At 72.3% G+C, this 55,859-nt stretch carries 56 protein-coding genes and 1 pseudogene (1 of these 57 running past the window's edge); 25 read left to right on the top strand and 32 right to left on the bottom strand.

The window, feature by feature from the left end; all coding sequences use genetic code 11:
• The 6 genes from JK356_RS02285 to rarD form a co-directional block, all read left to right on the top strand.
• On the top strand, positions 1-804 hold the 3' portion of the coding sequence (locus JK356_RS02285; protein WP_201865783.1) for a sensor histidine kinase. It extends 390 nt beyond the left edge of the window; 804 of the gene's 1,194 nt are visible here — the last part of the coding sequence; the start codon falls outside the window, past its left edge; it ends in the stop codon at positions 802-804.
• Positions 801-2,171 carry a sensor histidine kinase gene (locus JK356_RS02280; RefSeq protein WP_201865782.1) on the top strand — a complete coding sequence of 457 codons (1,371 nt, stop codon included), beginning with the start codon at positions 801-803 and terminating at the stop codon, positions 2,169-2,171. The genes JK356_RS02285 and JK356_RS02280 overlap by 4 nt, the downstream gene beginning before the upstream one ends.
• Positions 2,172-2,236: 65 nt before the next feature.
• Positions 2,237-2,896 carry a response regulator transcription factor gene (locus tag JK356_RS02275; RefSeq protein ID WP_201865781.1) on the top strand — a complete coding sequence of 220 codons (660 nt, stop codon included), beginning with the start codon at positions 2,237-2,239 and terminating at the stop codon, positions 2,894-2,896.
• Between the two features lie 223 nt (positions 2,897-3,119).
• Complete coding sequence (locus JK356_RS02270; protein ID WP_201865780.1) at positions 3,120-5,030, top strand: 2-oxoacid:acceptor oxidoreductase subunit alpha; 1,911 nt, start codon at positions 3,120-3,122, stop codon at positions 5,028-5,030.
• Positions 5,020-6,129 (top strand): 2-oxoacid:ferredoxin oxidoreductase subunit beta, encoded by a 1,110-nt coding sequence (locus JK356_RS02265; protein WP_201865779.1) that lies wholly within the window; start codon positions 5,020-5,022, stop codon positions 6,127-6,129. Before JK356_RS02270 ends, JK356_RS02265 begins: the two co-directional genes overlap by 11 nt.
• Before the next feature lie 235 nt (positions 6,130-6,364).
• Entirely contained in the window at positions 6,365-7,297 is a 933-nt protein-coding gene (gene rarD / locus JK356_RS02260) for an EamA family transporter RarD (protein ID WP_201866098.1), read from the top strand.
• 7 nt (positions 7,298-7,304) lie between these two features.
• On the opposite strand, the gene JK356_RS02255 is transcribed toward rarD, so the two are convergent.
• Positions 7,305-8,615 carry a hypothetical protein gene (locus JK356_RS02255; RefSeq protein WP_201865778.1) on the bottom strand — a complete coding sequence of 437 codons (1,311 nt, stop codon included), beginning with the start codon at positions 8,613-8,615 and terminating at the stop codon, positions 7,305-7,307.
• A 231-nt stretch (positions 8,616-8,846) separates the two neighbouring features.
• On the opposite strand from JK356_RS02255, the gene cyaB reads away from it, so the two are divergent.
• Positions 8,847-9,431: a class IV adenylate cyclase gene (gene cyaB, locus JK356_RS02250; RefSeq protein ID WP_201865777.1), complete on the top strand. Its 585-nt coding sequence runs from the start codon at positions 8,847-8,849 to the stop codon at positions 9,429-9,431.
• Positions 9,432-9,671: 240 nt separating this feature from the next.
• Here the strand turns inward: cyaB and JK356_RS02245 are convergent, their stop codons facing one another.
• Positions 9,672-10,286 (bottom strand): ABATE domain-containing protein, encoded by a 615-nt coding sequence (locus tag JK356_RS02245; protein WP_201865776.1) that lies wholly within the window; start codon positions 10,284-10,286, stop codon positions 9,672-9,674.
• A gap of 21 nt (positions 10,287-10,307) precedes the next feature.
• Between JK356_RS02245 and JK356_RS02240 the strand changes: the two genes are divergently transcribed.
• Positions 10,308-10,766: a VOC family protein gene (locus JK356_RS02240; protein ID WP_201865775.1), complete on the top strand. Its 459-nt coding sequence runs from the start codon at positions 10,308-10,310 to the stop codon at positions 10,764-10,766.
• Positions 10,767-10,854: 88 nt separating this feature from the next.
• Here JK356_RS02240 and JK356_RS02235 read toward each other — a convergent pair whose 3' ends face one another.
• Positions 10,855-11,808, bottom strand: a complete 954-nt coding sequence (locus JK356_RS02235; protein ID WP_201865774.1) for a DUF2092 domain-containing protein — start codon at positions 11,806-11,808, stop codon at positions 10,855-10,857.
• 167 nt (positions 11,809-11,975) lie between these two features.
• The gene (locus JK356_RS02230; RefSeq protein ID WP_201865773.1) at positions 11,976-12,989 is read right to left on the bottom strand and encodes a polyprenyl synthetase family protein; all 1,014 of its coding nucleotides are present in this window, start codon (positions 12,987-12,989) and stop codon (positions 11,976-11,978) included.
• Between the two features lie 331 nt (positions 12,990-13,320).
• Between JK356_RS02230 and JK356_RS02225 the strand changes: the two genes are divergently transcribed.
• On the top strand, positions 13,321-13,851 hold the full coding sequence (locus JK356_RS02225; RefSeq protein ID WP_201865772.1) for a hypothetical protein: 531 nt from the start codon (positions 13,321-13,323) through the stop codon (positions 13,849-13,851).
• Between the two features lie 175 nt (positions 13,852-14,026).
• On the opposite strand, the gene nuoN is transcribed toward JK356_RS02225, so the two are convergent.
• From nuoN to JK356_RS02155, 14 genes are all read right to left on the bottom strand, one after another.
• Positions 14,027-15,631: an NADH-quinone oxidoreductase subunit NuoN gene (gene nuoN / locus JK356_RS02220; RefSeq protein WP_201865771.1), complete on the bottom strand. Its 1,605-nt coding sequence runs from the start codon at positions 15,629-15,631 to the stop codon at positions 14,027-14,029.
• Positions 15,628-17,280: an NADH-quinone oxidoreductase subunit M gene (locus JK356_RS02215; protein ID WP_201865770.1), complete on the bottom strand. Its 1,653-nt coding sequence runs from the start codon at positions 17,278-17,280 to the stop codon at positions 15,628-15,630. Before JK356_RS02215 ends, nuoN begins: the two co-directional genes overlap by 4 nt.
• 1 nt (position 17,281) lies before the next feature.
• On the bottom strand, positions 17,282-19,177 hold the full coding sequence (gene nuoL, locus JK356_RS02210) for an NADH-quinone oxidoreductase subunit L (protein WP_201865769.1): 1,896 nt from the start codon (positions 19,175-19,177) through the stop codon (positions 17,282-17,284).
• 22 nt (positions 19,178-19,199) lie between these two features.
• Positions 19,200-19,499 (bottom strand): NADH-quinone oxidoreductase subunit NuoK, encoded by a 300-nt coding sequence (gene nuoK, locus JK356_RS02205; RefSeq protein WP_201865768.1) that lies wholly within the window; start codon positions 19,497-19,499, stop codon positions 19,200-19,202.
• Positions 19,496-20,428 (bottom strand): NADH-quinone oxidoreductase subunit J, encoded by a 933-nt coding sequence (locus tag JK356_RS02200; RefSeq protein WP_201865767.1) that lies wholly within the window; start codon positions 20,426-20,428, stop codon positions 19,496-19,498. Before JK356_RS02200 ends, nuoK begins: the two co-directional genes overlap by 4 nt.
• Entirely contained in the window at positions 20,425-21,120 is a 696-nt protein-coding gene (gene nuoI, locus JK356_RS02195) for an NADH-quinone oxidoreductase subunit NuoI (protein ID WP_236670635.1), read from the bottom strand. Before nuoI ends, JK356_RS02200 begins: the two co-directional genes overlap by 4 nt.
• The gene (nuoH, locus tag JK356_RS02190; RefSeq protein ID WP_201865766.1) at positions 21,113-22,504 is read right to left on the bottom strand and encodes an NADH-quinone oxidoreductase subunit NuoH; all 1,392 of its coding nucleotides are present in this window, start codon (positions 22,502-22,504) and stop codon (positions 21,113-21,115) included. Before nuoH ends, nuoI begins: the two co-directional genes overlap by 8 nt.
• The gene (locus JK356_RS02185) at positions 22,504-25,044 is read right to left on the bottom strand and encodes an NADH-quinone oxidoreductase subunit G (protein ID WP_201865765.1); all 2,541 of its coding nucleotides are present in this window, start codon (positions 25,042-25,044) and stop codon (positions 22,504-22,506) included. Before JK356_RS02185 ends, nuoH begins: the two co-directional genes overlap by 1 nt.
• Positions 25,041-26,399: an NADH-quinone oxidoreductase subunit NuoF gene (gene nuoF, locus JK356_RS02180; protein ID WP_201865764.1), complete on the bottom strand. Its 1,359-nt coding sequence runs from the start codon at positions 26,397-26,399 to the stop codon at positions 25,041-25,043. Before nuoF ends, JK356_RS02185 begins: the two co-directional genes overlap by 4 nt.
• Before the next feature lie 3 nt (positions 26,400-26,402).
• Positions 26,403-27,305 carry an NADH-quinone oxidoreductase subunit NuoE gene (nuoE, locus tag JK356_RS02175; protein ID WP_307815364.1) on the bottom strand — a complete coding sequence of 301 codons (903 nt, stop codon included), beginning with the start codon at positions 27,303-27,305 and terminating at the stop codon, positions 26,403-26,405.
• Positions 27,302-28,654, bottom strand: a complete 1,353-nt coding sequence (locus JK356_RS02170) for an NADH-quinone oxidoreductase subunit D (RefSeq protein WP_201865763.1) — start codon at positions 28,652-28,654, stop codon at positions 27,302-27,304. The genes nuoE and JK356_RS02170 overlap by 4 nt, the downstream gene beginning before the upstream one ends.
• Positions 28,654-29,379, bottom strand: coding sequence for an NADH-quinone oxidoreductase subunit C (locus JK356_RS02165; RefSeq protein WP_201865762.1), 726 nt, complete (start codon positions 29,377-29,379; stop codon positions 28,654-28,656). The genes JK356_RS02170 and JK356_RS02165 overlap by 1 nt, the downstream gene beginning before the upstream one ends.
• A gap of 70 nt (positions 29,380-29,449) precedes the next feature.
• Positions 29,450-30,004: an NADH-quinone oxidoreductase subunit B family protein gene (locus JK356_RS02160; protein ID WP_201865761.1), complete on the bottom strand. Its 555-nt coding sequence runs from the start codon at positions 30,002-30,004 to the stop codon at positions 29,450-29,452.
• 31 nt (positions 30,005-30,035) lie between these two features.
• The gene (locus JK356_RS02155; RefSeq protein WP_201865760.1) at positions 30,036-30,395 is read right to left on the bottom strand and encodes an NADH-quinone oxidoreductase subunit A; all 360 of its coding nucleotides are present in this window, start codon (positions 30,393-30,395) and stop codon (positions 30,036-30,038) included.
• 299 nt (positions 30,396-30,694) lie between these two features.
• On the opposite strand from JK356_RS02155, the gene JK356_RS02150 reads away from it, so the two are divergent.
• The 3 genes from JK356_RS02150 (at position 30,695) to JK356_RS02140 (ending at position 33,119) form a co-directional block, all read left to right on the top strand.
• On the top strand, positions 30,695-31,477 hold the full coding sequence (locus JK356_RS02150; protein WP_201865759.1) for a sulfite exporter TauE/SafE family protein: 783 nt from the start codon (positions 30,695-30,697) through the stop codon (positions 31,475-31,477).
• A 275-nt stretch (positions 31,478-31,752) separates the two neighbouring features.
• The gene (locus JK356_RS02145) at positions 31,753-32,592 is read left to right on the top strand and encodes a C40 family peptidase (RefSeq protein WP_201865758.1); all 840 of its coding nucleotides are present in this window, start codon (positions 31,753-31,755) and stop codon (positions 32,590-32,592) included.
• A gap of 191 nt (positions 32,593-32,783) precedes the next feature.
• Positions 32,784-33,119 (top strand): hypothetical protein, encoded by a 336-nt coding sequence (locus tag JK356_RS02140; protein ID WP_201865757.1) that lies wholly within the window; start codon positions 32,784-32,786, stop codon positions 33,117-33,119.
• A 106-nt stretch (positions 33,120-33,225) separates the two neighbouring features.
• Here the strand turns inward: JK356_RS02140 and JK356_RS02135 are convergent, their stop codons facing one another.
• From JK356_RS02135 to JK356_RS02125, 3 genes are all read right to left on the bottom strand, one after another.
• Positions 33,226-34,518 carry a geranylgeranyl reductase family protein gene (locus JK356_RS02135; RefSeq protein ID WP_201865756.1) on the bottom strand — a complete coding sequence of 431 codons (1,293 nt, stop codon included), beginning with the start codon at positions 34,516-34,518 and terminating at the stop codon, positions 33,226-33,228.
• A gap of 48 nt (positions 34,519-34,566) precedes the next feature.
• Positions 34,567-35,268: a demethylmenaquinone methyltransferase gene (locus JK356_RS02130; protein ID WP_201865755.1), complete on the bottom strand. Its 702-nt coding sequence runs from the start codon at positions 35,266-35,268 to the stop codon at positions 34,567-34,569.
• A gap of 104 nt (positions 35,269-35,372) precedes the next feature.
• Positions 35,373-35,543 (bottom strand): hypothetical protein, encoded by a 171-nt coding sequence (locus JK356_RS02125; RefSeq protein WP_201865754.1) that lies wholly within the window; start codon positions 35,541-35,543, stop codon positions 35,373-35,375.
• 141 nt (positions 35,544-35,684) lie between these two features.
• Here JK356_RS02125 and JK356_RS02120 point away from each other — a divergent pair, with 141 nt between their 5' ends.
• Complete coding sequence (locus JK356_RS02120) at positions 35,685-36,131, top strand: hypothetical protein (RefSeq protein ID WP_374100586.1); 447 nt, start codon at positions 35,685-35,687, stop codon at positions 36,129-36,131.
• A gap of 64 nt (positions 36,132-36,195) precedes the next feature.
• Here the strand turns inward: JK356_RS02120 and JK356_RS02115 are convergent, their stop codons facing one another.
• A complete protein-coding gene (locus JK356_RS02115) occupies positions 36,196-36,777 on the bottom strand; it encodes a Uma2 family endonuclease (RefSeq protein WP_236670633.1) in 582 nt (193 codons plus the stop codon).
• A gap of 335 nt (positions 36,778-37,112) precedes the next feature.
• On the opposite strand from JK356_RS02115, the gene JK356_RS02110 reads away from it, so the two are divergent.
• The 7 genes and pseudogenes from JK356_RS02110 to JK356_RS02085 all read left to right on the top strand — a co-directional run bounded on the left by JK356_RS02110 (position 37,113) and on the right by JK356_RS02085 (position 43,329).
• Positions 37,113-37,898, top strand: a complete 786-nt coding sequence (locus JK356_RS02110; RefSeq protein WP_201865752.1) for a hypothetical protein — start codon at positions 37,113-37,115, stop codon at positions 37,896-37,898.
• 332 nt (positions 37,899-38,230) lie between these two features.
• Positions 38,231-39,148: a carbohydrate ABC transporter permease gene (locus JK356_RS02105; RefSeq protein WP_374100585.1), complete on the top strand. Its 918-nt coding sequence runs from the start codon at positions 38,231-38,233 to the stop codon at positions 39,146-39,148.
• A gap of 19 nt (positions 39,149-39,167) precedes the next feature.
• Positions 39,168-40,124: a carbohydrate ABC transporter permease gene (locus tag JK356_RS02100; RefSeq protein WP_201866094.1), complete on the top strand. Its 957-nt coding sequence runs from the start codon at positions 39,168-39,170 to the stop codon at positions 40,122-40,124.
• A 10-nt stretch (positions 40,125-40,134) separates the two neighbouring features.
• Entirely contained in the window at positions 40,135-41,481 is a 1,347-nt protein-coding gene (locus JK356_RS02095; protein ID WP_201865751.1) for a sugar ABC transporter substrate-binding protein, read from the top strand.
• A gap of 72 nt (positions 41,482-41,553) precedes the next feature.
• Positions 41,554-42,261, top strand: a pseudogene (locus JK356_RS22290) (histidine kinase); the annotation flags it as partial.
• A 253-nt stretch (positions 42,262-42,514) separates the two neighbouring features.
• Positions 42,515-42,694 (top strand): hypothetical protein, encoded by a 180-nt coding sequence (locus JK356_RS22475; protein ID WP_374100601.1) that lies wholly within the window; start codon positions 42,515-42,517, stop codon positions 42,692-42,694.
• Entirely contained in the window at positions 42,685-43,329 is a 645-nt protein-coding gene (locus tag JK356_RS02085; protein WP_236670657.1) for a response regulator transcription factor, read from the top strand. The genes JK356_RS22475 and JK356_RS02085 overlap by 10 nt, the downstream gene beginning before the upstream one ends.
• A 22-nt stretch (positions 43,330-43,351) precedes the next feature.
• On the opposite strand, the gene mqnC is transcribed toward JK356_RS02085, so the two are convergent.
• Together mqnC and JK356_RS02075 are read right to left on the bottom strand one after the other, a co-directional pair.
• Positions 43,352-44,551, bottom strand: a complete 1,200-nt coding sequence (gene mqnC, locus JK356_RS02080; RefSeq protein ID WP_201865750.1) for a cyclic dehypoxanthinyl futalosine synthase — start codon at positions 44,549-44,551, stop codon at positions 43,352-43,354.
• 114 nt (positions 44,552-44,665) lie between these two features.
• Positions 44,666-45,535, bottom strand: coding sequence for a menaquinone biosynthetic enzyme MqnA/MqnD family protein (locus tag JK356_RS02075; protein ID WP_201865749.1), 870 nt, complete (start codon positions 45,533-45,535; stop codon positions 44,666-44,668).
• Between the two features lie 232 nt (positions 45,536-45,767).
• Here JK356_RS02075 and JK356_RS02070 point away from each other — a divergent pair, with 232 nt between their 5' ends.
• The gene (locus JK356_RS02070; RefSeq protein ID WP_201865748.1) at positions 45,768-45,971 is read left to right on the top strand and encodes a cold-shock protein; all 204 of its coding nucleotides are present in this window, start codon (positions 45,768-45,770) and stop codon (positions 45,969-45,971) included.
• A gap of 66 nt (positions 45,972-46,037) precedes the next feature.
• On the opposite strand, the gene JK356_RS02065 is transcribed toward JK356_RS02070, so the two are convergent.
• The 6 genes from JK356_RS02065 to JK356_RS02040 all read right to left on the bottom strand — a co-directional run bounded on the left by JK356_RS02065 (position 46,038) and on the right by JK356_RS02040 (position 51,526).
• On the bottom strand, positions 46,038-47,972 hold the full coding sequence (locus tag JK356_RS02065) for a long-chain fatty acid--CoA ligase (protein ID WP_201865747.1): 1,935 nt from the start codon (positions 47,970-47,972) through the stop codon (positions 46,038-46,040).
• Between the two features lie 223 nt (positions 47,973-48,195).
• Positions 48,196-48,483 (bottom strand): DUF4229 domain-containing protein, encoded by a 288-nt coding sequence (locus JK356_RS02060; RefSeq protein WP_201865746.1) that lies wholly within the window; start codon positions 48,481-48,483, stop codon positions 48,196-48,198.
• A gap of 14 nt (positions 48,484-48,497) precedes the next feature.
• Complete coding sequence (locus JK356_RS02055) at positions 48,498-49,046, bottom strand: GNAT family N-acetyltransferase (RefSeq protein WP_201866092.1); 549 nt, start codon at positions 49,044-49,046, stop codon at positions 48,498-48,500.
• Between the two features lie 23 nt (positions 49,047-49,069).
• On the bottom strand, positions 49,070-50,236 hold the full coding sequence (gene mqnE / locus JK356_RS02050; RefSeq protein ID WP_201865745.1) for an aminofutalosine synthase MqnE: 1,167 nt from the start codon (positions 50,234-50,236) through the stop codon (positions 49,070-49,072).
• Positions 50,237-50,280: 44 nt separating this feature from the next.
• Positions 50,281-50,742 (bottom strand): Lrp/AsnC family transcriptional regulator, encoded by a 462-nt coding sequence (locus JK356_RS02045; RefSeq protein ID WP_201865744.1) that lies wholly within the window; start codon positions 50,740-50,742, stop codon positions 50,281-50,283.
• Positions 50,743-50,827: 85 nt separating this feature from the next.
• Positions 50,828-51,526, bottom strand: a complete 699-nt coding sequence (locus tag JK356_RS02040; RefSeq protein WP_201865743.1) for a UbiX family flavin prenyltransferase — start codon at positions 51,524-51,526, stop codon at positions 50,828-50,830.
• A 222-nt stretch (positions 51,527-51,748) separates the two neighbouring features.
• On the opposite strand from JK356_RS02040, the gene JK356_RS02035 reads away from it, so the two are divergent.
• From JK356_RS02035 to JK356_RS02020, 4 genes are all read left to right on the top strand, one after another.
• Positions 51,749-52,939: a hypothetical protein gene (locus JK356_RS02035; RefSeq protein WP_201865742.1), complete on the top strand. Its 1,191-nt coding sequence runs from the start codon at positions 51,749-51,751 to the stop codon at positions 52,937-52,939.
• Positions 52,940-53,060: 121 nt separating this feature from the next.
• Positions 53,061-53,297 (top strand): hypothetical protein, encoded by a 237-nt coding sequence (locus JK356_RS02030; RefSeq protein WP_201865741.1) that lies wholly within the window; start codon positions 53,061-53,063, stop codon positions 53,295-53,297.
• A 133-nt stretch (positions 53,298-53,430) separates the two neighbouring features.
• Positions 53,431-53,844 carry a hypothetical protein gene (locus JK356_RS02025; protein ID WP_201865740.1) on the top strand — a complete coding sequence of 138 codons (414 nt, stop codon included), beginning with the start codon at positions 53,431-53,433 and terminating at the stop codon, positions 53,842-53,844.
• Between the two features lie 278 nt (positions 53,845-54,122).
• A complete protein-coding gene (locus JK356_RS02020; protein ID WP_201866091.1) occupies positions 54,123-55,142 on the top strand; it encodes a sigma-70 family RNA polymerase sigma factor in 1,020 nt (339 codons plus the stop codon).
• Here the strand turns inward: JK356_RS02020 and JK356_RS02015 are convergent.
• Both JK356_RS02015 and JK356_RS02010 read right to left on the bottom strand, forming a co-directional pair.
• Positions 55,086-55,454 carry an STAS domain-containing protein gene (locus JK356_RS02015; protein ID WP_201865739.1) on the bottom strand — a complete coding sequence of 123 codons (369 nt, stop codon included), beginning with the start codon at positions 55,452-55,454 and terminating at the stop codon, positions 55,086-55,088. The two genes, JK356_RS02020 and JK356_RS02015, sit on opposite strands and share 57 nt — an antisense overlap.
• Before the next feature lie 146 nt (positions 55,455-55,600).
• Positions 55,601-55,859: FtsX-like permease family protein (locus JK356_RS02010; RefSeq protein ID WP_201865738.1), on the bottom strand; the 259-nt coding region annotated here is incomplete at its 5' end.

The following is a 55,859-nucleotide window of genomic DNA, read 5'->3' as shown; positions in this document are numbered from 1 at the left end:
ACGCTGGTGTGCTTCACGGTGATGTGCTGCGCGTTCTTCCTGCTGTGGTGGCTGCTGCCGTGGCTGACGCGCGGGATGACCAACGTCGACCGGGCCCTGGTGCGGGTGCTGCTGTCGCCCTCGGACTCGCTGGAGCGCCGCATCCGGGAGCTGGAGTCGGACCGGATGACCGTCACCGACGCCGCCAGCGCCGACCTGCGGCGCATCGAGCGCGACCTGCACGACGGGGCGCAGGCCCGGCTGGTGACCCTGGCGATGGGCCTTGGCCTGGCCAAGGAGAAGGTGGCCGAGGACCCCGAGGCCGCCGCGAAGATGGTCGAGGAGGCGCACGGCGAGGTGAAGCTTGCCCTCCAGGAGCTGCGCGACCTCGCCCGCGGCATCCACCCCGCCGTCCTCACCGACCGGGGGCTCGGCCCCGCGCTGTCCTCCGTCGCCTCGCGCTGCACCGTGCCGGTGCGGGTGACGGCCGAGCTGGACGAGCGGCCGGCCGAGGCGATCGAGGGCATCGCCTACTTCACCGCCTCCGAGCTGCTGCAGAACATCAGCAAGCACGCGCAGGCCACGCAGGCGGCGGTGGAGGTCTGGCGCGCGGATGACCGGCTGATGCTCCAGGTCACCGACGACGGTGTCGGCGGCGCCGACCCCTCCGCCGGCAGCGGCCTGGCCGGCCTCGCGGAACGCCTCGCCGCCGTCGACGGCCTCCTCGCGGTGCACTCGCCCCAGGGAGGCCCCACCACCATCACCGCTGAGCTCCCGTGGCGGGAGCGCTCTGGCACCGACCGAACGGGGAGGGCCCCGCGATGACGACCATCCGCACCACGCACGCGCCGTCCGCGCCGGACCAGCGCCCGCTGCTGGCCCGCGTCCTGCTCACTCCCTTCAGCGGCCGCACGCTGCGGGAGGGCCTGTACGCGCTGCTGAACCTGCCGCTGGGCATCACCGGCTTCCTGCTGGCGTTCTCCGGCCTGGCCGTCTCCCTGTCGATGCTGATCCTGGTCGTGGGGCTGCCGCTGCTCGGGTTCGTGCTGGTGCTGCTGCGGCAGTGGGGCCGCCTGGAGCGGGCCCGCGCCCGGCTGCTGCTGCGGCACGACGTCGCCGAGCCGGAGCCGCTGCGGCCCCGGCAGCGCCCGGGTGACCCGAACGTGCAGAACACCGCGCTGGCGTGGCTGGGGGCGCTGCTGCGCAGCAACGTCTCCTGGCGCTCGGCCGCCTACGCGCTGCTGCACGGGTGGTGGGGCCTGTGCACCTTCACGATCATGTGCGTGCTGTGGGCCGGCGGCCTGGGCCTGCTGACCTACCCGGTGTGGTACTGGCCGCTGCGGGCAAGCGGCGATGTGGACGGCATCGGGATCAACACGGACGGCGAGGGCGGCGGCTGGGTGTGGGACTCGCCGCTGGAGCTCCTGCTGGCCGCCGTGCTGGGGCTGCTGCTGCTGTACCTGGCGGCGCCCGTGATCCGGGGCATGGCGCAGGTGGACCGGGTGCTGGTGAGCGGGCTGCTGGGCCCGTCGGCCGCGGCCTCGCGGGTGCGCCAGCTGGAGTCGGACCGCTCGCAGGTGGTGGACACCACGCAGGCGGACTTGCGGCGGATCGAGCGCGACCTGCACGACGGGGCGCAGGCCCGGCTGGTGGCGCTGGCGATGGAGCTGGGGCTGGCGAAGGAGAAGCTGGCTGAGGACCCCGAGGCCGCCGCGAAGATGGTCGAGGAGGCGCACGGCGAGGTGAAGCTCGCGCTCCAGGAGCTGCGCGACCTCGCCCGCGGCATCCACCCCGCGGTCCTCACCGACCGGGGGCTGGGGCCGGCGCTGTCGGCGGTGGCGGCCCGCTGCGGGGTGCCGGTGACGGTGGACGTGGAGCTGGACGAGCGCCCGGCCGAGGCGATCGAGGGCATCGCGTACTTCACCGTCTCCGAGCTGCTGCAGAACGTCAGCAAGCACGCGCAGGCCACGCGGGCGGCGGTGGAGGTCTGGCGCGCGGACAACCGGCTGATGCTCCAGGTCACCGACGACGGCGTGGGCGGCGCCGACCCCTCCGCCGGCAGCGGCCTGGCCGGCCTGTCCGAACGTCTCGCCGCCGTCGACGGCCTCCTCGCGGTGCGCTCCCCGGTGGGCGGCCCCACCACCATCACCGCCGAACTGCCCTGGCGGGACCGGGAGGCTGCCCGCAGGTGAGATGCTTGTCCCCGGCGCCCGCCCGGCGCGGGCGGGCGAGCGGCAACGGGGAATGGAGCTGAGACGTGCGGGTGGTCATCGCCGAGGATTCGGTGCTGCTGCGGGAAGGGCTGCGGCGCCTGCTCCACGACCGGGGGCATGAGGTCGTCGCCGGTGTCGGGGACGGGGAGGCGCTGATCAAGGCCGTCAGCGACCTGGCGGACGCGGGCGAGCCGCCGGACGTGGTGGTGGCGGACGTGCGGATGCCGCCGACGCACACGGACGAGGGGGTGCGGGCGGCGGTGCGGCTGCGGCAGCGCTACCCGGACCTGGGGGTGCTGGTGCTCTCGCAGTACGTGGAGGAGCAGTACGCGACGGAGCTGATCGCCGGGTCCAGCCGGGGTGTGGGCTACCTGCTGAAGGACCGGGTGGCGGACGTGAGTGAGTTCACCGAGGCTGTCACCCGGGTGGCGCAGGGCGGCACCGCGCTCGACCCGGAGGTCGTGGCGCAGCTGCTGGGCCGCAGCCGGAAGCAGGACGTGCTGGCGGGGCTCACGCCGCGCGAGCGGGAGGTGCTGGCCCTGATGGCGGAGGGCCGGACGAACTCGGCGATCGCCAGGCAGCTCGTGGTGAGCCACGGCGCCGTGGAAAAGCACGTGAGCAACATCTTCATGAAGCTCGGCTTGGCCCAGAGTGACACAGATCACCGGCGAGTTCTGGCGGTTCTGACCTACCTCAATTCCTGAACGGCTGCGAGCCTGGAGTCAGAACCCCCCATTGCGCAACAGATGCGGCGTGCCGGTGGGGACTTAGGGGCGGCTGCGGGGGGAAGAACCAGGACCAAGGGGGGAGGCGATCTCCGCCGCGGTGAGGTGACGTCGCGCGTCCATCATGTGATCACCTTCAGGAAGGTGAACCTTACCCGCGTACGATGGCTGGCACGAGCCGCCTCGAAGGAGGGCTACAGCAGTGACCACTGAGGTCAACCAGGCGACCCGGGACAGCAGCAAGAGCACCAGGCGCCTGGAGCGGGTGATCATCCGTTTCGCGGGTGATTCCGGAGACGGGATGCAGCTTACCGGCGATCGTTTCACCTCAGAAACGGCCTCGCTGGGAAATGATCTGTCGACCCTGCCGAACTTTCCCGCGGAAATCCGTGCCCCCGCCGGGACACTGCCGGGTGTGTCCTCGTTCCAGGTGCATTTCGCGGACCACGACATCCTCACGCCGGGTGACGCGCCCGACGTGCTGGTGGCGATGAACCCGGCGGCGCTGAAGGCGAACGTGCCGGACCTGCCGCGCGGCGCCGAGATCATCGTGAACACGGACGAGTTCACCTCGCGCGCCATGGCGAAGGTCGGCTACGCGGGCAACCCCCTGGAGGACGGCTCGCTGGACGGGTACCGCGTCCACAAGGTGCCGCTGACGACCCTGACCGTCGAGGCGCTCAAGGAGTACGGCCTGACCCGCAAGGAGGCGGGCCGCTCCAAGAACATGTTCGCCCTGGGCCTGCTGTCGTGGATGTACCACCGGCCGACCGAGGGCACGGAGGCGTTCCTGCGGACGAAGTTCGCCAAGCGCCCCGAGCTGGCCGAGGCCAACATCACGGCCTTCCGCGCGGGCTGGAACTACGGCGAGACCACGGAGGACTTCGCCGTCTCCTACGAGGTGGCCCCGGCCGCCAGCGCCTTCCCGCCCGGCACCTACCGGAACATCTCGGGCAACCTGGCGCTGGCCTACGGCCTGATCGCGGCCGCGCACCGGGCGGACCTGCCGCTGTTCCTCGGCTCGTACCCGATCACCCCGGCCTCCGACGTGCTGCACGAGCTGTCGAAGCACAAGAACTTCGGCGTGCGCACCTTCCAGGCCGAGGACGAGATCGCCGGCATCGGCGCGGCGCTCGGCGCCTCCTTCGGCGGCGCGCTGGGAGTGACGACGACCTCCGGGCCGGGCGTGGCGCTGAAGTCCGAGACCATCGGCCTCGCGGTCTCGCTGGAGCTGCCGCTGCTGATCGTGGACATCCAGCGCGGCGGCCCGTCGACGGGGCTGCCGACCAAGACCGAGCAGGCCGACCTGCTCCAGGCCATGTACGGGCGGAACGGCGAGGCGCCGGTGCCGGTCGTGGCGCCCGCGACGCCGGCCGACTGCTTCACGGCCGCCCTGGACGCGGCGCGCATCGCGCTGACGTACCGCACACCGGTCTTCCTGCTGTCCGACGGGTACCTGGCCAACGGCTCCGAGCCGTGGCGGGTGCCGGAGATCGAGGAGCTGCCCGACCTGCGGGTGCAGTTCGCCAGCGGCCCGAACCACACGCTGGCCGACGGCACCGAGGTGTTCTGGCCGTTCAAGCGCGACGAGCGCACGCTCGCCCGCCCGTGGGCCGTCCCCGGCACGCCCGGCCTGGAGCACCGCATCGGCGGCATCGAGAAGCAGGACGGCACCGGCAACATCAGCTACGACCCGGCCAACCACGACCACATGGTGCGCACCCGCCAGGCCAAGGTGGACGGGATCGACGTGCCTGACGCCGTGGTGGACGACCCGGACGGCCCGCCCGGACAGGGCGCGAAGGTCCTGGTGCTGGGCTGGGGTTCGACGTACGGCCCGATCACGGCCGCTGTGCGCCGCATCCGGCGCGCGGGCGGCAGCATCGCACAGACCCATCTGCGTCACCTGAACCCGCTGCCGGCGAACCTGGGCGACGTGCTGCGCGCGTACGACCGGGTGCTGCTGCCCGAGATGAACCTCGGTCAGCTGTCCACGCTGCTGCGGGCCAGGTATCTGGTCGACATCACGCCCCTCACGCAGGTGACCGGCCTGCCCTTCAAGGCCGAGCAGCTCGCGTCCGCTTTCAAGGAGGCCCTCGACAATGCCCAGTGAGGCGCCCAGCGCGGCAGCCACGGCGGACCGTCCGGCCCGCACGTCGCTGGCTCTCGTCCCGACCGCCGACTCCCCGCAGACCGCCAAGGACTTCAAGACGGACCAGGAGGTCCGCTGGTGCCCGGGCTGCGGCGACTACGCCGTACTCGCCGCCGTGCAGGGGTTCCTGCCCGAGCTGGGCGTGGCCCGGGAGAACATCGTCTTCATCTCCGGCATCGGCTGCTCGTCGCGCTTCCCGTACTACATGAACACCTACGGGATGCACTCCATCCACGGCCGCGCCCCGGCCATCGCCACGGGCCTGGCCGCCGCCCGCCGCGACCTGTCGGTGTGGGTCGTCACCGGTGACGGCGACGCGCTGTCCATCGGCGGCAACCACCTGATCCACGCGCTGCGCCGCAACGTCAACCTCAAGATCCTGCTGTTCAACAACCGGATCTACGGGCTGACCAAGGGCCAGTACTCGCCGACCTCGGAGACCGGCAAGATCACGAAGTCCACGCCGATGGGCTCGCTCGACACCCCGTTCAACCCGGTGTCGCTGGCGCTCGGCGCGGAGGCGTCGTTCGTCGCCAGGACCGTGGACTCCGACCGCAAGCACCTCACGAGCGTGCTGCGGGCCGCCGCCGACCACCACGGCTCGGCGCTGGTGGAGATCTACCAGAACTGCAACATCTTCAACGACGGCGCCTTCGAGGTGCTGAAGGACAAGAAGCAGGCCCAGGAGGCCGTGATCCGGCTGGAGCACGGCGAGCCGGTGCGGTTCGGCCTGCCCGCCGAGGACGGCCTCGGCTCGCAGGGCGTGGTGCGCGACCCGGCCACCGGGGAGCTGCGCGTGGTGGACGTCGCCGAGGCGGGCACCGACGGGCTGCTCGTCCACGACGCGCACGCGCCGTCGCCGGTCACGGCGTTCGCGCTGTCGCGGCTGGCCGACCCGCAGACGCTGCACCGCACGCCGATCGGGGTCTTCCGGGACGTGGACCGGCCGGTGTACGAGGAGCAGATGGCCGAGCAGCTGGAGGCCGCCGTGGAGCGCCACGGCAAGGGTGACCTGGCGGCGCTGCTCGCCGGCAACGACACCTGGACGGTCGCGGGCTGACGCCTCCGGGCCCGGGCCCCGGGCCCTCCCCATACGCACTCCGGCCCTTCCCGCCGCGCGGGAAGGGCCGGAGTGCGTATGGGGGCGCGCTGTCAGGACCGTAACGTGGTAACGGGAATGACAGGTTCGCCCAGCGGCGTTACCGTCGTCGTTGGCTGGCGCCGGTCGCGTCAGGAGTGCGTGAGGACGGGAGGCATCAGTGAGTTCGAGCGGTGGGGGTGCGGGCCGGGCCGGCATGGCCTACGGGCTCGCGGCGTTCGGCCTGTGGGGCCTGCTTCCGCTGTACTGGCACGAGCTGGACTCCACGCCCGCGGCCGAGGTGCTCGCCCACCGCATGGTCTGGTCGGTGCCGACGGCCGTCGCGCTGCTGCTGTGCGTCCGCAGCTGGTCGTGGATCCGGCCGCTGCTGCGGCAGCCCCGGCGGCTGGCGCTGCTGGCCGTCTCGGCCTCGCTGATCACGGTCAACTGGTGGCTGTTCATCTGGTCGGTCTCGGTGGACCGCGTCCTGGAGGCCTCGCTGGGGTACTTCATCAACCCGCTGATCTCCATCGCCATCGGCGTGGTGATGCTGCGGGAGCGGCTGCGGCGGGCCCAGTGGGCGGCCGTGGGGATCGGCGGGCTGGCGGTCGTGGTGATGACGGTGGCCTACGGGCAGGTGCCGTGGGTCGCGCTCACGCTCAGCGTCAGCTTCGGGGCGTACGGGCTGGTGAAGAAGAAAACCGGCCTGGACGGGCTGGAGGGCTTCACGGCCGACGCCGCCCTCCAGTTCCTGCCGGCGCTGGCGTATCTGCTGGTGCTGGCGGGCCGGGGCGAGTCGACGTTCACCTCCGAGGGCACGGGGCACGCGCTGCTGCTGGCCGCGGCGGGGCTGGCCACGGCGCTGCCGCTGATCTTCTTCGGCGCGGCGGCGGTGCGGCTGCCGCTGTCGACGCTGGGCCTGATGCAGTACATCGCGCCGAGCACGATGTTCCTGCTGGGCGTCCTGGTCTTCCACGAGGAGATGCCGCCGGAGCGCTGGGCCGGGTTCCTGCTGGTGTGGACGGCGCTGTGCGTCCTGAGCTGGGACGCGCTGCGGCACGCGCGCAAGCGCCGCCGCACGGTGACGCGCCACGACCCCGCGGCGTCCCCCGCCGCCGTGCCGGAGGGCACCGCGGCGGCCCAGGACTGACGCGCCGCTAGCCGCCCGCCGCCGGCGCGTGGCGGCGGGCGCGTTCCCGGGCCGCGGCGACGGCGGTGCCGCCGAGCAGGCCGGCCAGCGAGACGCCGGTGACGGCCGCCGGCAGCACGGCGCCCACGGAGCCGAGGCGTTCCTCGGCGACGGGCGGGACCAGGCCGAGCGGGTCGGTGCGGACCGTAAGGCGCTGGCCCGCCGCCGCGCGCTGGTGCGGGCCGAGGTCCATGCGGCCCAGGTCGCGGCCGGTGCCTGTCTGCCGGAGGTGGTAGGGGCCGCCGCTGGCGGTGACGGTGGCCTCGGTCGCCTCCCCCAGGGTGTGCTGGTAGGCGAGCGGGCCCGCGGCGATCAGCGAGACGGACGAGGCGGCCACGGCGGTCAGCGCGAGCCGCCGCTGGCGGCCGGGGAGCGCGGGGCGCGCGCCCCGCCACAGGGAGACCAGCAGCACCGCGCAGCCGAGGCCGGCGAGGCAGGCGAACAGCCGCCGGTCGGCGGGGGCCGCCAGGGACGCCACCGCGACCAGAACCAGCGCGGCCAGGCAGCGCAGCAGCGCCCGCGTGCGCGGGAACGACGGGTACAGCGGGTCCGCGCCGGGGTCGAGCCGCCGCCAGGGGCCGAGCGTCTCGGTCAGCGCGGCGGCGCCGGCGCGCAGCGCGTCGAGCGCGGCGCGCACCGCGGCGGCCTCGCCGCTGCCGCCCCGCTGGTGCAGGCGCGCCGCCGCTTCGGCTGTCCGTTCGAGGCGCTGGGTCGCGGACTCCAGGGCGCGCGTCAGCGGCTCCGCGCCGGTGCCGTGGCGCGCGTGCCGCTCGGTGCGCGCGTCCAGCGCGCGCAGGTGCGCCCGCAGGGCGGCGCGGTACGGGCCGGGCGGCAGGGACGCGGCCCGCTGGGCCAGCGCGTCCCGGCGGCCGTGCAGCGCGCCGGCGGACACCGGGGCGGACCGCTCGGCGAGGACGGCGGCCTGTTCGGCCTGCCCGGCCAGCTGAAGCGCCAGGCCGCGCGCCTCGACCAGCAGCGCCCGCACCGACGGGTCGCTCAGGCGCTCGGTGAGCTGGCGCAGCCGCCGCTCCGCGTGCTGGATCCGCCGCTGCCACGGCAGCGGGCCGTCGTCGTCGCGCCGCGCCGCCGGTGACGCCTCGTCACGCAGGCGGCGGTAGCAGCGCCGCAGCGCCGCGTCGTACAGCAGCGGCAGCAGCGCCAGGCCCAGTACCGGCCCCCAGGGCAGCGCGAGCCCCGCCCGGGTGGTGAGCCAGGCCAGCCCTGCCGCCGCGGCCAGGATCAGTGGCCCCGCCCACGCCGCGGCCGTTCCGCTCCGCACGTCATGTCCCCCTCATCCCCCGGTTGTTGGGGCCAGCTTACGGAACGAACCGGACCGGAACAGCCATGTGGCACCCCCGGCACCGGCTTCCCCGGGTACGGTGAGGGTCCGCCGGCTGGCAGCGGGGCCGCGGCGGAGTCCGCTCCGGACCGCACGCTGCCGGCGCGGGGCATCCGTCGCGTGTCAGCGGGTAGCGCTCACTGATGCCAACCAAGGACGGAGAGCCCGACCGTGATCGAAGCGGAACTCAAAGCCCACGTGCACGATCCCCAGGACGTCATCAAGAGCCTTGACCGTTACGGGGCCGGGCACGCGGAGACGTACCACGACACCTACTACGACGACGCCACCGGGAGCCTTGCCGCGCGGGACGCCGAGCTGCGGGTGCGGAGCGTTTCCAGTCCGACCGACCAGCGGTTCGTGCTGACCTACAAGGGTGCGGTCATCGACCCGTCCTCAGGCTCCAAGCCGGAGCACGAGACCCGCGTGACCGATCCGGACGCGGTCCACGGCCTGCTGCTGGGCCTCGGGTACCGGCCGGTGATCAGTTATGAGAAGCGGTGCCGCAACTACGAGTTCGAGGCGCGGGAGCGGCACCTGCTGGCCACGCTGGCCTACCTGCCCGAGCTCGACGCCACCTACCTGGAGCTGGAGACGCTGCTCCACGAGGGTGAGGACGTCAAGGCGGCGCTCGCCGACGTACGTGAGGTGCTGCTCGACCTCGGCATCAAGGAGGACGACCTCACCACCGAGCGGTACACCCAGGCGGTGGCGGCCCGCCGCACGGGACAGCGGGACGGCGCGCCAGTCGGCTGACGGTGAGCCGCACGCGGGGGCGGGTCCACGACGCCGCGGGGCGTCGCGGGCCCGCCCGCGTGTGCGCCTCAGTCCAGTGCCGCGGCGAGAGCAGCCGCGACGGGGCGCACGGTGACCCGCACGGTGGTGCCGTGGTCCGCTCCCGGCGCACAGCGCGTCACACGCACCCGGCCGCCGGCCGGAACGACCGCGCCTCTCCCATCGTGCCGCCCGCCGGGTCCCGGGTCGGTCCGGTGCCCGTCACGGCCGTTCCGCCGGGGCGCGGCGGGCGCGCAGGGCCCGCACCTTGTGGCGGTTGCCGCAGTTCTCCATGGCGCACCACCGCCGGCGGCCGGGCCGCGAGGTGTCGACGAACACCAGCGCGCAGTCGCCGGCGGCGCAGACCCGCACCCGGCGGGCGTACGGCCCGGTGAGGAGGTCGACGGCGTCGCGCGCGACCGAGGCCAGCAGGGCGGTGCCGGTCGCGCCCGGGGCCCAGACCCGGCGGGCGCCGGGCCCGACGGCAGGGGCGAGCGGCGGCCGGGCCGCCGCGGCATTGATCGCGGCGACGTCCCCGGGCGCGGGCGCGCGGCCCTCGGCGAGCGCGGTGGCCGCGCGCCACAGCACGCCCCGCAGGTGCCGGGCGTCCGCCACCTCCGCCGCCGTCACGGCCAGGTCCGGCACCGGCCCCAGGCGGCACTCGCCGGCCCACGCGACCAGATCGCCGGGGGCGTGCAGCGTCTCGTAGCGCGCGTAGGGGCCCGGACCGCCGCCGGTCGGCAGCAGCTCCAGACAGAGGGTCCCGGGGTCGAACCGGTACCGCAGCCCGGTACCGGACCGCAGTGACACGCCGGGCTTCCTTGCCTCCTCTCCCATGTAACCAATATAAACAGTTACATGCGCACTCTGGGATGGAAGCTGGTCGTCGACGCCGCCGACGCGCCCCGCCTCGGCGACCTCTGGGCCGCCGCCCTGGGATACGAGCTGGAGGACCACAGCCCGCTCCTGGAACGGCTGCTCAGCTCCGGGCAGATCGGCGAGGACGCCGTCTTCGAGCACCACGGCCGCCGCGCCTGGCGCGCCTACGCCGCCGTGCGGCACCCCGACGACCCCGTCGACGAGGCCACCGGCGTCGGCCGGGGACGCCGCATCCTCTTCCAGCACGTCCCGGAGCCGAAGCCCGCCGCCAAGAACCGCCTGCACATCGACATTCACAGCGAGCCCGGCGGCCTCGACGCGCTCGTCACCCGGCTTGAGGGCCTCGGCGCCACCCGCGTCCGCGAGGTCGACCAGGGCCCGGCCGGGCGCTGGTGGGTGATGACCGACCCGGAGGGCAACGAGTTCTGCGCCGCCTGAACGCCGGCGCCCGCACAGAAGCGGCCCCCGCTTCCCGGTCACAGGCCGGGCAGCGGGGGCCGCGGTGCGCGTGTGCCGCGCGCCGGCGTCAGGCGTCGGGCAGCAGCCCGGGCAGGATCTCCGGAAGCAGGTCCGGCAGCGGAGTCTGCGGGTTGATCTCGACCACGTCGGCGCCCTCCGGCGGCGTGAACTCGAACTGCCCGCCGGGCGGCTGCTGGTAGGTAAGCTGCGAGAACGCCACGTCCAGCACCCGGCCCTCGGGCCCGTCGGCGGTGACGGCCAGCGGCACGCCGGTCTGGGCGTCCACGGAGATCCGCACCGACGACACCCCGGTCCGCTCGGCCGCCTCGCTGGTGGGCTCCACGACGAGCTGGTACGCGTCCCGCCCGGCGACCCGCGCGCTGCCGTCCACCGAGACGTCGGCGTACCGCCCGGCCTCCTCAAGCGCCTGCTGCGCGGCCTCGCGCGGCGTGAAGCCGCCCAGCCAGTCCTCCGGGCCGCTGCCCCGCTGCCCCTCGCGCACTCCCTCGGGCACCTGGGCCTGGTAGACCGTCTCGCTGGCGCTGTCGTAGGCCCACAGCTCGTCGCCGTTGTGGATGACGGCGAACTCGTCCTCGCCCTGGGCCACCGCGAGCCGCTGCCGCTCCGGGCCGTCCACGGCGACCCGCAGCGTGGCGTCGCCCGACACCAGATCCGCCACCGCGCCCGCCGGGCCGCCGATCTGGTCGGCCACCCCGTCGAGGACCCTGTCGAAAACCCCGCCGAGGTCCGGCAGGCCGAAGTCGGCGTTGACCGATACCGTGCCGTAGAACTGCTCCGTCTCCGACTCAGCGATCCGCGTCAGCAGCTCCTCGGCGGTCACCTCCGGCAGGTCAGGACTGCCGTCGCTCGCCAGCGCGGGCCACAGGGTCGTCCCCAGCGCCGCGGCGCCCGCCACGACGGCCGTCGGGATCACCGCTCTGCGGAGCGCCCTTCCGCCCCGCCGCGTACCCCGCTGCTGCTCGTCAGCCGCTGTCTCCCCCGCTGTCGATCCGGCTGCCATCAGACCCCCATCCCTATCGGTATCCGGACATTCACATGATTAATTGCACCAGGAACCGCCCCCGTCCGGCATCCATCGCCGGGGTCTTTCGGTGTCATACCCCAGGAGTACGCGCGCCGCGCACAACCGGCCCGACCCTTACGGGTTGTTCCGGCGGTGCCCAGGGGTCACACCGTGCGGTCGGCCACCGCGTCGCAGAGGTCCGACAGCGCCGCGCGGGCCGGGATGTCCGGCAGAGCCTGGAGCGTCTCCCGGGCCTGCTCGGCGAACGACAGGGCGTCGCGCCGCGCCAGCTCCAGCGCCGGATGCGCCCGCAGCCCCGCCAGCGCCGCCGCCAGGCGGCCGTCGTCGCTCAGGTCCCCGTCCAGCAGCGCCACCAGCGCGCGGTCGGCCTCCGTGGCGTCCGCGCCGGCGGCCATCTCCCGCACCCGCAGCACCGGCATCGTCGGGACGCCCTCGCGCAGATCCGTCCCCGGCGTCTTCCCGGACTCCGAGCCGTCGCTGGCGATGTCCAGCACGTCGTCCGCGAGCTGGAAGGCGACGCCGATCCGCTCGCCGTACTGCGCCAGCACCTCGACGACCCCCTCGTCCGCGCCCGCCATCATGGCGCCGAGCCGCCCGGCCACGGCGATCAGCGAGCCGGTCTTGCCGGCGATGACGTCCAGGTAGTGGGCCACCGGGTCCTCGCCCTCGCGCGGGCCCGCCGTCTCCTGGATCTGGCCGGTCACCAGCCGCTCGAACGCCTCGGACTGGATCCGCACCGCGCGCGGCCCGAGGTCGGAGACGATGGCCGAGGCCCGGGAGAACAGGAAGTCGCCGGTGAGGACGGCAACGGTGTTGTCCCAGCGGGCGTTGACGCTCGGCACGCCGCGCCGCATCTCGGCCTCGTCCATGATGTCGTCGTGGTACAGCGTCGCCAGGTGCGTCAGCTCCACGACCACGGCGGCGGGCACCACGCCGGGGGCGTAGGGATCGCCGAAGTGCGAGGAGAGCAGGGACAGCAAGGGGCGGAACCGCTTGCCGCCGGCGCGCACCAGATGCTGTGCGGCCTCCGTGATGAAGGGGACGTCGCTCTTGGTCGCTTCCACCAGACCGGCCTCGACAGCAGCGAGACCCGAGCGGACCTCGGCCTGTAGAACCTCGTCCCGCACGCTCACCCCGAGGGGACCCACGACGGTCACGGGCGTTACTCTCCTGTCTTCGGCACGTCCAGCGCTGCGCTGTCCACCGGCAGGGTAGCCGGTGCGAAGTGGATCAACGCCGCCGCGTCCTCTTCTCGCGTGTGCCCGCGTCATGGGCGCGTCATGCCTCTGCCCTAGGCTGATGCTCGTCCGCCGCTTGTCAACCGGGCCATTTCGGCAACCATGCGGAGCAATTGCCATAACTCCGTAACATTTGCCTATACGCGGCCCGTTGTCGACTAAGGTGCACGAGACCACGTTCAACATACGAGGGGAAATAATGCGTAGGTCAATTCGCCTGGCCGCTCCGGCTGTTGCCGTCGCGTCGGTCATGCTTCTCGGCGCGTGCGGCAGCGACGACGACGACAGCGGGGGCAGCATCCAGATAGGTGACCTCCAGGGCGGCGGCGACTCCGGCTCCGGGGAGGGCGGCTCCGGGGAGGGCGGCTCGGACGACGGCTCCGCCAACGCCGGCGGCGGTTCCACCTCCAACGCCGACCTCGAGGGCAGCTGGATGTCGGGCGCCCAGCCCCCCTACCACGTGATCACCGTCATGAGCGGCAGCATCTCGCTCGTCGACGACACTCTGACGGAGACGTGCACCGGCACGGTCAACGACGGCCAGATCACCATGACCTGCGAGTCCGGCAGCAACGAGTTCACCTCCGGCAACGCGTCCGTCAGCAACGGCACGCTCACCGTCGTCTGGGACTCCGGCACCCAGGAGACCTACCAGCGCTCTGAGGAAGTCCTCGGCGACCTGGGTAACTTCGACGACCTGGGTGACCTCGGCGACCTGGGTGACATGGGTGACATGGGTGACCTCGGCGACATGGAGGACCTGGGCGGCTCCACCTTCTGACAAACGTCCCCGTGCGGACGGCCCGCTGCGTCAGAACCGCCTGGAAGGCCCGGACCACGCGACGGTCCGGGCCTTCCCCATGCCGCCGGCCCGCGGCCAGGGCTCCCGGCCGCTCACACGGCGGCGCCCCCGGCCCGCACCGGGACGGGGGGCGCACAGCCGCCTGAGAGCACCGTCAGCGCACGAACACGCCCGCGTCGCTGGCCAGGTCCAGGAAGAACTGCGGCGCCACGCCCAGCACCACCGTGACGACGGCGGCCAGGCCCACCACCGACGTCGTCAGCGCGCTCGGGATCACCACCGACGGCCCGTCCGGCTTCGGCTCGCTGAAGAACATCAGCACGATGACCCGGATGTAGAAGAACGCCGCGATCGCCGAGGCCGCCACACCCACGATCACCAGGCCCATGGCCCCCGCGTCGGCCGCCGCCCGGAACACCGCGAACTTGCCGGCGAAGCCCGACGTCAGCGGGATCCCCGCGAACGCCAGCAGGAACAGCGCGAACACCGAGGCCAGCAGCGGCGACCGCCGCCCCAGCCCCGCCCACTGCGACAGGTGCGTCGCCTCGCCGCCGGCGTCCCGCACCAGCGTCACCACGGCGAACGCGCCCAGCGTCACGAACGAGTAGGCCGCCAGGTAGAACAGCACCGAGGACACACCGTCCTCGCTGACCGCCACCACACCCGCCAGGATGAACCCGGCGTGCGCGATCGACGAGTACGCCAGCAGCCGCTTCACGTCGGTCTGCGTGAGCGCGATGACCGCGCCCGCGACCATCGACGCGATCGCCACGCCCCACAGCACCGGCTCCCAGTCCCAGCGCAGGCCCGGCAGCATCACGTACAGCAGCCGCAGCATCGCGCCGAACGCCGCCACCTTCGTGGCCGCCGCCATGAAGCCCGTCACCGGGGTCGGCGCGCCCTGGTACACGTCCGGGGTCCACATGTGGAACGGCACCGCGCCCACCTTGAACAGCAGCCCCATCGTGACCATGGCACCGCCGATCAGCAGCAGCGCGTCGTTGCCCATCGTCGAGGCCAGGCCCGCGTTGGCCCTCGCCGGTTCACCGCTGATCACGTCCGCGATGCCCGCGTACGACACCGTGCCCGCGTAGCCGTACAGCATCGCGATGCCGAACAGCAGGAACGCCGAGGCGAAGGCGCCGAGCAGGAAGTACTTCACCGCCGCTTCCTGCGACAGCAGGCGCCGCCGCCGGGCCAGCGCGCACAGCATGTACAGCGGCAGCGACAGCACTTCCAGGGCGATGAAGAGCACCAGCAGGTCGTTGGCCGCCGGGAACAGCAGCATGCCGCCGACCGCGAACAGCAGCAGCGGGAAGATCTCCGTCGTGGTGTGCCCCGCCCGGACGGCCTCGCGCTCCGCCGGGCCGCCCGGCACCGCCGCCGCCTGGGCCGCGAAGGAGTCGACCGCCTTGCCGTGCGCGGCCGGCTCCAGCCGCCGCTCGGCGAAGAGGAACACCGAGACCAGGCCGACCAGCAGGATCACGCCCTGGAGGAACAGCGCCGGTCCGTCCACGGCCAGCGAGCCCTCGCCCGCCACCTGTGCCTTGTCGCTGGCGTGCCCGGCGGCCGCCAGGCCCACGACGGCGGCGAAGCTGGCGGCCAGCGCCAGGCTGGTCAGCGTCACCTGCGTCGCGTACCGCACCCGCCGCGGCAGGAACGCCTCGACGAGCACGCCGAGGACGGCCGCGCCGAACACGATCAGGCTCGGAGAGAGCGCGGCCCACTCGATGTCCGGAGCCGTCAGTACCCCGTTCACTCCGCTGCCTCCTCTTCATGCTCAAGCTGTGCCGGCCCGTCGGGCTGGTCCGCCACGGACACGCCGGGTTCCGGATCGGTTCTGCCCACGTCCGACAGGGTGTGCTCCACGGCCGGATCCACGATGTCCGTCAGCGGCTTGGGGTAGACGCCCAGGAACAGCAGCAGCCCGATCAGCGGAGCCACCACGGCCAGCTCCCGCACCCGCAGGTCCGGCAGCTTCTCCACGCCCTCACGCACCGGGCCCGTCATGGTCCGCTGGTAGAGCAGCAGCACGTACAGCGCCGCCAGCACTATCCCGGCGCACGCCACGATGCCGGCCACCTCGTAGCGGCGGAACGTCCCGATCAGCACCAGGAACTCGCTGACGAACGGGCCGGTGCCCGGCAGCGACAGCGTCGCCAGGCCGCCGATGAGGAACGTGCCCGCCAGCACCGGCGCCGTCTTCTGCACGCCGCCGTAGTCGGCGATCAGGCGCGAGCCGCGCCGCGAGATGAGGAACCCGGCGACCAGCATCAGCGCCGCCGTCGCCACCCCGTGGTTGATCATGTAGAGCGTCGCGCCGCCGTGGCCCTGGCTCGTCATCGCGAAGATGCCGAGGATGATGAAGCCGAAGTGGCTGATCGAGGCGTACGCGATGAGCCGCTTCATGTCGCGCTGGCCGATCGCCAGCAGCGCGCCGTAGATGACCGACACCAGCGCCAGGACGATCACCACCGGCGTCGCCCAGTCGCTGGCCTCGGGGAACAGCCCCAGGCAGAACCGCAGCATCGCGAACGTGCCGACCTTGTCGACGACCGCCGTGATGAGCACCGCGACCGGGGCCGTGGACTCGCCCATCGCGTTCGGCAGCCAGGTGTGGACCGGCCACAGCGGCGCCTTGATGGCGAACGCCACGAAGAAGCCGAGGAACAGCCAGCGCTCGGTGCCCGTCGCCAGGTCGAACTCGCCGGCCGCCCGCGCGTCGGCGATCGCCGTCAGCGAGAACGTGCCCTCGCCGAGCTGGTCGGCGGTGGCGACGTACAGGCCGATGACGGCCGCCAGCATGATCAGGCCGCCGGCCAGGTTGTACAGCAGGAACTTCACCGCGGCGTACGACCGCTGCCGGGCCTGGCCCTCCTCGTCCTGCTCTCCCGCACGGTCCCCGAAGCCCCCGATGAGGAAGTACATCGGGATGAGCATGGCCTCGAAGAAGATGTAGAAGAGGAAGATGTCGGTCGCGGCGAAGGACATGATGACCATCGCCTCGACCATCAGGATCAGGGCGAAGAAACCCTGGGTGGGCCGCCAGCGGCGGGCCGTCGGCGTCTCGTCCTCGCGCGGGTCCGCGTCGTTCCAGCCGGCCCCGATGAGGAACGGCACCAGCACCGCCGTCAGCGCGATCATCGCCACGCCGATGCCGTCCACGCCCAGTTCGTAGCGGACGCCGAAGTCCTCGATCCAGGACCGCGACTCGGTCAGCTGGTACCGGTCGGCACCGGCTCCGGTGTCGAAGCGCAGCAGCACCGCCGCGGCGAGTCCCAGCGTCACGAGGGAGAACAGCAGCGCCGTCCATTTGGCGGCGGTGCGCCGGGCCGCGGGCACCGCCGCCGTGGCGACCGCGCCCGCGGCGGGGGCCACAACTGTGGCCGTCAGCAGGGGAAAGGACATATCAGACCGCCCTCATCAGCAGCGTCGCGGCGACCAGCACGGCCGCACCGCCCAACATCGAGACCGCGTAAGAGCGCGCGAAGCCGTTCTGCACGCGGCGCAGCCGCCCGGACAGGCCGCCGAAGGCCGCCGCCGTGCCGTTGACCACGCCGTCCACGAGCTTGTGGTCGACGTAGACCAGGCCGCGCGTCAGGTAGTTGCCCGGCCGGACGAACGCCGCGTGGTTGAAGTCGTCCTGCAGCAGGTCGCGCCGCGCGGCCCGGGTGAGGAACCGCCCCGCCGGCGCCACGGCGGGCACCGGGCGGCGGCCGTACTGGAGCCAGGCCCCGGCCACGCCGATGACCATCACGGCCGTGGCCGCGATCGACACCCCGCCGTGGCTGACGGGCGAGTCACCGTGCTCCAGGCCCGTCACCGGCTCCAGCCAGTGGACGAACGACTCGTTGACGTCGAACGCGAAGCCCGCGCCGACCGAGCCGACCGCCAGCAGGATCATCGGCACCGTCATCGTCAGCGGCGACTCGTGCGGATGCGGCTCGTGGCCCTGCGCGTCGGGCTGCCACCGCTTCTCGCCGAAGAACGTCATCAGCATGATGCGCGTCATGTAGTACGCCGTCAGCGCCGCGCCCAGCAGCATCACGCCGCCGAGGATCCAGCCCTGGGTCCCGCCCTTGGAGAAGCCGGCGTAGATGATCTCGTCCTTGGAGAAGAAGCCGGACAGGTACGGGAAGCCGATGATCGCCAGGTAGGCCAGGCCGAAGGTGGCGAACGTGACCGGCATGTACCGCCGCAGGCCGCCGTAGCGCCGCATGTCGACCTCGTCGTTCATGCCGTGCATCACGGAGCCCGCGCCGAGGAACAGCCCGGCCTTGAAGAAGCCGTGCGTCACCAGGTGCATGATGGCGAAGACGTAGCCCAGCGGGCCGAGCCCGGCGGCCAGCATCATGTACCCGATCTGCGACATCGTGGACCCGGCGAGGGCCTTCTTGATGTCGTCCTTCGCGCATCCGACGATCGCACCGAACAGCAGCGTGACCGCGCCGACAACGATGACGGCGGTCTGCGCGTCCGGCGCGGCGTCGAACACCGCGCCGGAGCGGGTGATCAGGTACACGCCCGCGGTCACCATGGTCGCGGCGTGGATCAGCGCCGACACCGGCGTCGGGCCCTCCATGGCGTCGCCGAGCCAGGACTGGAGCGGCACCTGCGCCGACTTGCCGCAGGCCGCCAGCAGCAGCATCAGGCCGATGCCGGTCAGCGTCGCCTCGCTGGCGCCGCCCACGCTGGCCGCGACCGGCTCCATCGCGAACGTCCCGAACGTGGTGAACATCAGGAAGATCGCGATGGCCAGGCCGACGTCGCCGACGCGGTTGACGATGAACGCCTTCTTCGCCGCCGTCGCCGCGCTCGGCTTGTGCTGCCAGAAACCGATCAGCAGGAACGAGGCGAGGCCGACGCCCTCCCAGCCGACGTACAGCAGGAGGTAGTTGTCGGCCAGGACCAGCAGCAGCATGGCCGCCAGGAACAGGTTCAGGTAGGCGAAGAAGCGCCGCCGCCGCTCGTCGTGCGCCATGTAGCCGACCGAGTACAGGTGGATGAGCGTCCCCACGCTGGTGATCAGCAGCACGAACGTCATGGACAGCGGATCGAGGCGGAACGCCACGTCCGCCTGGAAGTCCGCCACCGGCACCCAGCTGAACAGGTGCTGGTGCAGCGAGCGTTCCTCCGCGTCACGGCCGAGCAGGTCGGCCCATAGCGCAAGCGCGAGCACGAGGGAGACGGCGGCCAGGGCCACGGCCAGCCAGTGGCCCACGCGGTCCAGGCGCCGCCCGCCGATCAGCAGCACGGCGGCGCCCAGCAGCGGTGCCGCGATGAGCAGTCCGATGAGTGACTCCACTGGTGTGTATCCCCTTACCGCTTCACAGCTTCATCAGGCTGGCGTCGTCGACCGAAGCCGAATGCCGGGAGCGGTAGACCGACACGATGATCGCCAGCCCGACCGTGACTTCTGCCGCGGCCACCACCATGACGAAGAACGCCATGATCTGACCGTCGAGATTGCCGTGCATGCGGGAGAAGGCGACCAGCGCCAGACTGGCGGCGTTCAGCATCAGCTCGATGCACATGAACACCACGATCGCGTTCCGCCGCAGCAGCACCCCGCAGGCACCGATGGTGAACAGCAGGGCGGCCAGGTAGAGGTAGTTCTCCGGACTCACTGACGGGCCTCCTCGGCTCCGCTGCCGTCGCTTGTCTCTCCGTTCTCGCCGTCGCGCCCGCGGTCACCGCCGCTGAGCTGAGCGAGCGCGGCGCCGTTCCGCAGGCCGGAGGGCGCGCCCGGCAGGGGGCGGCCCTGCTGGATGGCGGTGCGCCGCTCGATGCGCGCGACCCGGCCGACCGTCTCGTGGTGCACCTCGCGGACCTGGCCGCGGGCGCGCAGCGTGCGGTTGACCGTGACCTCGGCGGGCGTGCCGTCAGGCAGCAGGGCGGGCAGGTCCACCGCGTTGTGCGTGGCGTACACGCCCGGCGCGGGCAGCGGCGTGATCTGCTTGCCCTCGCGGATGCGGGCCTCGGCCTGCTCACGCTGCGACTTGGTGCGCTCGATCCGCTCGCGGTGCGTCAGCAGGGTGGCGCCGAGCGCCGCGATGGTCAGCAGCACGCCGGTCACCTCGAACGCCACGACGTAGCGGGTGAACAGCAGGCTCGCCAGGCCCTGCACGTTGCCGCCGGAGTTGGCCTCCGACAGGCCGGTGAACGAGCCCACCGACGCCTGCCCGATCCCGCTGATCAGCAGGATGCCCAGGCCCAGGCCGAAGCCCGCAGCCAGCCACCGCTGTCCCTTCAGCGTCTCCTTCAGGGAGTCGGTGGCCTGGACGCCGACGAGCATCAGCACGAACAGGAACAGCATCATCACGGCGCCGGTGTAGACGACGATCTGCACGACGCCGAGGAAGTACGCCCCGTTGGCCATGTAGAACAGCGCCAGCAGCACCATCGTCCCGGCCAGGCACAGCGCGGCGTGCACCGCGCGGCGCATCAGCACCGTGCCCAGCGCGCCGGCCACCGCCAGCGGGGCGAGGATCCAGAACTGCGCCGCCTCACCGGTCGACGTGGACGTCTCCGCCGCGAGCGCGGTCAGTGCGCTCATTTCCGCACCTCCGAAGGGGCCGTTCCGCCACGGCTGCCGCCGCCGTCGTTCTGCCCGTGCGGCGCGCCGGCGGGGTCGCGCAGCGAGGCGGCAGCCGCCAGCGCGTCGGTCTCCTCAACGGGCTCCTTGCCGCTGGGCCACTCGCCGCTGCCGGTGCGCACCTGCTGCGTCACCGTGCCGGGCGCGGCGCCGGTCACCTCGCCCCGGTAGTAGGACTGCTCGTCCGTGCCCGGGTACATCGGGTGCGGCGGGGCGACCATGCCGTCCTGGAGCCCGACGAGCAGCTCTTCCTTGGTGTAGATGAGCGACTCGCGGGAGCGGTCGGCCAGCTCGTACTCGTTGGTCATGGTCAGCGCGCGGGTCGGGCACGCCTCCACGCACAGGCCGCACAGGATGCAGCGCAGGTAGTTGATCTGGTAGACGCGGCCGTAGCGCTCGCCCGGGGAGTAGCGCTCCTCCTCGGTGTTGTCCGCGCCTTCGACGTAGATGGCGTCGGCGGGGCAGGCCCACGCGCACAGCTCGCAGCCGATGCACTTCTCCAGGCCGTCCGGGTGCCGGTTGAGCTGGTGGCGGCCGTGGAAGCGGGGCGCGGTCGGCTTCTTCTCCTCCGGGTACTGCTCGGTGAGCCGCTTTTTGAACATGGCCCGGAAGACCACGCCGAAGCCGCCCACCGGGTTGTGGAACTCAGGCATCGTCGCCCTCCTCCTTGGGTTCGGTCGGTGCGGCCGTTGCCTGCTGCCCGCCCTGGCCGGCTCCGGCGCCGGCCTTGGCCCGCTCGGCGCGCGAGGGCCGGCGCGGCACCGGCGGCAGCTTCTGGCCGGGCAGCGGCGGGACGGGGAAGCCGCCCGCCATCGGGTCGAACTCGGGCTCGGGCGCCGCGGCGGCGGCCTCCTCGGCGCGCCGCTCGGCGCGGTCGCGGAAGATGTCCACGACGAAGGAGAGCAGCAGCAGCACCAGCACGCCGCCCGACACGTAGAGCACGATGTCGCGGAACGCGTAGTCCTCGTTCTGCATGGCCCGGACGACGGCGACCAGCATCAGCCACACCAGGGCGATGGGGATGAGCACCTTCCAGCCCAGCACCATCAGCTGGTCGTAGCGCACCCGCGGCAGGGCGCCGCGGATCCACACGAAGAAGAAGATGACCGCGACCATCTTGATGGTGAACCACAGCAGCGGCCACCAGCCGGAGTTGGCGCCCTCCCAGAAGCTGAGCGGCGCCGGGGCGCGCCAGCCGCCGAGGAAGACCGTGACCATCAGCATGGAGACGGTCACCGTGTGGATGTACTCGGACATCATGAAGAAGGCGAACTTGATGGACGAGTACTCGGTGAGGTACCCGCCGACCAGGTCGCCCTCGGACTCCGGCATGTCGAACGGCGGGCGGTGCGCCTCGCCGACCATCGTGACCATATAGATGAGGAACGAGACCGGCAGCAGGATCACGAACCACCGGTCCTCCTGCGCGTCCACGATGGCCGAGGTGGACATCGAGCCGGAGTAGAGGAAGACCGCCGCGAAGCTGAGGCCCATCGCGACCTCATAGGAGATGATCTGCGCGGTCGCCCGCACGCCGCCGAGCAGCGGGTACGTGGAGTTCGACGACCACCCCGCGAGGACCGTGCCGTACACGGCGATCGCCGAGGTGGCCAGCACGTACAGCAGCGCGACCGGCAGGTCGGTGGCCTGGAGGACGGTCTCGGTGCCGAAGATGCTGACCGGGTCGTCCTTGGGCCCGAAGGGGATCACCGCGACGGCCATCAGGGCCGGGATCGTCGCCAGCGCCGGCGCCAGGATGTACACCGGCTTGTCGGCGCCCTTGACGGTGATGTCTTCCTTCAGCATCAGCTTCACGCCGTCGGCCAGCGACTGGAGCAAGCCCCAGGGGCCGTGGCGGTTGGGCCCGATGCGCAGCTGCATCCAGCCGAGCACCTTGCGCTCCATCACGATGCAGATGAGCACCGTGAGCAACACGAACGCCAGGCAGAAGACTCCCTTGAGCAGGATCAGCCAGAACGGGTCCTGGCCGAACACCGACAGGTCGGGCTCCTGCGCCAGGGTGGTGAGCGGCTGCATCAGGCGTTCACCTCCTCGCTGCTGTCAGCACTGTCCGCGGCGCCGCGCGCCAGGCGGACGACCTGGCCGGGAAGCGCCCCGAGGTCCGAAGGAACGCCGCCGCCCACGGAGTTCAGCGGCAGCCACACCACGTGGTCAGGCATCTCACGCGTCACCCGCAGCGGCAGCGTCACCGTGCCGGCCGGGCCGGTGACGGTCACGGGCTCGCCGTCGGCCAGGCCGCTGCCGTCGGCCGTGGCCGGCGAGACCCGGGCGAAGGCGGCGTGCCGGGTGCCCGCCAGCGCCTCGTCGCCCTCCTGGAGCACGCCCTGGTCGAGCAGCAGGCGGTGACCGGCGAGCACGGCCTCGCCCGGGGCGGGGCGGGGCGGTTCGACGGGCGTCGCGGTGGGACCGAGCGGCAGGTCGCCGGTCCACTCGGCCAGGCCGTCCAGCTCCCGCCGCAGCGTGGGCCGGTCGGGCAGGCCGAGGTGCGCGTCCATGGCGTCGGCCAGCAGGTGCAGCGCGTAGGCGTCGGTCCGCACGTGCCGCCGCGTCATCTGGTCGGGCTTGATCGCCGCCGTGAACGGGCGGACGCGGCCCTCCCAGTTGAGGAAGGTGCCGTCCTTCTCGGGGGCGGCGGCCACCGGCAGCACCACGTGGGCCCGCGCGGTGACCTCGGAGGGGCGCAGCTCCAGGCTGACCAGGAAGCCGTCGGCGGCCAGCCGGTCCAGGGCGCGGCGCGCCCCGGCCGGGTCGGGCAGGTCGGCGACCTCGACGCCGGCCACCACGAGGCCGGACAGCTCGCCCGCGGCGGCGGCCGCGAGGATCTGGCTGGTGTCGCGGCCGGGCCGCTCCGGCAGGGCGGACAGGCCCCAGGCCGCGGCGATCTCCTGGCGGGCCTGGGCCGAGGACTCCGGGCGGCCGCCGGGCAGCAGCCCCGGCAGTGCGCCCGCCTCCAGGGCGCCGCGCTCGCCGGCGCGGCGCGGGATCCAGGCCAGGGCCGCCCCGGTGGCCCGCGCCAGCGCCACGGCGGCGGTGTATCCGCCCGGCACGGTCGCCAGGCGCTCGCCGACGAGGATGACGGCGCCCGGCTCGCGCAGCGCCCGCGCGGCCTCGCGGCCGCCCTCGTCCAGGGCGCTGACGTCGCCGGACTCGCCGGCGGCCAGCGCGGACATCCAGGACGTCTCGGTGCCCGGCGCGGCGGCCAGCAGCGTGCCGCCGGTCTTGGCCAGGCCCCGGGTGGTGTGCGTGGCCAGGGAGAACACCCGCAGGCCGCGCTTGCGGTAGGCCTTGCGGAGCCGCAGGAAGACGCCGGGGGCCTCCTCCTCGGACTCCAGGCCGACCAGCAGGACAGCGGGCGCCTCCTCCAGCGAGCGGTGCGTCACGCCGCTGCCGTCGAGGTCGATGCCGCGGCCGGCCACCTGCGAGGCGAGGAACGCGGCCTCCTCGGCGCTGTGCGCGCGGGCGCGGAAGTCGATGTCGTTGGTCTTCAGGGCGACGCGGGCGAACTTGGCGTAGGCGTAGGCGTCCTCGACGGTCAGCCGGCCGCCGGTGAGCACGGCCGCGCCGGCGCGGTCGCGGGCGGCGGCCAGGCCCTCGGCCGCCGCGGCCAGCGCCTCCGGCCAGCTGGCGGGCTCCAGTTCGCCGGTCTCCGCGGAACGCACCAGCGGCGTCGTCAGCCGGTCGGCGCCCTGGGCGTAGCGGAACGCGAAGCGGCCCTTGTCGCAGATCCACTCCTCGTTGACCTCGGGGTCCTCGGCGGCCAGGCGCCGCAGCACCTTGCCGCGGCGGTGGTCGGTGCGGGTCGCGCAGCCGCCGGCGCAGTGCTCGCAGACGCTGGGCGAGGACACCAGGTCGAAGGGGCGGGAACGGAACCGGTAGGCGGCCGAGGTCAGCGCGCCGACCGGGCAGATCTGGATGGTGTTGCCCGAGAAGTACGACTCGAACGGGTCGCCCTCGCCGGTGCCGACCTGCTGGAGCGCGCCCCGCTCCAGCAGCTCGATCATCGGGTCGCCCGCGATCTGCTGGGAGAAGCGGGTGCAGCGGGCACACAGCACGCACCGCTCGCGGTCGAGCAGCACCTGCGGCGAGATGGGGACCGGCTTGTCGAAGGTCCGCTTGGTGCCTTCGAACCGGGTCTCGGGGTCGCCGGTGGACATCGCCTGGTTCTGCAGCGGGCACTCGCCGCCCTTGTCGCAGACGGGGCAGTCCAGCGGGTGGTTGATCAGCAGCAGCTCCATCACGCCGCGCTGCGCCTTCTTGGCGACCGGCGAGGTCAGCTGCGTCTTGACCACCATGCCGTCGGTGCAGGTGATGGTGCACGAGGCCATCGGCTTGCGCTGGCCCTCGACCTCGACGATGCACTGCCGGCACGCCCCGGCGGGGTCGAGCAGCGGGTGGTCGCAGAAGCGCGGGATCTCGATGCCGAGCTGTTCGGCGGCCCGGATGACCAGCGTGCCCTTGGGCACGGAGATCTCGATGCCGTCGATGGTGAGGGTGACGAGGTCCTCCGGCGGCACCGCCTGCCCACCCGAGGTGGTGGATGCGGTGGTGACCGTCATGCGTTCACCTCCAGGTGAGCCGTGGTGTCGTTGCCGCTGCTGTCGGCCCAGGCGGTGGAGCGTGCCGGGTCGAACGGGCAGCCGCGGCCGGTGATGTGCTGCTCGTACTCGTGGCGGAAGTGCTTCAGCGACGAGGAGATGCAGGCGGCGGCGCCGTCGCCGAGCGCGCAGAACGACTTGCCGTTGATGTTGTCGGCGACGTCGGCGATCTTGTCGATGTCGCTGAGCAGGCCCTTGCCGGCTTCGATGTCCCGCAGCAGCTGGACCAGCCAGTACGTGCCCTCGCGGCACGGGGTGCACTTGCCGCAGGACTCGTGCGCGTAGAACTCGGTCCAGCGCGTCACGGCGCGGACCACGCACGTCGTCTCGTCGAAGCACTGGAGCGCCTTGGTGCCGAGCATCGAGCCGGCGCCCATGGCGCCCTCGTAGTCGAGCGGCACGTCCAGGTGCTCCTCGGTGAGCATGGGCGTGGACGAGCCGCCGGGGGTCCAGAACTTCAGGCGGTGGCCCGGCCGCATCCCGCCGCTGAGCTGGAGCAGTTCGCGCAGCGTGATGCCGAGCGGCGCCTCGTACTGGCCGGGGTTGGCCACGTGTCCCGACAGCGAGTAGAGGGTGAAGCCCGGGGACTTCTCGCTGCCCATGGACCGGAACCATTCCTTGCCCCGGTCCATGATGGCGGGAACCGAGGCGATGGACTCGACGTTGTTCACCACGGTGGGGCTGGCGTACAGGCCCGCCACGGCGGGGAACGGCGGACGCAGCCTGGGCTGTCCGCGCCGCCCCTCCAGGGAGTCGAGCAGCGCGGTCTCCTCACCGCAGATGTACGCGCCCGCGCCCGCGTGGACCGTCAGTTCGAGGTCCTTGCCGGGGCCGAGCGCGTCCTTGCCGAGGTAGCCGGCGTCGTACGCCTCGGCGACCGCCGCGTGCAGGCGGCGGAGCACCGGGACGACCTCGCCCCGCAGGTAGATGAACGCGTGATGTGAACGGATGGCGTGGCAGGCGATGATGATGCCCTCGATGAGGGCGTGCGGGTTGGCGAAGAGCAGCGGGATGTCCTTGCAGGTGCCCGGCTCGGACTCGTCGGCGTTGACGACGAGGTAGTGCGGCTTGCCGTCACCCTGCGGAATGAACTGCCACTTCATGCCCGTCGGGAAGCCGGCGCCGCCGCGGCCGCGCAGCCCGGCGTCCTTGATGTAGGCGATGACGTCGTCCGGCGGCATGGCGAGCGCCTTGCCCAGGCCCCGGTAGCCGCCGGCCCGCCGGTAGACGTCAAGGGTCCAGGAGCGCTCGGTGTCCCAGGTGGCGGAGAGCACCGGCGCCAGCAGCTTCTCGGGGGCGATCTTGTCGCTGGTCACGTCTCACTCCCCCTTGTCTTCCGTGGTGCCGTCCGTCGTGTCCCCGGTGCCGCCGGCCTTCTCCTCGCTGACCGGGCCGGCGGGGTGGCTGGGGTCCGAGGCGGAGCTGGGCAGCGGCGCGTCGTGCGAGCTGCGGTGGCTGGCGGGCGGCTGTCCGCCCGGCGCGTCCTGGCCGTTCGGCGGCTGCGCGGGCACGCCGGGGCGGGCGGTGACGCGGCCGGGCTCGGTCTCGCCCTTGGCCAGGCGCAGCCCGGCCAGCGAGGCCGGGCCCGCGCTGCCGGAGGCCTCGACGGCGCCGGGGCGGTCGTCGGGGAAGCCGGCGAGGATGCGGGCGGTCTTCTTGAAGTCGCACAGCGGGGCGCCGCGGGTGGGCGCGACCTGGCGGCCCGCCCGCAGGTCGTCCACGAGCCGCTTGGCGGACTCGGGCGTCTGGTTGTCGAAGAACTCCCAGTTCACCATGACCACCGGCGCGTAGTCGCACGCGGCGTTGCACTCGATGTGCTCCAGGGTGATCTTGCCGTCCTCGGTGGTCTCGCCGTTGCCGACGCCGAGGTGCTCGCGCAGCTGGGCGAAGATCTCGTCACCGCCGAGCACGGCGCACAGCGTGTTCGTGCACACGCCGACCTGGTAGTCGCCGGACGGCTTGCGGCGGTACATGGAGTAGAACGTCGCGACCGCGGTGACCTCGGCCGTCGTCAGCCCGAGCATCTCGGCGCAGAACGCGATGCCGGTCCGCGAGACGTAGCCCTCCTCGGACTGCACCAGGTGCAGCAGCGGCAGCAGCGCCGAACGGCTGCCGGGGTAGCGGGAGATCACCTCCTTCGCGTCCGCCTCGAGCCGCTCCCGTACCTCCGGCGGGTAGTCGGGCGCGGGAAGCTGCGGCATGCCCAGGTTCACGTCCGTCACCGGTCAACGCCTCCCATCACGGGGTCGAGGGACGCCACCGCGACGATGACGTCGGCGACCATGCCGCCCTCGCACATCGCCGCCACGCACTGGAGATTGGTGAAGGAGGGGTCGCGGAAGTGCACGCGGTAGGGCCGGGTGCCGCCGTCGCTGACCATGTGGACCCCCAGTTCGCCCTTGGGCGACTCGACGGCGGTGTACGCCTGTCCTGGCGGGACCCGGAAGCCCTCGGTGACGAGCTTGAAGTGGTGGATGAGCGCCTCCATGGAGGTGCCCATGATGTTCTTGATGTGGTCCAGGGAGTTGCCCAGGCCGTCCGGGCCGAGCGCGAGCTGCGCGGGCCAGGCGATCTTCTTGTCGGCGACCATCACCGGACCGGGCTCCAGGCGCTCGATGCACTGCTCGACGATCCGCAGCGACTGGCGCATCTCCTCCAGCCGCAGCAGGAACCGGCCGTAGGAGTCGCAGGTGTCGGTGGTGGGGACCTCGAAGTCGTACGTCTCGTAGCCGCAGTACGGGTCCGACTTGCGCAGGTCGTGGGGCAGGCCCGCGGAGCGGAGGATCGGCCCGGTGGCGCCGAGCGCGAGACAGCCGGCCAGGTCCAGGTAGCCGACGTCCTTCAGGCGGGCCTTGAAGACCGGGTTGTGCGTGGCGAGCTTGTCGTACTCGACGAGGTTCTTCCGCATGGTGGCGACGAACTCGCGCAGCGCGTCGATCGCCCCGGGCGGGAGGTCCTGGGCGAGGCCGCCCGGCCGGATGTACGCGTGGTTCATCCGCAGGCCGGTGATGAGCTCGAAGATGTCCAGGCACAGCTCCCGGTCGCGGAAGCCGTAGATCATGATGGTCGTCGAGCCCAGCTCCATGCCGCCGGTGGCGATGGCCACCAGGTGGGAGGAGATGCGGTTGATCTCCATCAGCATGACGCGGATGACGTTGGCCCGGTCCGGGATGTCGTCCTGGATGCCGAGGAGCTTCTCCACGCCGAGGCAGTACGCCGCCTCGTTGAAGAACGGCGTCAGGTAGTCCATGCGGGTCACGAACGTCGGCCCCTGCGCCCAGGTGCGGTACTCGAGGTTCTTCTCGATGCCAGTGTGCAGGTAGCCGATGCCGGCGCGGGCCTCGGTGACGGTCTCGCCGTCGATCTCCAGGATGAGCCGGAGCACGCCGTGCGTGGACGGGTGCTGCGGGCCCATGTTGACGACGATGCGCTCGTCGTCACCGGAGGCGACGGCCTGGGCGAGCTCGTCCCAGTCGCCGCCCGTGACGGTGTAGACGGTGCCTTCTGTGGTCTCCCTGGCTCCGGCTGGCGGGGTGGCCGTCGGCGGGGCCTGGGTGTGCGATGTCGGCATCAGGAGTACGACCTCCGCTGGTCGGGTGCCGGAATCTGGGCGCCCTTGTACTCGACGGGAATGCCGCCGAGCGGGTAGTCCTTGCGCTGCGGGAACCCCTGCCAGTCGTCCGGCATTATGATCCGCGTCAGGGCGGGGTGCCCGTCGAAGATCAGGCCGAAGAAGTCGTAGGTCTCGCGCTCGTGCCAGTCGTTGGTCGGGTAGACGTCGACGAGCGAGGGCACGTGCGGATCGCTGTCCGGCGCGCTGACCTCAAGCCTGATGATCCGGGAGTGCGTCAGCGACCGCAGGTGGTAGACCGCGTGCAGTTCGCGCCCGGTGTCCTCGGGCATGTGCACGCCGCTGACGCCGGTGCACAGCTCGAACCGCAGGGCCGGGTCGTCCCGCAGCGTCCGCGCCACGGCCGGCAGGTGGGCACGGGCGATGTGGAACGTCAGCTCGCCGCGGTCGACGACGGTCTTCTCGATCGCCTCCTCAGGGTCGATGCCCTGTTCCTCCAGGGCGCCCTCGAGTTCGTCCGCGACCTCGTCGAAGTAGCCGCCGTAGGGGCGGGAGCTGGGGCCGGGCATGCGGACGGTGCGCCGCAGGCCGCCGTAGCCCGAGGTGTCGCCGCCGTTGTTGGCGCCGAACATGCCCCGGCGGCGGGCGATGACCTCGCCTTCGCCGCGGACGGCGGGCTCCGCGCCGCCGCCTGTGCTTGTGTTCCCGTTCACCTGGTCAGTCATGGCTCACACCTCCTCGCGCCGCTGGCGACCGGGGCCGGCGGACGGACCGCCGGGCCGCGCCGCTGACGCGTCATCGGAGCAGCCCCTTCATCTCGATCGTCGGCAGGGCCTTCATCGCCGCTTCCTCGGCCTCGCGGGCCGCCTTCTCACGGTTGACGCCGAGCTTCTCCTCGCGGATCTTCTCGTGCAGCTTGAGGATGGAGTCCATGAGCATTTCCGGCCGCGGCGGGCAGCCCGGCAGGTAAATGTCGACCGGCACGATGTGGTCGACGCCCTGCACGATGGCGTAGTTGTTGAACATGCCGCCGGACGAGGCGCACACGCCCATGGAGATGACCCACTTCGGATTGGCCATCTGGTCATAGACCTGGCGCAGCACGGGCGCCATTTTCTGGCTGACCCGCCCGGCGACGATCATGAGGTCGGCCTGCCGGGGCGACCCCCGGAAGACCTCCATGCCGAAGCGGGCGAGGTCGTAGCGGCCCGCGCCCGTGGTCATCATCTCGATGGCACAGCAGGCGAGGCCGAACGTGGCGGGGAACACCGACGACTTGCGCGCCAGTCCCGCCATCTGCTCGACCGTCGACAGCAGGAAACCACTGGGGAGTTTCTCTTCGAGACCCATCAGCTGCGCCTCTCTTCCCGTGCCGTACCGTTCAGTCCCATTCGAGTCCTCCGCGGCGCCAGTCGTACGCGTAAGCCACACCGATCAGGCCGACAAAGACGAGCATCTGCACGAGCCCGAACATCCCCAGCGAGTCGAAGTGCACGGCCCACGGGTAGAGAAAGACGATCTCGATATCGAAAATGATGAAGAGCATCGCCGTCAGGTAGTACTTCACCGGGAAGCGGCCCCCGCCCTCCGGCTGCGGCGTCGGCTCGATCCCGCACTCATAGGCGGCCAGCTTGGCCCGGTTGTAGCGCTTGGGACCGACGATCGCGGCCAGGACCAAGGAGAAGACGGCGAAGGCGGCCCCGAGGGCGCCCAGCACGAGGATGGGAACGTACGCGTTCACCGCACCTCGCTCCTTCCAGTCAACGGCGACTGCCTGCGCGACGACCCCTGAAGATCATCGCTATGTGAGTCAGTTCACAAGGCTGGAGGCATCCTATGCCGGACCCCCTGTGACGTTCGACACGGGGTACAGGATCACCCCTGTGATCTCGCCCACGCGATCAGAACGTTACGCGATGGCACTGACACCCACAGTGGCCGAAACAGGGCATGCGAACGCGAGTCCGCAAATCCGCAAAGATTAAGGGCGCTTATACCTCATCGCGGGCGGTGCTTCGTGACCTCCTAGTGTCTCACCCTGTGCCCGACATATCTCTCACGACTGCCGTCCTGCTCTGCCTCGCCGCCGCGGCGGCCGGATGGGTCGACGCGGTCGTCGGCGGAGGAGGGCTGCTGCTCCTTCCCGCCCTGCTCATCGGCCTGCCCGCGGACCAGCCGCCCGCCTACGCCCTCGGCACCAACAAGGCCGTCGCCGTCACCGGAACGTCCATCGCCGCCGTCACCTACGCGCGCCGGGCACCGCTCGACCGCCGCCTGGCACTGCGCCTGGCCGGCCTCGCGGCAGCATCGGCGGCTGGCGGCGCACTGTTTGCGTCCGCGGTCAGCAAAGAAGTGCTCCAGCCCCTGATCATGGTCGTCCTGCTGGCGGTGGCGGCCTTCGTCGTCCTCCGGCCCCGCTTCGGGACGGCCCCCGCCGGGCCCGCGCCCTCGCGCCGCCGCAAGGCGGCCGCCCTGCTGCTGACCGGTGTGGGCATCGGCTTCTACGACGGCCTGATCGGCCCCGGCACCGGCACGTTCCTCGTCATCGGCCTGGTCGCCCTGCTCCGCCTCGACATGCTCCGCGCCTCCGCGACGGCCAAGATCGTGAACGTCGGCACGAACGCCGGCGCGCTCGCCGTCTTCGGCGGGGCCGGAACGGTTCTGTGGCCGCTGGTGCCGTTCATGGCACTCCTCAACATGGCGGGCGGCTGGGCGGGCGCGCGCACAGCGCTCAACCGGGGCAGCGGGTTCGTGCGGCTCGTGCTGCTCGTCGTCGTCACGGCGCTCGTCGCACGGCTCGCCTATGACCAGTGGTGGTCGTAGGTGAGACCACCATGTGAACGTGATGTGCACCACGGCGCTCTCCGGTAACGAGGCGGCAACATTGAACTGTCCGAGGGGCCTGTGCTAGCGGGGATCTGACGGTCGGACAATTTGGACAACGCGCAGGACAGCGCGGTAACCGGCTGGTAAGGAAGGACATCCCCACGAAACGGCACTTCGGACAAATAGCCCGTCAACTCCTCCCCAACCCCCGCACTGTGGCGGATCCCACGTCGATTGAGATCAAGCGGGCATGCCTGGTAGCCAGGGTGTCCATGTCCCGAACCACGTTCCCGAACCGTTACCGCGGCAGGCACCGCAAGCCGCGCCAGCCGCGCCCCTCGTGGCTGGTACGCGGCGGCGTCCTCACCGGCGTTGCCGGTACGGTCGCGGTGACCGGCGCGGCGTCGTCCACGGCGTCCGCTGAGGAGAACCCGAGCGAGACGTCGGCCGAACTCCCGGCCGTCGACCCGGCCATCGCCCTGGACGAGGTGCTGGCCGACACCGCCACCCGCGCCTCCGACGCGACCCACTCCTACGTCACGGAGACCGAGACGCGGCAGGCACGCGAGCAGGCCCAGCAGCGCGCCGTGGCAGAGGCCCGGCGCGAGGCCGCCGAGCGCCGGGAGCGCGAGGAGCGCCGCGAGCGCCAGGAGCGGGAGCGGCGCGAGGCAGCCGCCCGGGCCGAGGCCCAGGCGCGGGCACAGGCCCAGCAGGACGCCACGGCGCAGGCGCAGACCCAGTCCGCCCCCGTCACGTCGTCCTCCGGCTCCGCCGTCGTGGACTACGTCCGTGCTCAGCTCGGCGACGGGTACGTCATGGGCGCCACCGGCCCCGACGCGTGGGACTGCTCCAGCCTCGTGCAGGCCGCGTACGCCTCGGTGGGCGTCTCCCTGCCCCGCACCGCCGCCGAGCAGTCGGTGATGGGCACCCAGGTCTCCCTGGACGCCCTCCAGCCCGGCGACATCCTCTACTGGGGCAGCGCGGGCAGCGCCTACCACGTCGCCATCTACGTGGGCGGCGGCACGTTCATAGGCGCCCAGAACTCCTCGACCGGCGTGGTCGAGCGCTCCCTCGACTGGGACCCGCCCACCGGCGCCGTCCGCGTCAGCTGACGCCCGCCCGGACGCCGGGAGGCGCGTGCCCCGGCGCGCCGCGTCTCCCGGCGTCCGGCTCCGTCGCACCTGCGGCAAAGCCCCTCCCGCGCCGGCGTCCACCGTCCCCGTCGGGTAACTCCTCCCCCACGCCCGAGGACGGCATCGACCGCCGCGAGAGCGATCTCCCCACGACGAAGCCCTCATCAGCGGTGATCTGGAACGGCCCGCGCTCGGCTCCTGCTCCAGGTACCCTCCAGGCGGGGACCGGGGACGCCACGCTCCACCCGTCGCCGGGCGCATGCGCCCGCAACGGCGACGGCACGATCGGGCATCCGTACACCGCGGCCCAGGCCGGGGACACGCCGCCCTGCGGCCTCACGTACCACCGCGCCACGCACGGCACGGGCTCCTACCCGCTGACCGCCAGCCTCACCTGGGAGGTCACCTGGGAAGGCTCCAGCGGCAGCGGCGGCACCCTGCCGGACGGCATCTTCGAGACCACCCACGACATCACCGTCGAGGACGTGCCGGCCATCATCCAGTAAGCGGGACGCTCAGTCCGCCCCCAGTCCGCCGAGTCGCTGCTGGCATGGCCGCTGCTGGCATGGCGCAGGCGGCTCACGCGAGCCGCCTGCGCCGCTCAGCGTGTTGTCAGGACCTGGGGGTCACCTTGGTCAGGGCGTTGATGACGCGGTCCATGGCGTCGCCGCCCGTCGGGTCGGTGAGGTTGGCGAGCAGCTTGAGCATGAAGCGCCGCAGCGCGTCGCGGCTCAGGCCGTGTTCGGTCCCGAACTTCATGACCTTCGGGTTGCCGATCAGCTTCACGAAAGCGCGGCCGAGGGTGTAGTAGCCGCCGTAGGTGTCCTGGAGGATCTTCGGGTAACGGCGGAGGGCGAGTTCCCGCTGCCCGGGCGTCTGGCGGGCCAGCGCCTGGCTGACGACCTCGGCGGCGATGCTGCCCGACTCCATGGCGTAGGCGATGCCTTCGCCGTTGAACGGGTTGACCAGTCCGCCCGCGTCGCCGACGAGGAGCAGGCCGCGGGTGTAGTGCGGCTTGCGGTTGAAGGCCATCGGCAGCGCCGCTCCCCTGATGGGGGCGGTCATGTTCTCGGGCGTGAAGCCCCACTCCTCCGGCATGCTGGCGCACCAGGCCCGCAGCACCTCCCGCCAGTCGAGGTCCCGGAAGGCGGGCGAGCTGTTGAGGACGCCCAGGCCCACGTTGGAGGTGCCGTCTCCCATGCCGAACACCCAGCCGTAGCCGGGCAGCAGCCGCTCCTGGCCGCCCCGGCGGTCCCAGAGCTCCAGCCAGGACTCCAGGTAGTCGTCGTCGTGGCGCGGCGTCCGGAAGTACGTCCGCACCGCGACGCCCATCGGCCGGCTGGCGTCCCGGTGCAGCCCCATGCCCACCGACAGCCGGGAGGAGTTGCCGTCGGCGGCGATCACGACGGGAGCGCGGAAGGTGACCGGCTCACGCTCTTCGCCGAGTTTGGCCTCAACGCCCGTGATCCGCCCCGTCCTCGCATCGCGGACGGGCCCGCTGACGTTGCACCGCTCGTAGAGCCGGGCGCCCGCCTTCTCGGCCTGCCGGGCCAGCTGCTCGTCGAAGTCGTCGCGTTTGCGGACCAGTCCGTAGTCCGGGTACGAGGCCAGCTGCGGCCACTCGAGCTCCAGCCGGCGCCCGCCGCTGAGGATGCGCAGGCCCTTGTTGCGCAGCCAGCCCGCCTCCTCCGAGACGTCGATGCCCATGGCCACCAGCTGCTTCACCGCGCGCGGCGTCAGCCCGTCGCCGCAGACCTTCTCGCGGGGGAACGCCGTCTTCTCCAGCAGCAGGACGTCCAGCCCCGACTGCGCGAGGTGGTAAGCGGCCGTGGAGCCCGACGGCCCGGCGCCGACGACGATGACGTCGGCGGTGTGCTCCAGGGAAGCGGCGGTGGTCTCGGGCACGTTCGGCTCCCATCGCTTGCGAGTCGCTGACGTGCAGTCTACGGGCGGCTACCGCGGTGCCGTCTTGAACCCCCGGTGGAGCGCGACGATGCCGCCGGAGAGGTTGCGCCAGCCCACGCGGCGCCATCCGGCGCGCAGCACGCGGGCCGCCAGGGCGGGCTGGTCCGGCCAGGCGCGGATCGACTCCGCGAGGTACACGTAGGCGTCGGGGCTGCTGGCGACCCGGCGGGCGAGGGCGGGCAGCGCGCGCATCAGGTACTCGGTGTAGACGGTGCGGAACGGCTCCCAGGTGGGGTGGCTGAACTCGCAGATGACCAGGCGTCCGCCCGGCCTGGTGACGCGCAGCATCTCGCGCAGCGCGGCATCGGTGTCCTGGACGTTCCGCAGGCCGAAGGAGATCGTGACGGCGTCGAAGCTGTCGTCGGCGAAGGGGAGCCGGGTCGCGTCGCCGGCGGTGAACGGCAGCCAGGGGACGCGCCGTTTGCCCTCGCTGAGCATGCCGAAGCTGAAGTCGCAGGGCACGGTGAAGGCGCCGGCGGCGGCGAAGGGCTCGGAGGAGGTGCCGGTGCCGGCCGCGAGATCGAGGACCCGCTCCCCGGGGCGGGCGGCGACGGCGCGGGCGACGGCCTTGCGCCAGCGGCGGTTCTGGCCGAGCGCGAGGACGTCGTTGGTGAGGTCGTAGCGCGCCGCCACGGCGTCGAACATCGCGCGGACGTCTCGGGGCTGCTTGGCCAGGGTCGCTCGGGTCACGCCGCCATTCTCGCCGATGGCCCGGCAGGGACCTTACGGCGGGCTCCGGGCGGCCGGGACGGCGCGCGGCCACGCGCCGGGCGTCACAACGTGCCCCCGCCCGCCTACTCCTCCCGTTCGGCTTCGCGGTCGGCCATTTCGTCCTCGTAGGTGGCGGCCGCCGCCCGGTAGATCTCCGCGACGATGGCGCGCGCCTCGCCCTCGTCCCCGCCGCCGGCGGCGAAGTCCAGCAGGCGGCGGGTCCAGCTCTCGATGAAGTCCGCGTAGTCAGCCATAGGATCATTTGAACGCTTTTGCGGCCATTCGGCAGCTCGACCGGCCATCACTCATGCGGGTGATCGGAGCCGGGAGGGGATGAAACCAGGGAGATGTGCAACTACCGTAATCGTTCGGCTTCAATACGTAATCATTGTCGAGTGCGATCTGGTGGGTGCTACATGGGGATGAGGGGCAAGCGGCGCCCGGGCGGCGCGGCCAGGCGCGCCGCGCTGCGCGTGGGGCTGACGGCCACGGCGGCCGGCGGGGCGATGCTCGGCTCTGCGGGCGGCACCGCGGCGGAGATCATCCCGGACGACCTGGGCGTGGGCGCGGTCCAGGGCGTCTCCGGCGTCCTCGGCGGCACGCTGGGCACCACGGCGGACGCCACGGCGCACGCCCTCGGCCCGGTTGCGGACCTTCAGCTCAATCCGCTGGCCAACACGGGCACCGACCCGCTGTCGAACTCGGCGGGCACGCAGATCGCCGACTTCCGCCCGGTCTCCACGGACATCGTCACCGGCCCGCTGGCGGACGGCGCCAGCCTGCGGACGCTGCCGGGTGAGGTGCTCGGCCGGCTGACGGGTCCGGCGCCCGCGACGCCCTGACGCGCGCCTCGCGAGAACGGAGAGACGGGGAAAGAGGACGGGGGGGGAGACCGGCTGGCACTCGTTACCGCTCGACGAGCCGCCGCAGCGGGATCTCGACGGGGAACGGCCCATCGGTGGCCAGCGTGCCCCGGTGCTCCGTCCAGCGCTCCCAGCCCGAGGCGCCGCCGGCGTACTCGTGGACGACGGGGAGACCGTCCTCGCCGCGCTCCACGCGCCAGTAGTGCGGCAGCCCGGCGGCGGCCAGCAGGCCGGGTTTGCGGTAGCGGTCCTCGGTGCGCGACTCCGGCGCCACCACCTCGACGACGAGCGCGACATTCCGCACGGGGGTGGCCAGCGATTCGGTGTCCGGTCCGCGTTCGTGCGAGACGACGATGTCCGGCCTGATCAGCGTGCGGTCGCCAACCGACACGCGCCGGGTGAGGCGCATCGAGTGCGGCGCTCCGCCCCACGCCTCCCGCAGCACGAAGAAGAGCTCGTCACGCACCATGTCGTGCCAGTACGTCGTCTGCGGGCGCACGGAGATCACGCCGTCGTGCATCTCCCAGTCGAAGGGGAGCCACAGGTCCTTGACCTGATTGAACGTCCACCCTCCCCACGGTGGGTACATCCAGTTCTCGGGTGTGGCCCTCTCCGATGGGTCCATAGGAGCCCTCATAAGGGCAAGGTTGCACCAACTCGGCCCGGCCTGGCCGCCCTTCGCGGTGAAGCCGCTCAATGAGGTGGATCCGCTTTCCAGCCGTTGACCTTGTGGACACCGCGTCTACAATCGCGCCCCCGCCCCGGCACGTAGCCGGGCACATGCCACAAACCATCTTCCCCGCGCTGACCGGCCGGCCGCCCCGCCGGGCGCCCCACCGGGGACGATGCCCTGGCACAGAACCGGTACCCGAAAACCGGGAACCGGGCTGGGCATGACGGCGCTCTGGGATACTGACCACCCTGATAACGGGTGACCATCACTTCGCCACGGGGGGACAGATGCGGAGCAACAAGAGCCCGGCGACCGGAGTGGTGTGGCTGACACTGGTGGCCGCCATCGTCATCGGCGGCGTGCAGTACGCGCTCACCAGCGATGGCTCCGGCTCCGACGCCGAGGCGAGCGATTCCGGGGGCGCCGGCCAGGGAGGCGATCCGCTCGGCGGGATGGGCGGCCCGGAAGGGCTGGATGGTCTCGAAGACCTGGAGGACCTGGAGGTCCCCGGCGGCGGGGAGGACGGCGGCGGCACGACGGTGCCGGACATCGGCCCGTCGCCGTCCGCGCCGGCCCACGACGCGACGTACGAGGCGTTCATGGCCATCAGCCCCGGCTCCTGTCTGCGGAACTACTACGGCGGCGAGACCTGGCTGGAAGAACGCCCGGAGACGGCCGACTGCGACAGCGCCGGGGCTCTGTACGACGTGCTGGAGGTCCGCACCGACACCATCTGCCCGATCACCGAGAGCGAGACCTACTGGTCGTACACCGACCCGAACACAGGTGACGTCGCCACGCTGTGCGTGCGCCGCCGGTACGCCGAGCAGCAGTGCTTCCCCGGCGAGATGGACGGCGACACCGTGCTGGCCCGCATGGACACGGCCTGGCCGTGCGACACGGACCAGGTACCCGTGGAGTACAACCAGATCCTCCGCATCACCGGCTACTACCAGGCGCAGGAGGAGTACCCGCCCGGCTTCTGCTCGCAGGACGCCTACGACCAGACCATGTACTACACGTGGGAGGTCTACGACCGCCAGGCCGTGATCTGCGCCACCATCGTCGGCTGACCGCTCGGGTGAGGCCGCAGCGGCGGCCGCCTCCCTCACCGTTCCGCGACCGCGTCCGGCGGCCGTCGTGCGGCCGCCGCGCACGCCCCACGGAAACCGGCGCGTGCGCGCGGCCGCTCGCCATGCCCGCGCACCGGCTGCCGCGCGCCCGCCTCTGCCCGCTTCCCACCAGGACACCAGTCGCGCCATATCCGCGCTGACCTGGGTTTATTACCGTGCGTCACCTACCTGACGCTTGGTTACGTCCGGATAACAGCCTTGGCACGAGACCTTGACAGGAGCACCACTCAGGGCAACATTTCCGATCACATCCAAACGCCACGAGGAGGTGCGTGCCGTTGGCCACCATCGGCAACGAGGTACGCGGCGGTCCGGGCCACCGGCGCCGCAAGGAGACCGCGGCCGCGCTCGTGTTCGTGGCACCGGCCGCGTTCGGCTTCCTCGTCTTCTTCGCCTGGCCCCTCGTCCGCGGGATATACCTCAGCCTCACCGACTACGACGTCCTGACCGACCCGGTCTTCACCGGCCTGGACAACTACGAGCGGCTCCTGGGAGACGACGTCTTCTGGAACTCGCTGTGGGTCACCCTCCAGTACGTCGTCATCAACATCAGCGTCCAGACCGTCGTCGCGCTGGCGCTGGCGGTGCTGATCCACCGGCTGACCCGCTCCACGGTCATCAGGGGCCTGATCCTGCTCCCCTACCTCGTCTCCAACGTCGTCGTCGCGCTGCTCTGGTACTGGATGGCCGACTACAACCTCGGCGTCATCAACGAGATGCTCGGCTGGATCGGCATCGACCCGCTGGGCTTCTTCGGCGACCCCGACTGGGCCATCCCCACCATCGCGCTGGTCAACGTCTGGCGGCACATGGGCTACACGGCCCTGCTGATCTTCGCCGGCCTCCAGATGATCAACCGCGACGTCTACGAGGCCGCGGCGGTCGACGGCGCCAGCGAGCGGCGGATCTTCTTCCAGATCACGCTGCCGCTGCTGCGCCCCGTGCTCGCGCTCGTCCTGGTCATCACCCTCATCGGCTCCTGGCAGATCTTCGACACCGTCGCCGTCACCACCCAGGGCGGCCCGGTCGATGCCACGCGGGTCGTCCAGTACTACATCTACGACCAGGCGTTCACCCGCTTCGACTTCGGCTACGCCTCGGCCATCGCCGTGGTGCTGTTCCTCATCCTCGCCGGTATCGCGTTCGCTCAGCTGAAGCTGATGCGTGCGGGCGAGTCCGACCAGGCGTGAAGGAGGTCCGACCATGACGATGACCCCGACCACCCCGGCGCCCGGCCCCGCGGCCTCCCGTGCTCCGGCCCCCGGGCCCATGCGCACCACGGCCCGCAGGCGGCGGCTGAGCCCCGGGCGGATCGCCGCCTGGGCCGTGCTGATCGCGCTGATCGTGATCACCGTGGGCCCGTTCCTGTGGATGCTGCGGACCGCGCTGTCGAACAACCGGCAGCTCTTCGCCGACCCGGTCTCACCGCTCCCGGCCGACTTCACCTGGGGCCCGTTCGAGCGCGTCCTGGGCTCGGCCACCACCGAGGAAGCGCTCGCCGAGGGCGGGGCCGGGGCCTCGCTGCGGTTCTGGACCTACCTGCGGAACTCCGTGATCGTCTCCACGGCCATCACGCTCGGGCAGGTCTTCTTCTGTGCGATGGCCGCCTACGCCTTCGCGCGGCTGCGCTGGCCCGGCCGCGACAAGGTCTTCTTCGCCTTCATCAGCGCCCTGATGGTGCCGCCGGTGTTCACGCTGCTGCCCAACTTCGAGCTGATGAAGAACCTCGGGCTGCTCAACACCTTCCCGGCCATCGTGGCGCCGTACTTCTTCATGACGCCCTTCGCCGTCTTCTTCCTGCGGCAGTTCTTCCTCGGCATCAACCGGGAGATCGAGGAGGCCGCCATGATCGACGGGGCCGGCTACTTCCGGATCTTCTTCCGCATCATCCTGCCGATGAGCGCCGCACCGCTGATCACCCTGTCCATCCTGACGTTCATCAACGCCTGGAACGAGTTCTTCTGGCCCCAGCTCGTCGGCCAGGAGGAAGACGTGCGGGTACTGACGGTCGCGCTGAACGCCTTCCGTTCCTCCACCCCGATGACCGGGCCCGACTGGGCGGGACTGATGGCCGCCAGCCTGGTCGCCGCCATTCCCACGCTCCTGCTCTTCCTGGTCTTCGGCCGCAGGATCGTCAACTCCATCCAGTTCTCGGGCATGAAGTGAGGTGGTCACGATGAGGCGCGCACGCACCCGCACCGCCGCGGCAGGCGCCGCCCTCGCCAGCCTGCTCCTGGCCGCCTGCGGCACGGCCTCCGGCGACGGCGGCGACGAAGTGACGCTGACGTACTGGCTGTGGGACGCCAACCAGCAGCCCGCCCAGGAGCAGTGCGCCGAGGCGTTCGAGGCGCAGCACCCGGACATCAACATCAAGATCGAGCAGCGCGGCTGGGACTTCTACTGGAGCGCGCTGACGCTCGGCATGGTCTCCGAAGCGGCCCCCGACGTCTTCACCGACCACCTGGCGCGCTACCCGGACTACGTCACCCGCGGCCTGCTGCTGCCGCTGGACGAGTTCGCCGAACGCGACAACCTCCAGTTCGACATCTACGAGGAGGGCCTGGCCGACCTGTGGATCGGCCCCGACGGGCACCGCTACGGGCTGCCCAAGGACTTCGACGCCATCGCGCTCTTCTACAACAAGGACATGGCGCGCGAGGCGGGCATCACCGAAGAGCAGATGAACAACCTCACCTGGAACCCCGAGGACGGGGGCACCTTCGAGGACGTCATCGCCCGCCTGACCGTCGACGAGAACGGGGTGCGGGGCGACGAGCCCGGCTTCGACAAGAACAACGTCCGCACCTACGGCATCTGGCCGGATCGCTCCGGCGGCGACAGCCACGGCCAGACCCAGTGGTCGTACCTGGCGGCGACCAACGGCTTCACCTACACCGACGAGAACCCCTGGGGCACCGAGTACCACTACGGCGACGAGTCCTTCCTGGAGGTCATCGGCTGGTTGCGCGGCCTGATCGAGAAGGGTTACGCCCCCTCCTGGGAGCAGCAGGAGGGCGTCACCTGGAGCGACCAGCTGGCGGCGGGCCGCACCGCCATGGCGTCCAACGGCAGCTGGATGACCGGCACCGTCTTCGGCTACGAGAACCTCAACGCCGGGATCGCGCCCACCCCGATCGGCCCCTCCGGGGAACGGGCCACCATGTTCAACGGCCTGGCCGACTCCATCTACGCCGGCACCGAGCACCCCGAGGAGGCCTGGGAGTGGGTGCGGTTCCTGGGCTCGGCCGAATGCCAGCGCCTCGTCGCGGAGCACGGGGTCGTCCTCCCGGCCGTCAGCGAGGCCCGCGAGGTCGCGGAGCGCACCTTCGCCGAGGCCGGCATCGACATCGCGCCGTTCACCCAGCACGTCGAGGACGGCACGACCGTGCTGTACCCGATCACCGAGCACCCCACCGACGTGCTGGCCCTGCTGCGCCCCGCCCTGGAGGCGGTGCTGTCGGGCCAGCAGCCGGTGGAGTCGCTGCGCGGCGTCAACCAGGAGATCAACGAGCTGTTCGAGTAGGCGCTGCCCGCACCGGCCGGGGTCTGCGGTTTTCCGCAGTGCCCCGGCCGCCCGCGCTCGGCTAGCGTGCGCATGCCCGCCCTTCTGCTGAGGTGGCTGCGCACCGCCACGGGCGTGCTGCTGGGACTGCTCACCGTTCCGGCCGAGCTCGCGCTCGCCGCGGTGGGCGGCCTGTGGCTGCTCGCGGCGCCGCGCCGGGCGCGGCGCGCCGCGGGCGGGCCGGTGCTGCGCGCGGCCCGGCGGCTGGCCGGGACGCACCGGCGGCGGATGACGGTCTGGTACGGGGTGACGGCCCCGCCGCGCGAGGACCAGCCGCTGGTGTTCCTCGGCTATGTGGCCCTGCGCGGGCTGGTGGGGCTGCTCGGCGGCGTCGTCGCGGGCTGCGTGGTGATCGGCGCGGGCTACGCGACGATGCCCGCCTGGATCTGGGCCGCGGTCAGCGTCGAGCACCCCCTCAACGTGCTGGTCGCGTCGGCCGCCGGGGTGCTGCTGCTCTTCGGCAGCATGCAGACCGTGCACGGGGTGGCGGTGCTCGACGAGCTGCTGGCGCGGCGGCTGCTCAGCAGCGCGGGCCGGGAGCTGCTGCAACGCCGCGTCGACGAGCTGGCTGCCAGCCGCGCGGGGGTGGTGCGGGCCGTGCACGACGAGCGGCGCCGCATCGAGCGCGACCTGCACGACGGCGTGCAGCAGCGGCTGGTCGCGCTCGGGCTGCTGCTGGGCCGGGCGCGGCGCGCCGGGGCGGACGGCCGGCGCGCCGCCCTGCTGCGGCAGGCGCACGAGGAGACCCGGCAGGCGCTGCGGGAGCTGCGGGAGGTGGCCTGGCACGTGTACCCGGTGGCGCTGGACGACGGCGCCTGCCGGCCGCGCTGGCGACGATCGCCGAGCGCACGCCGGTGCCGCCGGTGCGGCTGCGCTGTGAGCTGCCGGAGCCCGGGCCGCCCGAGGCCGTGCGGACCGTCGCCTGCTTCGTGGCGGCGGAGGCCGTCACCAAGCCGTCAAGCACGCGGGCGCCTCGCTCATCACCGTCTCCGCCGTGCACCGGGAGGACGTGCTGACGGTGCGCGTGACGGACGACGGCCGCGGCGGCGCCGACGCGTCGGGCACCGGGCTGCTCGGCCTGGCCCGCCGGGTCGCCGCGCTCGACGGCGCGTTCACCGTGACCAGCCCGCCCGGGGGCCCGACCACCGTGACCGCGGAGCTGCCATGCGCGTGATGCTCGCCGACGACTCGACCCTGCTGCGCGAGGGCCTGGCCCGGCTGCTGGCCGAGGAGGGGCACGAGGTGACCGCCGCGGTGGGGGACGCGGAGGGGCTGCTGGCCGCCGTGGCCGCGGCGCCGCCCGACGCGGTGGTGGTGGACGTGCGCATGCCGCCCCGCCACACCGACGAGGGGCTGCGCGCCGCCCTGGAGATCCGCCGCCGCTGGCCGGGCACCGGCGTGCTCGTGCTGTCCCAGTACGTCGAGCGGCGCGACACCACCGAGCTGATGACCACCGGCACGGAGGGCGTGGGCTACCTGCTGAAGGACCGGGTGGTGGAGGTCGAGGAGTTCCTCGACGCGCTGGAGCGGGTCGAGGCGGGGCGCACCGCTTTCGATCCGGAGGTGGTGCGGCAGCTGCTGATGAGCAGCAGCCACACCCATCCGCTGGCCGGGCTGACCGAGCGGGAGCGCGCGGTGCTGGGCCTGATGGCGCAGGGGCACGCGAACGCGTCCATCGCCCGGCAGCTGCACGTCTCGCTCAGCGCGGTGGAGAAGCACACCCGGGCGGTCTTCGAGAAGCTGGGGCTGGCCCAGACGGCCGGGTACAGCCGCCGGGTGCTCGCGGTGCTGCGGTATCTGGGGTCGTGAGGCCGCGCCGGCGGCCGGCCGGTCAGCCGTGCTGCCCGATCAGCTTCAGCTCGGGGTGGGCGGTGCCGCCGTCGATCGCCGTGGAGGACAGGTGGGACACGACGCGCTCGTCGGCGGGGTCGTCGGCCGGGTCCTCGTGGACGACGAGGTGTTCGTAGGTGGTCGAGCGCTGGGCGGGGACGCGCCCGGCGGTGCGGATGAGGTGGATGAGCTCCCGCAGGTTGGAGCGGTGGCGGGCGCCGGCGGAGGAGACGACGTTCTCCTCCAGCATGACGGAGCCGAGGTCGTCCGCGCCGTAGTGGAGCGTCAGCTGGCCGATGTCCTTGCCGGTGGTGAGCCAGGATCCCTGGATGTGCGCCACGTTGTCCAGGAAGAGGCGGGCGATGGCGATCATGCGCAGGTACTCGAACGGCGTGGCCTGCGTCTGGCCGCGGAGCTTGTTGTTCTGCGGCTGGTAGGTGTACGGGATGAAGGCGCGGAAGCCGCCGGTGCGGTCCTGCACGTCCCGGATCATCCGCAGGTGCTCGATGCGCTCGGCGTTGGTCTCACCGGTGCCCATGAGCATGGTGGTGGTGGACTCGACGCCCAGGCGGTGGGCGGTCTCCATGATCTCCAGCCAGCGCTCGCCGGACTCCTTCAGCGGGGCGATGGCCTTGCGCGGCCGCTCGGGAAGCAGTTCGGCGCCGGCGCCCGCGAAGGAGTCCAGGCCGGCCTCCTTCAGGCGGCGGATGGCCTCCTCGACGGTGACCCCGGAGACCCGTGACATGTGTTCGACCTCGGAGGCGCCGAGGGAGTGGATGACGAGCTGGGGGAACTCGCGCTTGATGGCCGCGAAGTGCTTCTCGTAGTACTCCACGCCGAAGTCGGGGTGGTGGCCGCCCTGGAACATGATCTGCGTGCCGCCGAGCTCGACGGTCTCGGCGCAGCGCCGCAGGATCTCGTCGAGGTCGCGCACCCATACGTCGTCGCTCTTGGGCGAGGCGTAGAAGGCGCAGAACTTGCAGGCCGTCACGCACGCGTTGGTGTAGTTGATGTTCCGTTCGATGATGTACGTCGCGATGTGCGCCGTGTCCGCGAAGCGGCGGCGGCGGGCGGCGTCGGCGGCGCGGCCGAGCGCGTGCAGCGGGGCGGAGCGGTACAGCTCGAGCGCCTCTTCCGGGCTGATCCTGCCGCCCTCGGCGGCGCGGTTGAGCACGGACTCATAAGCGGCGTTCTGCCCCATGGCGTCCCTCCGGCGTTCACTGACGGGCCTCACCAGCGTACGCCAGGGGTTGCGCGCCGCCGGGGGGCCGGGGGCCGCGCCTCGATGGCCTGCGGCGGCGGCCTGCGGGTGGCCTTACGGGGGCGGCAGCAGCGTGACGCGGGCGGTGACGGGCGGGTCGGCGGCGTCGTGGCTGGGGCTGGCGGCCAGGCGGCGGGTGAACTCGGCGATGCCCTCCAGCTGGCGTTCGCCGAGCGTGAAGTCGAGCGTGGTGAAGTAGCGCTCCAGCGCCTGCGCGTCGAACGCCTCCCAGCGGGCGGCCTGCTCGGCGACCTTGGTGACCTCGGCGAGCGAGAGGTCGCGCGACTGGAGGAAGGCCCGGTGCACCTCGTGGACGGTCGCGCCCTCGCGCTCCAGGTAGTCGCGGCGCACGCCCCAGACGGCGAAGACGAACGGCAGCCCGGTCCACTCGTGCCACATGGCGCCGAGGTCGTGGACCTCCAGCCCCAGGCGAGGCGCGTCGTGGAGCGAGGCGCGGAGCGCGGCGTCGCCGATGAGGACAGCGGCGTCGGCCTCCTGCATCATCTCGCTCAGGTCGGGCGGGCAGGTGTAGTAGGAGGGGGCGATGTGGTACCGGTCGGCGAGCAGCAGCCGCGCCAGGCGCACGGAGGTGCGGGAGGTGGACCCGAGCGCGACACGCGCCCCGTCGAGGTCGCGCAGCGGGCGCTGCGAGACGATCACGCACGACATCACGGGCCCGTCGCAGCCGACGGCGATGTCGGGCAGGGCGACGAGGTCGTCGGCGTGGTGCAGGTAGTCGATGAGGGAGACGGGGCCGATGTCGAGAGCGCCGCGCACCAGGTGCTCGCCGAGCCGCTCGGGGGTGTCCTTGGTCAGCTCAAGGTCGAGCAGGCTGCCGGTGCGGGCCAGGCCCCAGTAGAGGGGCAGGCAGTTCAGGAACTGGATGTGTCCGACACGAGGGCGGTTCCGGGGGTGTGCGTTCACGTCTGGGAGGGTACGCCTGTGACGTGCGAGTCATGCGGCTGCCCGGGCGGAAGGGTCCGTCCACTTCCCCCCGTACACGGAGCGTGCTAGGCTCGTCCGTAGTTGCAGTTTGGTTTCCCTTGCAGTACGAGCCTGCGGAGCATGTAACCGCGGGCTTTCGTCGTTTTCAGACCTTCGCTTCATGCGGTTCTGGAGCAGGGCGACCCTTTTCAGGCCCAGGGAGGGCTTTTTCATGGCTACCGGAACCGTCAAGTGGTTCAACGCCGAGAAGGGCTTCGGATTCATCGCCCAGGAGGGCGGCGGCCCCGACGTCTTCGTTCACTACAGCGCGATCAACGCGTCTGGCTTCCGCTCTCTTGAGGAGAACCAGGCGGTCACCTTCGACGTCACCCAGGGTCCGAAGGGCCCGCAGGCGGAGAACGTGACGGTGGTCTGACGACGAGATCGACGTGGGCCCCCGCCGGTGCTGACCGGCGGGGGCCCACGCGTGTGACGGGGCGGGTCACGGGCGCTGGTACATCTCGTCGATCTCCTTGGCGTAGTCGCGCAGCACGGCGTTCCTGCGGAGCTTCAGCGACGGGGTGAGGTGGCCGGATTCCCGCGTGAACTGTCTCGGCAGCACGCGGAAGCGGCGGATCGACTCAGGGGTGGAGACCATGCTGTTGGCCTCGTCGACGGCGCGCTGGACGTGACGGAGCAGGTCGGGATCGGCCAGCAGCCGGTCCAGCGGCATGCCGGTGCGCTGCGTCATCACGCGCCAGTGCTCGAGGCCGTCGGGGTCGAGGGTGATCAGCGCGGTGAGGTAGGGGCGGTCGTCGCCGACGACCAGGCACTGGCTGATCAGCGGGTGGGAGCGCAGCCAGTCCTCCAGCGGCCCGGGCGCGACGTTCTTGCCGCCCGAGGTGACGATGAGGTCTTTCTTGCGGCCGGTGATGGTCAGGTAGCCGTCGCGGTCGAGGGAGCCGAGGTCGCCGGTGGGCAGCCAGCCGTCGGCGTCGGTGGCGGGGACGACGGCGTGGCGCTCGGCGTCCCAGTAGCCGGCGAAGACGCTGGGGCCCCGCACCAGCACCTCGCCGTCGGCGGCGATGCGCACGGCCGTGCCGGGGAGCGGCCAGCCGACGGTGCCCAGGCGGGGGGCGTCCGGCGGGGTGACGGTGGCGGCGCCGGTGGTCTCGGTGAGGCCGTAGCCCTCGTAGACCGCGATGCCCGCGCCCTCGTAGAAGGCGGAGAGCCGGTGGCCAAGGGCCGAGCCGCCGCAGACGACCTGCTTGACCCGGCCGCCGAGGGCGGCGCGCACGCGCCGGTAGACCAGGGTGTCGTACAGGGAGCGCGCGGCGCGCAGCGCGAGCCCGGGGCCGCTGCCGGTGCCGTGCTGCGCGGCCTCGGCGGCGCTGCCGTAGCGGCGGGCCACGGCGGCGGCGCGGTCGAAGGAGGCGGCGCGGCCGCTGCGCTCGGCTATGGCCCGGCCGGTGTTGTAGACCTTCTCCAGCAGGTAGGGGATGGCGAACAGGAACGTCGGCTGGAACGAGCCGAGGTCGGCGAGCAGATCGTCGGTGGCGATGCTGGGGGCGTGTCCCAGGCGGACGCGGGCGCGCAGGCAGCCGATGGCGACGACGCGGGCGAGGACGTGCGCGAGCGGCAGGAACAGCAGGGTGCTGGGCGGCTCGTCGGTGACCGCGCGGAACAGCGGGTAGAGCAGCTCGATGGCGTTGTCCACCTCGGCGAAGAAGTTGCCGTGGGTGAGGACGCAGCCCTTGGGGGTGCCGGTGGTGCCGGAGGTGTAGATGAGCGAGGCCGGCAGCGCGGGCGTCATGCGGGCGCGGCGGCTCGCGGCGGCGTCGTCCGGGACCCCCTGCCCGGCGGCGGCGATGTGGTCGAGCGCGGAGGTGCCGGGGCCGGCGAGGGCGGTGAACTGCCAGAGGTGTTCCAGGCCGGGCAGCTGGTGGCGGACGGAGATGACGGTACGGGCCTCCTCGGCGCCCTCCACGGCGCAGGCCCGCGCCCCGGCGTCACGCAGGATCCAGCTGACCTGGTGCGGGGAGGACGTGGGGTAGACCGGCACGGTGACCAGTCCGGCCGCCCAGGCGGCAAAGTCGAGCAGCGTCCACTCGTAGCGGGTGCGGGAGATCAGGGCGATCCGGTCGCCGGGGCGCAGGCCGTGGGCGATGAGGCCCTTGGCGACGGCCGTGACCTGGGCGGCGAAGGCGGCGCAGGTGACGTCTTCCCAGGTGCCGTCCGGGCGTTTGCGGCTGAGGGCGACGGCGTCGGGGGCCTGGCGGGCGTTGTCGTAGGGGATGTCGGCGAGGCTGCCGCGCGTGACGGGGGCGGCGAGCGGCGCGGTCCTGACCTCGTGGACGACGCCGCCCTCGGTGACGATTTCCGGCCGGACGGCGCCGGCCGGCGGCGCCTCGTGGCGCGGTCGCTGAGGTCGCGTCATGGTGCCCCTCCGGGGACGGCTTTCAGCGGGATTCTGCCCGGTGAAAGCCCTTCCGCGCGCAGGGTACGGGGCGCACCTTCACGAGACCGTCACGGCGCCTGGCGAACCATGGTCTTGAATCATTTCAGCCGACACGGCAGGGTCGGGAGCGCGGCCCGCAGGACGCGGCGCCTCCGCCGTCGATGCCTGGCTCCGGCGGGGGCGCCGCCTCACGCGGCCGGGCTCAGGCGGCGGCCCGGTCGTCGTCCTCCATGCCGCGGTTGGCGTCGAGCCGCTGCTTGACCCGCTCGACGCGGCTGGCGACCTGCTGCGACATCTCGTCGCGCTGCTTGCGCAGCACGACGTAGCTGATGGGCGCCGAGACCACGATGGACAGCAGCGTGATCCACAGCGGGTTGGCGGTGCCGATGGCCTCGGGCAGCACGCCGACGTAGGCCAGTGCGGCGATCACGACGAAGCAGGCGGCGAAGATGCCCAGCCGCAGCCCGGTGTAGCGGAGCGTGGGATTCATGGTCGGTCTCCTCCTCACAGGGGCAGCCACATGGTGACGTCGTCGCGGTAGTCGCCGTCCGCGAGCCTGATCGCGCCGGGCACCCTGCCCGTCTCCCGGTAACCGCAGGCGGCGTAGAAGCGCTCGAGGCCCATACCGCCCCGGCAGGTCAGACGGATGCCGGTGACGCCGGGCATGGACCGGGCGGCCGCGGCGGCGGCCGCCATCAGCTCGCGGCCGGTGCCCTGGCCCTGCCGGTCCGGGTGGACCATGACGGTCCGCAGCCACACCCAGTGGCGCATCAGCCGGTGCGTGTTGGCGCAGAGGAAGGCGGTCGCGACCGGGCGCTCTGGTGCCGCGGGGTCCAGGCCGACGAGCAGGCGGGTGGTGCCCTCGGCCATCCCCAGCAGGTGCTGCCGCAGGTCGGGCTGGACGTCCGCCGGCGTGACCGGCGGGAGGAAGCCGACGGCGCCTCCGGCGTTGACGACGTCCGCCCACAGCGCGGCGAGGTCCTCGCGCAGCCGCGGCGTGACGGGCGGATCGAGCACGTAGCGGAGCCGGGTGGCGTCCGCGGTGGCGGGGATCACGGTGGCGGTCCTCACTGTCCTCACACGCGCATGGGCTGCGGCGTGTCGCGACGGGCGGGGTCGGGGCCGTCGTACTCGCGGACGATCTCGTAGCGGGTGTTCCGCTCGACGGGGCGGAACCCGGCGTCGCGGATCAGCTCCAGCAGGTCCTCGCGGGTCAGCTTGTCGGGGGTGCCGAAGTTGTCCGCGTCGTGGGTGATCTTGTACTCGACGACCGAGCCGTCCATGTCGTCGGCGCCGTGCTGGAGCGCGAGCTGGGCGGTCTGAAGACCGTGCATGACCCAGAACACCTTCACGTGGGGCACGTTGTCGAAGAGCAGCCGGGAGACGGCGAACGTGCGCAGCGCCTCGGCGCCGGTGGCCATGGTGGTGCGGTCCTGGAGGCGGTTGCGGATCTTGCCGTCCTGCCGGTCGACGAAGTCGTGCTGGTAGCGCAGCGGGATGAAGACCTGGAATCCGCCGGTCTCGTCCTGCAGTTCGCGCAGCCGCAGCACGTGGTCCACGCGGTGGCGGGGCTCCTCGATGTGGCCGTACAGCATGGTGCACGGCGTCTTCAGGCCCTTGCTGTGCGCGAGGCGGTGGATGCGGGACCAGTCCTCCCAGTGGGTGGAGTGGTCCACGATCTGCTTGCGGACCTCCCAGTCGAAGATCTCCGCGCCGCCGCCGGTGAGCGACTCCAGCCCAGCGTCGATCAGTTCATCGAGGATCTCGGAGGCGTCCATGCCCGAGATGGTCTCGAAGTGGTGGATCTCGGTCGCGGTGAACGCCTTGAGGGAGACGGTGTCGGGCAGCGCCTCCTTCAGGGCGCGCAGCGAGCGCGGGTAGTAGCGCCACGGCAGGGTGGGGTGCAGGCCGTTGACGATGTGCAGCTCGGTGAGGTTCTCGCCCTCCATGGCCTTGGCCAGCTTGACGGCGTCCTCGATGCGCATGGTGTAGGCGGACTTCTCGCCCGGCTTGCGCTGGAACGAGCAGTAGGCGCAGGAGGCCGTGCAGACGTTGGTCATGTTCAGGTGACGGTTGACGTTGAAGTACACGACGTCACCGTTGAGCCGGGTGCGCACCTCGTGGGCGAGGCCGCCGAGCCAGGCCAGGTCGTCCGACTCGTACAGCGCGATGCCGTCCTCGCGGCTGAGCCGCTCACCGGAACGGACCTTGTCCTCCAGTTCGCGCTTGAGTCCCGCGTCCATCCGGCGCCTCCAGGTTCGTGACAGACAGGTGCCGGTAACCGAGCCTACGCCGGGGTCTCGTCGGGCAGCTCGCCGACCCTGTTCTCCCACTTCGTGGAGAGCACGATCGTGGTGCGCGTGCGGGAGACGCCTTGGGTGCCGCTCAGGCGGCGGATGGTGCGTTCCAGGCCGTCGACGTCCGGGGCGCGGACCTTCAGCATGTAGGAGTCGTCGCCCGCGATGAACCAGCAGTCCTCGATCTCGGGCAGCTCCCGCAGCCGGGTCGCGACCTCCTCGTGGTCGACGGCGTCGGAGAGCTGGATGCCGATGAGCGCGGTGACGCCCAGGCCCAGCGAGCGGGCGTCGACGGTGGCGCGGTAGCCGGTGATGACGCCGGCCGCCTCCAGGCGGTTGATGCGGTCGGTGACGCTGGGGCCGGAGAGTCCGACGAGGCGCCCCAGCTCCGCATAGGAGGCCCGGCCGTTCTCGCGCAGGGCCTGGATGAGCTGCCTGTCCACAGCGTCCATGGTCGAAAGCGCCGCCTTCCTCGTCCTCCGGGCGTCCCCCCGGATCCGTTGTACAGACGAATCTAAGGCATGGAAGGGTGGCCACCTACGAGTGGTGGGGGCGAGGGGGCTTGATCCCACCGGACCAGCGGCGGTACAGGCGGTGTTCGGCTCCGACGGCGTCCAGGGCGCGGCCCGCGACGAAGTCGATGAGGTCCTGGATGTGGGTGGCGCCCGCGTAGAAGGCGGGGGCGGCGGGCAGCACGGTGGCGCCGCTGTCGTCGAGGGTGACGAGGTGGCGCAGCACCTGGCCGCTGAGCGGCGTCTCCCGTACCACGACGACCAGGGGGCGCCGTTCCTTGAGGGTGACGCTGGCCGCCCGCTGGAGCAGGTCCTTGGACAGGCCGAGCGCGATGCCGGCGACGGCGGCCGCCGAGGCGGGGACGACGAGCATGCCGCGCGCGGGATAGGAGCCGGACGACGGGCCGGCGGCCAGGTCGCCCGCCGCCCAGTAGCGCACCCGCGCCAGGGCGTCGTCCGTGACGGCGAAGGCGTCGGGCTTGCCGTCGCCGCCGCGGCTCAGCCAGGTGCGCAGGTCCTCGCGCCAGTGCCCGTCGCGCAGCGGCATGCCCGTCTCGTCGAGCAGGGTGAGGCGGGCGGCGCGGCTGACGACGAGGTCGACGTCCTCGCCCGCGTCGAGCAGCGCGCGGAGCACGGCGGCGGCGTACGGGGTGCCCGAGGCGCCGGAGACGCCAACGATCCAGGGGCGGCGGGAGCGTTCCGTGCGGGCGGGGCGGGACTCCATGCTGGCAGGCTACGGCGTGTCCCGCCGCCCCGCGCGGCCGCGGGGATCACGGAGCGGACAAGGAGTTAACAGCGGGCTTACCGGTCGGTGACGCCTCGGCCACGGGACGGGGACTTCCGGCTCGGGCACGCCGGGTTCCTCCCCCGGCCATGGACACTGGAAGGCAGTCGTGCGGCATCGGTGCTGCTGCCGCCCCTGTTGACCCCGGGAGGACGTTTCCGTATGCCCCCCACCCCGCTTCGCCGCCTGGCCGCCCTCGGCGGCGCCGTCCTCCTCGCTGGCTCCGCCGTCGCCGCCTGCCAGGTGGGGAGCGCCGGGGGCAACGGCTCCGGGGAGGGCACGGACATCTCGGACGCCGCCAGCGAACTGCTCGCCTGGCACGGCGTGACGGTGCAGGCCGGCGTGGACGGCACGGCCGAGGAGGTCTACGACTACCTGCTGCACGCGGGCGGCGGCGAGCAGCCGTCGATGGACGACGCGCGGCGGCTGGCGGACATGGAGCTGACCGCGGTGTTCGCCGACCCGGCGGGCGAGGACGCCGAGCTGCGGGACACCGAGCCGGGCACGGCACTCAACAGCGCGGTCGCAGTCAACTTCGGCGGCGAGGACGTCGCCGGGGTGAAGTCCATAGGGAACGACACCTGGGTCAAGATCAACTGGGAAGGCGTGGTCCGCGGCGTGCTGCACGGCGACGACGCGGCCGTCGAACAGGCGCGCCGGTTCCGGGAAGACGCGAGGCGGCTGCCGGATTCGCTGGGCCTGGCGTCGACGGCGCTCGGCGGCGGCTGGGTCAAGGTCGACCCCGCGCGCTACGACGAGTACGCGGAGGTGCTGACGGAGCACGCCGGGATGCCCGAGGCGCCGGCCGCCGCCGCGGCGGACGCCCTGGCGGACGTGACCGCCCTGCTGTCGCCCCAGGCGCAGTGGAGGTTTCTGGCCGGGCTCGGCGGCCTGGGCAACGCGGGCGTGACCTTGCAGGAGGCCGGGGAGGAGCACGGCGCCCAGGTGGTCGAGGTGGAGCTGCCCGCGGGCGAGGCGTGGCGGGTGATGGAGCCGCTGGCGGCGGCGCTGAACGAGCAGGGCGCGCGGTTCGGGCTGCCGCCGCTGGTGAGCGAGCCGGAGGAGCCGGGCGCCCCGGTCGTGGTGGACGTGCGGATCCGCAACGGCGTGCTGGCCGGACTGACGCTGGATCTGGGCCAGTTCGCCGGGGCCGGCGAGGACGGACGCCAGGCGCCGCCGCTGCCGCTGGACGTGACCCTGACGAGCGGGGCGGCGCTGTCGCTGTCGTCCTCCTCCGGTGAGACGCTCACGCCGGAGGACCTCACCGTGGCGCTGCTGTACCTGGAGGTGCGGGCCGAGGAGCGGCAGGGCGATCCGGGCCGGGCGGACGTGCCGGGGCCGGTCCAGCCGTAGGGCCCCCGCTGCTGGCGCGGAGCGGCATGAGGTGCTGCGCGAGGGCTTCCGCGCGGGCCGTGCGGGCGGTTTCATGAGCGCACTCCAACCGCTTACCCCGCAGGTGTGAGGAGGGGTGCCCATGCGACGCTGCCTCCGTCGTCTGGCGCACGAGATCTGGCAGTCGTTCGTCATCCTCGGTCTCGCGCTCGCCGGGGAGCGCCCCCCGGCACCGCTCTCCCCGCCTCCGAGGGCCCACCCCGAGCGCGTGCCCCGCCCCGGCGTCCCGCCGGCGGACGAGGAGGAGGCCGCCATCGACGCCGCCTTCTGGGAGCAGGTGCGGCCCCTGCTGCCCGCTCCGCGGGCCTCCCGGCGGTAGGCCCGGGGCAGGGGCGCCGCGGCGCGTTATTTCCACGGCGAAAGCCGCGGCGGCGGGAAACCGCACGCGTGCGGCCGCGCGTCTTTCCCGTGAACGGGCGGTGTGCCAAGGGGGTGTCCCGATGCCGGTCCGTATGACGTGGCCTTCGTTCCAGGACCGCTGGCCCGCGCTGTGGACCAGCCACGTCCTTCCGGTGAGCATCGGCGTCTTCACGCTCGCCGAGGCCGGGCTCGTCACCGTGGCCGCGCTCATTCCCTGGCGGCGGTCGGAAGGCGGCGACTGCTCGCCCTCGTGGCTGCCGGAGGAGTCGGCCCGCCGCGCCGAGCCGTGCGCCTGGGTGCGGGAGAGCGAGCCGGTCGCGACCGTCGTCATGATCGCGACGGGGCTGCTGGTGGCGACCGCCGTGCTCATGCAGCTGCGGGCGTGGCGGTCCTCCCGGTCCCCCTGCGGCATCCGGGCCAGCGTCCTCCAGGCGCTCGGCGCGCTGCTGTGCCTGGCGGCGGCGGCCGGCGTCCTCGCGTTCGGGTACGGGCCCTACCCCGCGTAGCGGGTTCCTCGCTCGTCGGCGGCGGGTGACGGGCAGGAACGGACAGTGGCCAAACCGGACGAACGGCAGGCAATCACCCGATAAGAGGTACGTTGGATGGCGTGCCTGAACTGCCCGAGGTCGAGGCGCTGCGCGACGTCCTGGCCGACCGGATCACCGGACGGCCGGTAGCGCAGGTCTGTGTCGTCGCGGGCCGGTTGTCAGTGCCCCTCGTTACTGTCCTGGCCATGGTGACCGCGTCCGCGGAGCGCCAGAACCGACCGCCCACCGCACAGGGGATGACGATGAGTACCACCTCCGCGCGCACGCTCTCCGCTGGCTCGGCCGGCTCCGCTGGTGCCTCGCTCTCCGTCGACGCCGAGCTGGAGACCTACCGCCGCGAGCTGACCGGCTACTGCTACCGCTTGCTCGGCTCGGCGTTCGAGGCGGAGGACGCGGTGCAGGAGACGATGGTGCGGGCCTGGAAGTCGTACGACCGGTTCGAGGGGCGGTCCTCGCTGCGGTCGTGGCTCTACCGCATCGCGACGAACGTGTGCCTGACCATGGCGGACGGCTCCCGGCGGCGGGCGCGGCCGATGGACCTGTCGTCGCCGGCGCCGGCCGGCGCGGAGCCGGGCCCGCCGCTGCCCGAGACCGCCTGGGTCGAGCCGATGCCGGACAGCCGGACGCTGCCCGCGGACCCGGCGGAGCGGGCCGAGACGCGTGACTCGGTGCGGCTCGCGCTGATCGCGGCGCTCCAGCACCTGCCGCCGAAGCAGCGGGCGGTGCTGATCCTTCGGGAGGTGCTCAGCTGGCGGGCGGCCGAGGTCGCCGAGCTGCTGGGCACGACGGTCGCCTCGGTCAACAGCGCGCTCCAGCGGGCACGGGCGACGCTCGCGGCGGCGGGCGTGACGGACGAGCCGCCGTCCGAGCCGCTCACCGAGGAGCACAGGTCGCTGCTCACGCGCTACCTGCGGGCGTTCGAGGCGTACGACATGGACGCGCTGACGTCCCTGCTCCGCGAGGACGCGACGCTGTCAATGCCGCCGTACGGCCTGTGGTTCCGGGGCCCCGGGGACATCAGGGCCTGGATGCTGGGCCCGGGCGCCAAGTGCGAGGGATCCCGGCTCATACCCACCGAAGCGAACGGCTCGCTCGGCTTCGGCCAGTACCGCCGGGCCGCGGACGGTGAGGGCCACACCGCCTGGGGGCTGCACGTCCTCGACGTCAGGGGCGGGAAGATCGCCGGGATCTGCGTCTTCCTAGACACCGCCCGGCTGTTCCCGCTCTTCGGCCTGCCCCCGCGGCTGACGCCCTGACGCCGTCCTCGCCGTGCCCGCCTCGGCCGCGTCGTCCCCCGTGAGGACGCCGTCCAGGCCCAGCCATGTCAGCATCTCCCCCAGCTCCCCGCTGGCGTTGCCGACGCGGAGCGCGCAGCCGAGGCGACCGGCCGTCAGCCGCAGCCGCGCCAGCGCCTCCAGGGCCGCGGGGCCGGGCGGTCCCAGGCCGGCCGCGTCGACGACGACGGTGCGCGCGCCGGTGGCTCGCACGCCGCGGGTGAGCCGGTCGCACAGCCCGGGCACGTCCTGGCCGGCGAGCGGCTCCTGAAAAGCCATCACGAGCACGCTCATGCCCCCGTCACACCTCCCTCGCTGCGCGCGCACTGTCCCGCGCCCGCGCCTGACGTGGGTGAGACTCCCCGCCCGCCGCGGACTCATCGCGGGCGCGCACGCGCCCGCCCCGGCCGGCGGGGCGGGCGGTGAGGGGTGCGGGACGCTCAGTCCGTGGCGATGGCCGCGAGCACGTTCATCCGGCCCGCGCGGAAGGCGGGGACGAGCGCGGCGAGCAGACCGACCACGACCGACCCGGCGAAGACAGCCCCGACCGTGGCCCACGGGATCTCCAGCACGTGGAAACCGGTCCCCTCCAGCACCTGCTGGGCGGTGACGCCCCACGCCAGGCCGAGTCCCAGGCCCAGCAGCGCGCCGAACAGCGCGATGACGACCGACTCCAGCCGGATCACGCGCCGCAGCTGT

Origin of the sequence: Streptomyces sp. 7-21, assembly GCF_016741785.1 — a bacterium.
GTDB lineage: Bacteria > Actinomycetota > Actinomycetes > Streptomycetales > Streptomycetaceae > Streptomyces.
This window is presented reverse-complemented; position numbering and strand designations above follow the sequence as displayed.

Bases quoted from the DNA above. Each gene is read 5' to 3' on its own strand.
- JK356_RS02030 (WP_201865741.1), top strand. From the start codon at position 53,061: ATGCGACGCTGCCTCCGTCGTCTGGCGCACGAGATCTGGCAGTCGTTC.
- JK356_RS02185 (WP_201865765.1), bottom strand. From the start codon at position 25,044: ATGACGGTCACCACCGCATCCACCACCTCGGGTGGGCAGGCGGTGCCG.
- JK356_RS02265 (WP_201865779.1), top strand. From the start codon at position 5,020: ATGCCCAGTGAGGCGCCCAGCGCGGCAGCCACGGCGGACCGTCCGGCC.
- JK356_RS02145 (WP_201865758.1), top strand. From the start codon at position 31,753: ATGTCCCGAACCACGTTCCCGAACCGTTACCGCGGCAGGCACCGCAAG.
- mqnC (WP_201865750.1), bottom strand. From the start codon at position 44,551: ATGGGGCAGAACGCCGCTTATGAGTCCGTGCTCAACCGCGCCGCCGAG.
- JK356_RS02035 (WP_201865742.1), top strand. From the start codon at position 51,749: ATGCCCCCCACCCCGCTTCGCCGCCTGGCCGCCCTCGGCGGCGCCGTC.
- JK356_RS02200 (WP_201865767.1), bottom strand. From the start codon at position 20,428: ATGAGCGCACTGACCGCGCTCGCGGCGGAGACGTCCACGTCGACCGGT.
- JK356_RS02115 (WP_236670633.1), bottom strand. From the start codon at position 36,777: ATGGACCCATCGGAGAGGGCCACACCCGAGAACTGGATGTACCCACCG.
- JK356_RS02245 (WP_201865776.1), bottom strand. From the start codon at position 10,286: ATGGGAGAGGAGGCAAGGAAGCCCGGCGTGTCACTGCGGTCCGGTACC.
- JK356_RS02235 (WP_201865774.1), bottom strand. From the start codon at position 11,808: ATGGCAGCCGGATCGACAGCGGGGGAGACAGCGGCTGACGAGCAGCAG.
- JK356_RS02170 (WP_201865763.1), bottom strand. From the start codon at position 28,654: ATGCCGACATCGCACACCCAGGCCCCGCCGACGGCCACCCCGCCAGCC.
- JK356_RS02015 (WP_201865739.1), bottom strand. From the start codon at position 55,454: ATGAGCGTGCTCGTGATGGCTTTTCAGGAGCCGCTCGCCGGCCAGGAC.
- JK356_RS02095 (WP_201865751.1), top strand. From the start codon at position 40,135: ATGAGGCGCGCACGCACCCGCACCGCCGCGGCAGGCGCCGCCCTCGCC.
- JK356_RS02020 (WP_201866091.1), top strand. From the start codon at position 54,123: ATGACGATGAGTACCACCTCCGCGCGCACGCTCTCCGCTGGCTCGGCC.
- JK356_RS02070 (WP_201865748.1), top strand. From the start codon at position 45,768: ATGGCTACCGGAACCGTCAAGTGGTTCAACGCCGAGAAGGGCTTCGGA.
- JK356_RS02165 (WP_201865762.1), bottom strand. From the start codon at position 29,379: ATGACTGACCAGGTGAACGGGAACACAAGCACAGGCGGCGGCGCGGAG.
- JK356_RS02100 (WP_201866094.1), top strand. From the start codon at position 39,168: ATGACCCCGACCACCCCGGCGCCCGGCCCCGCGGCCTCCCGTGCTCCG.
- JK356_RS02110 (WP_201865752.1), top strand. From the start codon at position 37,113: ATGCGGAGCAACAAGAGCCCGGCGACCGGAGTGGTGTGGCTGACACTG.
- JK356_RS02085 (WP_236670657.1), top strand. From the start codon at position 42,685: ATGCGCGTGATGCTCGCCGACGACTCGACCCTGCTGCGCGAGGGCCTG.
- JK356_RS02065 (WP_201865747.1), bottom strand. From the start codon at position 47,972: ATGACGCGACCTCAGCGACCGCGCCACGAGGCGCCGCCGGCCGGCGCC.
- nuoI (WP_236670635.1), bottom strand. From the start codon at position 21,120: ATGCCTGAGTTCCACAACCCGGTGGGCGGCTTCGGCGTGGTCTTCCGG.
- JK356_RS02160 (WP_201865761.1), bottom strand. From the start codon at position 30,004: ATGGGTCTCGAAGAGAAACTCCCCAGTGGTTTCCTGCTGTCGACGGTC.
- JK356_RS02040 (WP_201865743.1), bottom strand. From the start codon at position 51,526: ATGGAGTCCCGCCCCGCCCGCACGGAACGCTCCCGCCGCCCCTGGATC.
- mqnE (WP_201865745.1), bottom strand. From the start codon at position 50,236: ATGGACGCGGGACTCAAGCGCGAACTGGAGGACAAGGTCCGTTCCGGT.
- JK356_RS02240 (WP_201865775.1), top strand. From the start codon at position 10,308: ATGCGCACTCTGGGATGGAAGCTGGTCGTCGACGCCGCCGACGCGCCC.
- JK356_RS02225 (WP_201865772.1), top strand. From the start codon at position 13,321: ATGCTTCTCGGCGCGTGCGGCAGCGACGACGACGACAGCGGGGGCAGC.
- JK356_RS02060 (WP_201865746.1), bottom strand. From the start codon at position 48,483: ATGAATCCCACGCTCCGCTACACCGGGCTGCGGCTGGGCATCTTCGCC.
- JK356_RS02125 (WP_201865754.1), bottom strand. From the start codon at position 35,543: ATGGCTGACTACGCGGACTTCATCGAGAGCTGGACCCGCCGCCTGCTG.
- JK356_RS02045 (WP_201865744.1), bottom strand. From the start codon at position 50,742: ATGGACGCTGTGGACAGGCAGCTCATCCAGGCCCTGCGCGAGAACGGC.
- JK356_RS02280 (WP_201865782.1), top strand. From the start codon at position 801: ATGACGACCATCCGCACCACGCACGCGCCGTCCGCGCCGGACCAGCGC.
- JK356_RS02215 (WP_201865770.1), bottom strand. From the start codon at position 17,280: ATGTCCTTTCCCCTGCTGACGGCCACAGTTGTGGCCCCCGCCGCGGGC.
- nuoH (WP_201865766.1), bottom strand. From the start codon at position 22,504: ATGCAGCCGCTCACCACCCTGGCGCAGGAGCCCGACCTGTCGGTGTTC.
- JK356_RS02025 (WP_201865740.1), top strand. From the start codon at position 53,431: ATGACGTGGCCTTCGTTCCAGGACCGCTGGCCCGCGCTGTGGACCAGC.
- rarD (WP_201866098.1), top strand. From the start codon at position 6,365: ATGGCCTACGGGCTCGCGGCGTTCGGCCTGTGGGGCCTGCTTCCGCTG.